Origin of the sequence: Nonomuraea sp. NPDC050022 (genome assembly GCF_044460705.1) — a bacterium.
In the GTDB taxonomy this organism is placed as follows: Bacteria; Actinomycetota; Actinomycetes; order Streptosporangiales; family Streptosporangiaceae; genus Nonomuraea.
This window is the reverse complement of sequence record NZ_JBITKE010000009.1, coordinates 510,170-566,783: the sequence shown is the minus strand read 5'-3', so window position 1 is coordinate 566,783 and position 56,614 is coordinate 510,170. Positions and strand designations below refer to the sequence as shown.

Below are 56,614 nucleotides of genomic sequence, written 5' to 3'. Positions count from 1 at the left end.
AGAAGGCGACCCGTACGCCGTCGCGGTCCGACGCCGAACGGCTGGACCAGCTCTTCGGGATGGCCGAAGGCGTCTCCTTCACCCGGCTTCATCAGAGCATCACCGCCCAGTCCGGCAGCCCGATCTGGTTCCGGAGTTGGGCCGAGGAGATCGAGCCCACCCTCCTCGTCCTGCGCTCCTGGGATCCCCTGCTCATCCCAGGGCTCCTGCAGACCGAGGCATACGCCCGCCATGTCTTCAGTCAGGGACCGCAGGTCACACCCGAAGAGGTGGATGAACGCGTCGAAGCCCGCATGCGGCGGCAACACATCCTTGACCGGAAGAAGCCGCCCATGCTCCTGGCACTCGTCGATGCGGGTGTACTGCGCCGCAGAATCGGCGGTCCCAAGGTGATGTGTGAGCAACTCGGCCATCTGCTGGAGCTGGCCCGGCGGCCTGCCGTCTTTATCCAGGTCGTTGATCCGGAATGCGTTGCGGGCCTGGCAGGGGCCTTTATGATCGCCAAGCTCCCGAACGACCAGCCCGATGTCGTCAGCTCGGACTCACCGACACAGGCGCACATCACAACGGACCATGACATTGTCACCTCAATTTGGCAGCGCTATGAGGCGATACGGCTATGGGCTTATCCTGAGCGCATATCCCTCAAGATGATCGAGAAAGCGAGACACGCATGGACCTGAGCACTGCTGCGTGGCGGAAGTCGTCGCGCTCTTCAGACAACGGCGGCCAGTGCGTTGAAGTCGCCACGAATCTTCCCGGCGTAGTCGCGGTTCGCGACAGCAAGGACCCGGAAGGCCCCAAGCTGATCTTCACCCCCGCCGAGTGGCGGACATTCATCACCGGCCTCAAGTCCGGCGACTTCCCCCTTCTGCCCTAAAATCATCCGCATCACGCTCCCCGTCGCTGGATGACGACAGGCGCTGATGGCCGCCCGCCGTCGAAAACAAGAAACGGGGAGATGAGACTCACCGCCCGACAGCTCAATCGGGCCACGCTCGCCCGGCAACTCCTGTTACGGCGCGAATCGCTGACCGTGGCCGACGCTGTCCGCCGGCTCGTCGCCCTGCAGGCGCAGGAGGCCCCGTCACCGTATGTCGCCCTGTGGAACCGGCTCACCGGCTTCGAGGCGAAAGAGCTGGACGTCGCGTTCGCCGACCGCGAGGTGGTCAAGGCCACGCTGCTGCGCATCACTTTGCACGCGGTACACGCCGAGGACTACGGGGCGTTCCATAACGCGATGCGGCGCAGCCTACGGGCCGCGCGGCTGGGCGACTCCCGCTTCACCTCGAGCGGACTGTCCATCGCCGACGCTGACGCCCTCCTCCCCCATCTCGCGGAGTTCGTGGCCAGTCCGCGTACCAGCGCCGAGATCGAGGACTTCCTTAAGGGCAGGTACGGGGAGCCCAAGCGGGGTGCGTGGTGGGCGCTGCGGACGTTCGCGCCTCTGCACCATGCGCCGACCGGTGGGCCGTGGTCGTTCGGTGCGCGGTCTTCGTTCCTCGACGCAGGCATCACCTCAGGTCCGGAATCTGAGGACGAGTCAGTACAGCGACTGGTTCTGCGTTACCTACAAGCGTTCGGCCCTGCCACGGTGCCGGACATGGCGCAGTTCACCCTGCTCAAGCGGTCGGTGCTGCGGCCGGCTGTGCGGGCTCTGGCCGGCCAGGTCGAGGAGCTGGAAGGGCCGGATGGAGCGGCACTGTTCGATGTGCCCGGCGCGCCGCTCCCCGCTGAGGACACTGCTGCCCCACCCCGCCTGCTGCCCATGTGGGACAGCGTCCTGCTCGCCTACTCCGATCGCAGCCGCGTCATTCCCCCCGAATACCGCCCGATCGTCATCCGGCGCAACGGCGACGTCCTGCCGACCCTGCTCGTCGACGGCTTCGTCGCCGGTGTGTGGCGCCCGGTCCAGGGCGGCATCGAAGCGACGGCATTCCACCGGCTGGACGAGGAGGTGTGGAGGGGGCTCGCAGCGGAGGCCGAGGCATTGGCGGCCTTCCTGGCGGATCGCGGGACCACCGTCTATCGCCGCTACGCCCACTGGTGGACCAAGCAGTTGCCCAGCGCCGAAGTCCGCCTGCTCCCAAGCTGAAGCCCCTCGGTACCGACCTGCCCAGCGGAGCGATGACCGGAACGCCGATCGAGGCACGCGACTGCGCATGCGCCCTCTATCTCCCCAAACCGAAAGAACCCCCGGAGTGATCATCTGAAGCCATCAAGGACCTCAGCAGGCCTGCACTAGGCTTGATCAGCCGCGCGATGCTCAAGGGGAGGGAACCACCAGCTGTGCAGTCTCTGCAAGAACAGGATCCCGACCGGATCGCCGACTACCGGCTCATCGGCAGGCTGGGGGAAGGCGGCATGGGCGTGGTCTACCTCGCCCGGTCGCCGCGTGGCCGAATGGTGGCGGTGAAGATCATCCGCGCTGAACTGGCGGCGGCCCTGGATTTCCGCCGCCGGTTCGCCGAGGAGATCGCCGTGGCGCGACGGGTCGGCGGGAAGTGGACGGCCGCCGTGCTGGCCGCCGACCCCGATGCGGCATTGCCCTGGGTGGCCACGGCGTACGTCGCCGGGCCGACTCTGCATCAGGTGGTGGCGGAGCAGGGCGGGCCGCTGCCAGAAAACTCGGTGCGTGGATTGGCCTCCGGATTGTGCCAGGCACTGGGCGACATCCACGACGCCGGGCTCATCCACCGTGACCTGAAGCCGTCGAACGTGATGGTGACCATCAACGGACCGAAGGTGATCGACTTCGGCATCGTCCGCGCCTTGGACGCCTCCACCACCGGGGGCCTCACCGCCACCGGCGCGGTGATCGGCTCTCCCGGCTTCATGTCACCGGAACAGATCCGGGGCGAGAAACTGACCGGGGCGAGCGACATCTTCTCGCTGGGTACGGTGCTGGCCTTCGCTGCCACCGGGCGGCTGCCGTTCGACGCGCAGGACAGCCAGTTACACGCTCTGATGTACCGGGTGGTACACGAGCCGCCGGACCTCATCGGCGTGCCAGAGCCACTGCTGGGGCTGATCAAGGACTGCTTGGCCAAGGACCCGGCTGACCGGCCGACCCTGAACGAGCTGCGGGCACGGGAAGAGACCCAGTACCGCTCGCTGGAGCCATGGTTGCCGTCGGAGGTGCTGGCCCGGCTGGGCCAGGAAGCGGTGCAACTGCTGGAGCAGGAGGATCCCCGCACCCGGATGATCATCGCCGCGGGCGCCGCACCCGGCGCGGACCCAGTCGCCGAAGCGATGACCGTGACCCCGGCCGTCTCACCGCAACCGCTCACTGCCAGGCTCACCATGACTTTGGCTGATTCCAAGGCCCCTGTCGCCGGCGATCAGCCGCATCAGCAGGCTGCCGGAGCTGTGCGGTCGGAGGCACCACAACTTCGGCTGGTCGACGAACGCCGCCGCGCGCGCGGCCTTACGCTGCCGGCTGACGGGTACCGGGCCGCGGTCTACTGGCTCCTTGCCCTCTTTGCCTTGGTCTCCGTACTCACAGTCGTCCAGCAGCTCGGTGTCGTCGTCGGCGGAGTACACCAGGACGGGCTATTCGCCTTATGGGAATCGCGGTCAGCAATCGAGGACATCTCCTACGTCCTGTTGGGCGCCCAGGTCCTCTTCGGCGTCGGGCTGGTGGTGGGCTGGCTGATCTGGTTCGTCCGAGTACGCGCCGTCGCCGAGCGGCTCGCGCCCGGGCAACTGCGCTACCGCGAGTCCATGGCGGTGGTCGGCTGGTTCATCCCGGTGGGGAACCTCTTCCTCCCCAAGCAGATCGCCAACGACGTTTGGCATGCCTCCAGCCCGCCCGGCCGGGGCGGTGGCATGGGCCCCGCTGGTCTGCTGCACGCCTGGTGGTTCGTCTGGCTGGCTACCTTCTTGACCTGGCCTCTCTACTGGACCCCATGGATGGAGACGGGCAAGATGCGATATCCCGACGGGGACCAGCCCTCCTGGTACGACTTCCAGCTGCTGACCTGGTTCAGCATGGCAGTGCACGTGCTGGTTGTGCCGGCAGTGGTCGTCGCGGCTCTCTATGTCCATCGGCTGACCGTCATGCAGGCGGCCAAACTCGACGAGCGACCGCTCACCGGCGCCTCGGCGGTGTGACGGTCCGGGGGCCGGGTCGCGGGGTTTGAAGAGCTCGTACACCAGCGAAGCGATCTTGTCGCCGTGCTGGTGACCGGCGAGACGCTCGACCACTGTCCGTGACGGCACCACACAAAGATCGTTAGCGCCTGTCCCGGTCCACGATGTGCAACGGTACGTCCCGCTCGACCCGCTCCAGCACAGCGGCCGCGTTGCCGCCCTTGGCCGTGGCGTACTCCGCCTCGGTCAGCGCAACGACCTGCAGGAACGTCACACGGCCGTGCGGGGTGTCCATTACAGCCAACTGCGGGTCGACGGCGAACGCGAGCGCCGCGAGTTCGGTTGGATTGTCCGCCTCCTGGTTCGCCCGGTCGTTGAAGGTTCCCCGGGCCACGTGGATCGTGTGGCCGGGCGCGAACGGCCGCTCCGCGAAGACGTACCTGGCCAGCTGCTGCAACAGCACGGCCGGCCACTTCGGCGGCGCTTCGTCCTGTGGACCACGGGCCACCCGGATGCTGAACTCGATCCCCCAGCCCGACTCCTCCGGGTCGTCGGTCACCTTCTCGTAGAGCTCGGACATCCCGAAGCTCACGAGGTGCCAGTGCGGTCGCGGCTCGTCCCGAGCGTAGATCCGGATCGCGTCCAACGGATCGGGACCGCCGGCCGAGTACGGCACATCGGGCTCGAAGGTGCCCACCGGTTCGGTGTCGCCGTAGAGATCGTGCAAGGCCGTCTCGATCGCCGCCCAGCCGACCGCCTCCAGGTCCGTGGAGATGGAGATCTGGGTCCCTTCCGGTAGGTCCTTCACCTGTCCGTGGATCTGGCCGGCGACGTTGACGCTGACCACGAAGTCGATGGCGTCGAGGTTGTCGACCGCGACCCGACCACCGACGACCGGCGGGTGCTTGAAGTCGTAGACCTGTTCGGCGTCGAGGACGATCCCGGCGCGTTCGGCCTCCTGGGCCAGCCCGGCCATCAGATACCGCTCCTGGCCCTCCGGCGTGTCCAGCTCCGCTCGCAGCGCCTCGACGCCGTCCCAGCACCGGGTCAGCGTGCCATGCACGATGCTGAGGAACCAGCAGCCGTCGTCGGAGCGGAGGAAGACGTCCCCGAACGGGGACGCGAAGAGCGGGACCTTGTCTCCGATATCGGCCCACTGCCACGCCTTCAGGGCGCGCTCGTACTGCTCCGGCGAAAACGGTCGAATCATATTCACGCGGGGATCCAACCACAGTCTTGTTCGGCGAACACGAGCGAAGCCGCCAGGTCTGCCAATGCGATGACCACCTCAGGAAGCGGACCGATGAGTGACTTGGCGGTCCAACAGGTCGGGCTGGGATAGTGGGCGGGTGCGCGTCGGCATTCTCGGTTCCCTGGTGCTGGAAACCGCTACCGGCCCGACGCCGGTCGGGGGTGCGCGGCTGCGGGCGTTGCTGGCCCGGCTGGTGCTGGACGGCGGGCGTGCCGTCCGCCCGGCGACCCTGGTCGAGGGGCTGTGGGGCGAGACGGCGTCGGCCGATCACCTGCACGCGTTGCAATCGCTGGTGTCCCGGTTGCGGCGGGTCCTGGGCGACCCCGGGCTGCTCACCTCGGGCCCGGACGGGTACCGGTTGGCGGTCGAGCCGGACGCGGTCGACGCCGCCCGGTTCGAGCGGCTGGCCCGCGCGGGTCGGCGCTCGCACGCGCAGGCCCGGCCCGCCGAGGCGGCCGCCATCTTGCGCGAGGCTCTGAGCCTGTGGCGCGGCCCTGCTTTGGCGGACGTACGCGAGGCACCGTTCGCCGCCGCCGAGGCCGAACGGCTTGAGCGGGGCCGGTTGGCCGCCTTGGAGGACCGGATCGAAGCCGATCTCGCGCTGGGCACCGGCCTCGACCTGGCCGTCGATCTCGCGCCGGGCACCGGTCTCGACCTGACTGGCGAGTTCGCGCCGGGCACCGACTTCGACCTGGTCGCCGAGCTTGAGTCGCTGACCGCCGCGCACCCGTTGCGCGAACGGCTGCACGCCCAGCTGATCCGAGCCCTGGCGCTCAACGGCCGTGGCGCCGAGGCGTTGGTCGCCTACCAGCGGATCCGTGACCTGCTGGCGGACAGTTTCGGCGGCGATCCCGGACCGCATCTTCAGGAGGCCCATCTGACGGTGTTGCGCGGTGACCTCCCCCGGTCCCGCCAACCGCACGGCAACCAGCCCCACCAATCGCACGATAACCGGCCCCACCGACCGCACGGCAGCCGGACCCGCCGATCGCACGGCAACCTGGACGTCCCGCTCACCAGCTTCGTGGGCCGCCACGACGAGATCCGCCGCGTGGTCGACCTGCTCGGTCGTACTCGGCTGGTCACCCTGGTCGGTCCCGGCGGGGCGGGCAAGACCCGGCTGGCCAACACCATCGGCCGGCAGCTCACGCCGTCCGGCGGGGTGTGGTTCGTCTCGCTGGCCCCGGTCGGCGCGGACGATGTGCCCCGCGTGCTGCTCGACCTGTTGCGGGTACGCGAGGAGAACGTGCCGCCGCGTCCTGTCACCCCGGAGGCGGTACTGGACCAGCTGGTCGAGACGGTCGCGGAGGACGACCTGGTCCTGGTGCTGGACAACTGCGAGCACGTGGTCGAGGCCGCCGCGACGCTCGCCGGAACCCTGCTCGGCCGGTGCCCGAGGCTGCGCGTGCTGGCCACTGGCCGCGAACCCCTGCGGATCGACGGCGAGACCCTGCACCCGGTACTTCCGCTGGAGCTGCCCGAACCGGATTCGACGCTTGACCGGGCCCGCGCCTGCGCGGCGGTCCGGCTGTTCACCGACCGGGCCGCCGCGGTGCGGCCGGGCTTCACGCCGGAAGGCAGCGCGCTGACGGCGGCGGTGGAGATCTGTCGCCGCCTGGACGGCCTGCCGCTGGCGATCGAGCTGGCCGCGGCGCAGTTACGCGCCCTGCCGGTCGAGGCGGTGGCGGCCCGGCTGGACGACCGGTTCCGGCTGCTCACCGGCGGCAGCCGTACCGCGTTGCCGCGGCACCGGACCTTGAGGGCCGCCGTGGCCTGGAGCTGGGATCTGCTCGACCCCGACGAACGAGCGCTGCTGGAATGCCTGTCGGTCGTGCCCGGCACCTTCACCGAGGACGCGGCGGAGGCGATCGGCCGGTCGGGGGACGTCCGAGAGTTGCTGGCGGCGTTGGTCGACAAGTCCCTGCTGCATCTGGTGGAGCCCGCTGACCCGGTCGAGCCGCGCTACCGCGTGCTGGAGACCATCCGGGAGTACGGCCTCGAGCAACTGGCCCGGCGTGACGAGGTCGACGTCGTACGCGGGCGGCACGCCCAGTACTTCCTGCGGCTGGCCGAGACCGCGGACCCGTACCTGCGCACGTCCGACCAACTGCGCTGGCTGGTTCGCCTGTCCGCGGAACGGGACAACCTGTCGGCGGCGATCCGCTGGGCGGTCGAGTCCGGCGACGCCGACCTGGCGGTACGGTTCGGCGTCGCGCTGTGCTGGTTCTGGTTCCTGCGGGACTTCCCGCCGGAGTCGCTGGACCAGCTCGGCCAGGTGCTCCAGGTCCGCGGCTCGACCGAGCCGCAGACACGCGCGCTGGTCGTCATCGCGCACGCGCTCGCCACCGCTGAGGCCATCAGCCGGCCGGACGAGGCGGCAGCGACCTTCGACCGGATCAGGACGGCGCTGGAGCGCGTCACCCCCGGCGCCCACCCCATCCTGGAGATGGCCCGGTTGGCGCTCGCCATAGCCTCGGGAGGCGATCAAGCCACACCGGACACACTCGCTCCCCCAGACACGCTCGCTTCCCCGGACGTGCGGACGGATCCGTGGAGTCGGTCGCTGGCGCTGCTGGTTCGAGGCGTGCTGGCCATGAACACCGGGCACGCCACCGAGGCGACCCACTTGCTCTCGCGCGCGCTGACCGGCTTCGAGCAGCTCGGCGAGCGGTGGAGCCTGGCGATCACGCTGAACTCCCTGAATTCGGCACGGCATCGGGCCGGCGAAACGACCGGTCCGCCGACACTGTCCGAACGTGCCACCCGTTACCTCCGTGAACTCGGCATGCCCGAGCACACCATGGAGAACGACGTGGCGTCCGCGCTGCACCGGGCTCAGGCCGGCGACGCGGACGGCGGGCGGCGGCAACTGGCGGACCTGCTCGACCAGGCCGAGCGGAGTGGATCGGCGGAGTCCCGGACTCAGGTACGCCTGGGCTTGGCACGGCTGGAGTGGTGGGCCGGGCAACCGGGGCCGGCCCGCGAACACGCCCAGGCCGGCTCGGCCGAGGCGTCACCCGGCCGGTCGACCGCGCCGCACCTGACCGCGTTGCTGCTGAGCGTACTCGCCCAGGTGGACGTCGCGGAGGGATCCCCCGACGAGGCGGTACGCCGGCTCGACCACCCGGCTGTGCACCTGACGCTGACCTGGCGTACACCGGTCGCGGCCTCGATCGCGGTCGTGGTCGCCGCGATCGAGCTGAGCCGCGATCGACCGAAGTTGGCGGGACGGCTGCTCGGGGCCGCCACCGTGCTGCGAGGCTGGGCCGACCTCCGCGACGTAGACGTACGGATGGTCACAAAGCAGGCCACGGCCGCCCTGGGCGCCGCCGGGTTCGCGGCCGCGCACGCCGCGGGTGCGGCGATGTCGCGAGCCGAGGCCGAAGACCTGGTGTCCGCGATCATCACCACCCCCGAAGCCGACCGCGCCGCTCAGCCGGCGTGAGCCGCGGTCGGTACGGGCTTGCCGAACATCGTGCAGGTCACGGCGGTCTGCAGCGCGTGGGCGGCCTTGGCGATCTTCGGGTCGGCCTCGAACTCGGCCCAGAGCTCCGCCGAGATGAGGACGGTCGCCGTACGGCTGCCGGTGCGGTCAGTGAGGTTGGTGGACAGGTAGCCGGGCATGCCGCCGTCGTGACCCCAGAACGTACCGCACGGGCCGGCACCGGTCTGGATGCCCAGCCCGTAGCCGGGCCCGTCCGGCTGCCGTGAGTCCACCGGCACCGTGGTACGCAGCTGTGCCAGCTGGGCGGCGGGCAGCAGCTTGCCGGACATCAACGCGATGTAGAACCGGGACCAGTCCCGCGCGGTGGACACCACCGCCCCTGCCGCCCCGCCCACGCTGGGATCGTTGTCGGAGACGTCCACGTGGCCGTGGCGGTGCGCCCCGGCGAAGCGCCTGTACTCGGCCGGCACGCCTGGTGGCATGTGGGCGGCATCCGGTTCGTAGCCGTGGGCATGGGAGCCACGCCAGGTGGAGGCCGTGGCGTAGTAGGTGTGCTTGAGGCCGAGCGGCCGGGCGATCCGGTCCCGGACCAGATCGGCCAGGCTCACCCCGGTGACCTGCTCCAGGACGGCGCCGATCGCGACGTAGTTGGTATTGCTGTACGACCACTTCGCACCCGGCGCGAACAGCGGATCGTGCTTGACCCCCACGGCGAGCAGCTCCGCCGAGGTCCACCGCCGCCGATCCGCGCCGAGGATAGACGGCCGGACCGTGGCGTCCTCGGTGTAGTCGAACAGGCCGCTGGTGTGGTTCAGCAGCATGCGCAACGTGATCGCCTCGCCGTTGGGCACCTTGCCCGGCAGCCACCTCTCCACCGGGTCGGTCAGGGCGAGCTTGCCCTCCGCGACCAGGAGCAGCACGAGCGTGGCCATCATGGTCTTGGTGTTGGACGCCATCCGGAACTCGTCCCCCACCTTGAGCAGATGATCCCGCCTGGTCCAGGGGGCCTGCTCGGCGATCTCGACCGGCCGGTCGCGGCCGTCGTCCACCCGCACGACCACACCGGGCGCCCCGGCGTCCACCAGCTCGCGCGCCAACCGCTGTAACTGAGCGCGCCGCGCCTCGGTGCCGCTCCAGACTCCGGACGGTGTGGCCGCGGTGCCGAGCGGAAACGCCGCGGACGGTATGGCGGCGGTGCCGAGCGGAAACGCCGCGGACCGTATGGCGGCGGCGTCGGCCGGGAACGCCGCGGCTGCGGCCAGACTCACGACCAGCGCCGATGCCGACGCCGTGACCGTACGCAGCCACCGTGGCCGCACCGCACGATCCGACGGAATAACACGTGGGGACATTGACCCGTTCCTCATGAGTGATGGGTGACGTGAACGGCCCCACCCTCCAACCCACCGCTCACAAACCGCACCCAGCACGCTGTCAGCCGTCACACAAGCGCGATCGCCGACCATCCAAGGGCAGGTTCATCGGGATGGCACCAGGGTGCGGCCGCGGGGTGGGACAGTGCTGCGGCGGCGATAGTAGTGCACCGTCAGCAGGGCGAGCAGCGGACTCCAGACGGCCAGCGGCCAGTACATGACATGGAAGACCACTGTCTGCCAGCCGTGCGTGACCAATCCGGTCGGGTCACCGTTGAACTTCACCCCAAGACTGATGCTGATCATCGCAGCGGGGAAGACCAGCAGCGCGAGCGCGCCAAGACCAGCGGGGATGACCGCGGCCATGACCGGCACCCGGCGGCCACGCAGGACCGGCACCCAACGCGGCCACACCTCACCCCACTCGCTGACCAGCCCGACGGCGAGAAGGGCCGCCCCTTCACTCACCACGCTGAGCAGAAGGATGTACCACCAGCCGTTCAGCTGTTCCTGCCCAGCAGGCGTCGAGCCGGGCTCCAGCAGCGGCACATCCAAGATGAAGGCGGCGATGCGCCACAGGCTGGAGGGCAGCACGGCCAGCGGAATGGCGTAGGCGGCCAGCACGGCCCAGCGGGGGACGCCCGCCGAGGTCCGGCCATGCAGTCTGCTCCACAGGGTGTCAGCGGTCATGAAGATTCTCCTCAATGGGTGGTGCCTTCGAGGATCACACCTGTCCCGAGCCTGCTCATCCCCCGCACGAGGGAGGCCGGGCGGCGGGCCGTCGGCTAACGTCGGTCCCCGTGAAAGGTCGCTTCGCCCGAGCTGTGCGGGCCGGGATTTACCAGCTGCTGGGGGCCGCGCTGCTGACCCCGGTGGCCGTGGCTCTCGGCCTGGTCATCCTGGCGGAGCAGACTCCGGTGCGGGTGTTCGCGTTGTGGGCCGCGTGCCTGCCTGCCTCGATGCTGCTGGCCGCGGTGCCGTTGATGCGGCGCCTTGAGAGGGCCGCGCTGTCGGAACTGCTCGGCGTCGATGTGCCCGAGCAGGCCGATCGGCTCTATCTGGCGGCCCTGACAAGCCTGCACCTGTACGGCGGCGCCACCCTTGGCGCGGGGGTGTTGCTGCTGTCTCCCGGGCTGGTCCGGCTGGGCGACGTATCGCGGTGGCGCGCGGCTCCAGGTGAGTTGACCCAGGTGTGCGTCCTCGCGGCGGTCACACTGGCCGCGATGGTCGCGGCCGGGCTCGGCCAGCGGTGGGCGGCGCGCCGGCTGCTGGGTGCCGAGCCGTCCCGCGTCATCGAGGAACTCGGCCGCCGCCAGAGCCTGGCCATGGAACTGCACGACTCGGTCGGTCATGCCCTCAGCGTCGTCCTCGTACAGGCGATGGCCGCTCAAGCGGCGCTGCGGAAGGCGCGCGTGCCGGAGGTCGGCGACTCGCTCAGCCATCTGACGAGCGCCGCCCGAAACGCCCAGCAGGACCTCGACGTACTGCTGCGCGTACTCGACGACGGCGACCCGGCCGAGACACCCACACTCGACTCCCTCCGCGAGCTGATCCGCGGCCTCGACGTGCGCGCGAACGTCGGCCGCCTCGACCGGGTTCCGGCCGCCACCTCGCGCGTGGCCTTCGCCATCGCCAGGGAGGCGCTCACCAACGCTCTGCGTCACGGGCAGGGCCCGATCGTGATCGACGTCGCCACCGGCGACAATCTGATCCTCACCGTGGACAACAGAACGGCCGACACCTCCCCGCAACCCGGCCGGGAAGGGCGCGGCCTCACCGGCATGCGCATGCGGGCCCGTTTGGCCGGCGGCACGTTCGTACACAAGAAGATGGAGGGCACGTGGCGCATCCAGGCGACGCTGCCGCTGTGATCCGCGTCGTCCTGGCCGACGACGAGGCGCTGATCCGTTCGGGTTGGTCGACGATGCTCTCCTTCCACGACGACATCGAGGTCGCCGGCGAGGCAGCCGACGGTCGTGCGGCCGTCGAAGCCGGCGGTGGCGCGGACGTCGTGCTGATGGACATCCGCATGCCCCGCCTCGACGGCCTGACCGCCACCCAGGAGCTCGCCCGCCGCTCCCCGGCGACGCGGGTCATCGTGGTCACGACGTTCGAGAACGACCAGCTGGTCTGGGGTGCGCTGCGCGCCGGCGCGGCCGGTTACGTACTCAAGCGCGCGCCCGCGGAGGAGCTGGTGGATGCCATCCGGCTCGTGCACTCCCGCGACGCGGTGCTCTTCCCCGACGCGCTGCGCCGCATCGCCTCACCACATGCCGGTAGGTCGAAGCCGCGCGTGCCGGTCGAGCTGACCCCGCGTGAGCTGGACGTACTGCGGCACATCGCGTACGGGCAGAACAACGCGGAGATCGCCGCGACCCTGTACGTGTCCGTAGAGACGGTCAAGACGCACGTCCGCCACGTTCTGGAGAAGCTCGGGGCCCGCGACCGCACCCAGGCGGCGGTTCTGGCCTACGAATTCGGCCTCATCTTCGCCGGCGCCGAGGGGCGCCTCATGTGAGCGGGCCCTTGTCCTTGAGAACGTAGCCGCCCCGTATCACCGGCGCGTTCGGGGCAGGGGCCATGCATTTGGTCAGCGGTGGTTGTTCCGGCAATGTCGCCCCGCTCAGACCGATGCGGCTGGGCCCTGCACCCTTGCCGGCGACGTAGAAGCTCACACCCATGCGAACCTTCCGTCTCACCAGGTCTTCCCATGGGCCGCCCGGGGTGGCTCGGACGAGTGTTCCTGTGACGGTCGCGGTAGGGCCGCCGGTCGTCAGGCAGTCGACCTCGACCTCTCCCCAGTTCGCCTGCGGTGGCTTACCTGGCTCTTTTACGGCGTGATAGATGCGAAACGTACCCCACGCACGGGTGGGAAAGACGGGGCTCTCCGCGGTGAATTCACCATGGGCATCGACCGTGACCTGGACGTCGTTTCCTGGAGCCGGGAAGTACATCCGCGCCCATCCCTTGATGGACGCGGTGGTCGCACTGGCGGCCGACACGGCTTCGCTCGACGTGACGGCCGCGACCGCGACGCCGACCTGAGGAGTGGCGGTGGCCAGCACGAGGACCCCAACGGTGTGGCACAGGATTTTGATCACGACGTTTCTCCAACGCTCGCAACGTGAACTGACTCCACGACTGTCGTGGATGACCGTGGCTTCACACCTCCCTCCGCCGAGGGAGTTCCGAAGACCGGGATAACACCGGGGAAACACGCTCTGCCCTAGAAGTGGCGTGCGCGGCGCCGGCTTTGTGATGCAGCAGCGCCTGGGTGGCGGGCCTCGCGGTCAGGTTCCCCGGATGAGCCTCTTGTGGGCCTCGGGCATCCCATCGGGCAACGCGTTCACGGCGAACAGTCTGGCGTCAATGACCTCCCTGCCGTCCACGGCAAGGTTGTCGAGCCCGCCAATCAGGGTGGCCTCGTAGAAGATCTCGATGCGAAGCTTGAAGCCGCTGTTCACCTGGAGAAGGCGGCCGACCTTCACCGTCAGGCCGGTCTCTTCGCGCACCTCTCGAACGATGGTGTCCTCGTGCTTCTCGCCCCTCTTGGCGTAGCCGGTGGGAAAGCCCCATTGCCGGTCGGCAGGCCACAGCCGGTGGCGCAGCAGGAGAACTTGGCCGTCCTCGGTGCGGGTGACCCCGGTGATCCCGCACATGAACTTGGCGTTCACGAGCCACAGCAAGCGCCACTGCAAGGGCTTGCCCATGCGCCACAGTTTGGCCAGCAGCTCGTTCACGTCGTTATCTCCCGGGTCGGTGTGAGTGGGATCGGACGGCTCAGGTTCCGGCCAGGATCAGGTCGTTCGGTATCCGGCCCATCCCGTCCATGCCACCAGTGCTCACGAGGTCCTCGTGAGCTCATCCTGTACGACCGGCGTCCGCGGCCGGCCTGGCAGGAGCGGGATCAGGACCATGACGATCACGATCATGCCCACGGCGAACCAGTAGACCCCGTGGACACCGCCGATCGGGTCGCCCGAGGTCTGGAAGATGAGTGTGACCAGCGCGACGCCGAGTGCCGCGCCGAGCTGGTTGAGCATGTAGAGCACGGAGCTGCCCTGCGCCACCATCTCCGGCGGCAGCGCCCGGTAGAGCGAGCCCATCGCCGGCGCGCTGAAGCAGCCCATGCCCAGCCCGATCCCGAGTGAGGCCAGCACCGGCGAGATCTCGGGGGTGTCCGCGCCGATCCGGGTGAGCGCCAGCCCGCTCAGGGCCGCCAAGAGGGCGCCGCCGGTGGCCAGCCCGCGGGGGCCGAGCCGGTCCGACAGCCGCCCGGCCACCGGCATGGCGATCGAGCCGCCGAGCCCGACCGGGGCCATCAGCAGCCCGGCGGCCAGTACGCCGTGCCCGTGCGCCTGCTGGTAGTACAGGGGCAGCGCGAACAGGGAGGCGAAGACCGCCATCCCGCCGAGGCCCATGATCGTGACACTCGCCGTGAAGCCCCGATTGGCGAACAACCTCAGGTCGATCAACGGCGCTGTGGTGTGTAGCGCGTGCCCGGCGTACCCGATCAGGACGGCCGCGCCCACGCCCAGCGGGAGCAGCACCTGCCAGGCGGCGAACGCGCCCTGCTCGGCCACCTGCGACAGAGCCAGCACCACCACCGCGAAGCCCGGTCCGAGCAGCGCCAGCCCCAGGACGTCCAGCCGCGCCCCGCCACTTTCGCCGGGTCCGTCGGCGGGGATGATCCGCAGCGCGAGCACGAGGGCGGCCACGCCGACGAGCACGCCGATCAGGAACATCCACCGCCACTCGAAGGCGTCGAGTATCGCGCCGCCCGCGATCGGCCCGAGCACGGGCCCGAGGGACAGCACCACCCCCATCAGCCCCATCACCCGCCCGGCGCGGCGCGGCCCGGCGGCGCGGGCCAGCAGGATCAGTACGAGCGGATCGAGCAGGCCCGCCCCGAACCCCTGCAGCACCCGGAACGCGATCAGGCTGCCGACGTTCCAGGACAGCCCGGCGGCGAGCGAGCCGATCAAGAAGATCAGCAGACCGGCCACCCACAGCCGCTTGCCGCCGAACCGGTCCACGGCCCAGGTGGTGAACGGGATGGTGGCCGTCACGGCGAGCAGGAAGCCGGTGGACGCCCAGCCGATCGTGCTGAGCGAGGTGTCGAAGGCCGCGGCCAGGGTGTCCGTGGCGACGGCCGCCATGGTGCTGTTGAGGATCCCCAGCAGCCCGCCGAGCAGGATCACGGCGATCGTGCCCAGCAGTTGTGGGTCCAGCCGGTCATCGGCCGAAGGATTTGAACTCATGGGTTCAAAGTAGTGACCCCATGCGTACGCATGCAACCCATAGGTCCACGAAGTTGAACTGGCGAGTACAATCGATGGCATGAGCACCACGCGCGGGCGGATCGACAAGCGGCAGGCGATCCTGGAGGGCGCGTTCACGGTGTTCGCCCGGCTGGGCTACGCGCAGGCGGGCGTACAGGACATCGCCGCCGAGGCGGGCGTGGCCAAGCCGACGGTGTACAACCACATGACCGACAAGGCCACCCTTTTCAGGCACGCCCTAGAGGCCGCCGCGCGGACCGTGCTGAGTGAGCGGCTGGCCGCCCTCGACCCGCTCGCCGCGCCTGGCGACGACCTGACCGCCACGCTGGAGTGCGTCGCGTACGAGCTGCTCCGGCTGCACACCGACCAGCGCTCATGCTCGCTGAAACGGCTGCTCTACTCGGAGATCACCACGTTCCCCGACGCTCTCGACCTCGTCCTGGACAGCGGCCCGCACCGGCTCAACCAGGCCCTGGCCGACCGGCTGGCCCGGCTCGCGCTCTCCGGACGCCTGCGCACCACCGACCCCGACCTGGCGGCCGAGCAGTTCATGGCCCTGCTGACCGGCCCCCTGGAGGCCCGCACCCGGATGGGGACGCAGCAGATCACCGACTCGGAACTGCGGACCATGGCCCGCACCGCCGTGGAGACGTTCGTCCGGGCCTGGGGACACCCTGAGCCGTGACGCCCCCCTAACGACAGCCCAGGAGCATGCCGACCACGCCTAACCTGTCATGCGTGTGGTGGTCGAGCCGCCAGGGCCGCATGCGCAGGGCGCGGGCCTGGATGCCGGCCGGGGCACACCATTACTGCCGCCGGTGGGGGTGGGTTTACCAGGTGACCGGCAGCTCGTAGACGCCGTACACCGCCCCATCGTGCTTGAACGGGATCTGCTCCAGGTCGGCCGCCAGGCGCAGCGTGGGAATGCGCTTGTAGAGGGTGCTGTAGGCGACCTGCAGTTCCATCCGGGCCAGCGGCTGGCCCAGGCACTGGTGGACGCCGAAGCCGAAGGCCACGTGGCGGCGGGCGTCGCGGCGGATGTCCAGCTCGTCGGGGTTGGGGAAGATCTCGGGGTCGCGGTTGCCGATGTCGTTCGGCATGATCAGCCCCTCGCCCGCCCGGATGGTCTGGCCGGAGATCTCGATGTCCTCCAGGGCGACCCGGCGGCGTCCGCTGTGGGTGATGTTGAGGTAGCGCAGCAGCTCTTCCACGGCCCCGGCGACCAGGTCCGGGTCGTCGCCGGCCCGCAGCAGCGCGAGCTGGTCGGGGTTCTGCAGCAGGGCGCACGTGCCGAGCGCGATCATGTTCGCGGTGGTCTCGTGCCCGGCGATGAGCAGGAGAACTCCCATCTGCGCGGCTTCCAGCTGCGACAGCTCACCGGTCTTGACCCGCTCGGCCAGCCGGGACAGCAGGTCGCCTGCGGGGTTGGCGAGTTTCTCGCCCACCAGGGCGTTCAGGTATTCGGCCAGCCGGGCGCTGGCGGCGGCGCGGACCTCGGGGGCGGTGCCCCGGTTGATCATGACCTTGCTGTTGTCCTGGAAGAAGTCATGATCGGCGTACGGGACGCCGAGCAGCTCGCAGATCACCAGCGACGGGACCGGCAGCGCGAACGCCTCGACCAGATCCACCGGCTTCGGCCCGGCCAGCAGGTCGTCGATCAGATCGTCCACGATCTTCTGTACGGCCGGCCGCATCCCCTCCACCCGCCTGACGGTGAACGGAGCCTGCACCATGCGGCGCAGCCGGTGGTGCTCGGGGTCGTCCATCATGATGAAACTGGCGAACGAGCCGGTGAAGGGACCCTGCCTCGGGTAGCCGGGCCGGGAGAACTCGGCGCTGACCCTGGGGTCGGCCAGCAGTGCCCGCTGCTCGGCGTACGTGGTCACCATCCACGGCGTGCTGCCGTCCCACAGCCGTACCTTGGCCAGCGGGCCCTCCTTCTGCAGAGCGTGCAGGTTCGGCGGCGGGTCGAACGGGCAGCGCGCCGCCCTCGTGCCGGGGAATTCCGGAACTTCGGGCTGACTCAAGATCTCGGTCATGACTTACGTCCTTCCGCACAGGGCTGGAGCGAGGCCACGCTGGGCTTCGGTTCCGGTATCGGGTCCACGTTGTTCGACTCACGCGTCACGGGCGCCGTCCATATTGCGACGATCGCGTCGATCAGGCCGGTCGCCGCGCCGTGCCAGCTGACGCGGGGCGTGGTGCGGCCCTCGGCCAGTGCCCGTTCGCGGTCGGCGCACGTGTGCATCATCAGGGTGCTGGTCATGTGCTTGCGCTCGGCTCGTACCGGCAGCGGCAGATCGGGAAGGCAACGGTTCAGGCCGTCCAGGATCCGTACGAGCGAGGGAGAGGTGAGCGCCTCGTCGATCATGATCTCATGCAGGGCCGGGTCGGTCATCACTTGGGCACCGAAGCGGGCGAACCAGGTGGGGTTACCCAAGGCGGCCAGATGCTCGGTGACCGGACGCACCAGGCAGGCCACCCAGCCACGCACGTCGTCGGAACCGGAAGACTGCCAATCACGCACCTCGCCGGAACCGGAACCCTGGCAGTCACGCACGTCGTCCGAGCCGGAAGACTGCCAATCACACACCTCGCCGAAACCGGAAGACTGCCAGTCCCGTACGTCGTCCGAGCCGGGGGGCCTCTCGAGCATCCGCTCGCGGACACGTTCGATCTGCCTGCCGTGCTTGCGGGCGATGGCGCGCACCAGCTCGGCCTTCGTGCCGAAGTGGTACGTGACGGCGGCGTTGTTGCCCTGACCGGCGGCTTCGCTGATCTGACGGTTGGACACCACGTACACGCCGTGCTCGGCGAAGAGCCGCTCGGCCGCTACCAGAATGTGCGCACGGGTCGCGTTGGCCCGCTCAGCCCGCCCGGCCATGCTCACCGGCACACCTCACTGGCACATCGGAATGTCATCGCGCCTCACCAGGACTCCTCCCGAACCGGCTCCCCTGCATTGTCAGTAAACTCTCACTGGCGAATTAAGTCAATTGCTTGATTTAACCCGAAGCGATGCATGCCGACCAATGGTCAGCGGTGGCAAGCCTCAGCGCCGAATCGGATGCCCACTGCTCGTGCTGTGGGCTGCGGGCTTCTGCCCACTGCTCATGCCGCGGGCTGCGGGCTGCGGGCTGCGGGACTGGCTGCTGACCGCTGCTAACCGCTGCTGGCCGTTGCTGCCCGCGTGTGCTGCTGGCTGGCCTACTGCCCCTACTGGCCGTTGCTGCCCGCGTGTGCTGCTGGCTGCCCTACTGCCCCTGCTGCCGCTGCGTACCGCGAGCTGAGCCGCTGTCCCACGCTGCCCACTGCATATTGCGGTTGGCCTACTGACCGCTGCGTACACCGAGCATCGCGCGGGCGAACGTCGAACATCACACGTGCGACCGGGTCGGTTCAGGAATCGGTCGATGGATGAGCGGCGCTCACCAGCCCTGACTCGTAAGCGCTGATCACCAACTGCGCGCGGTCCCGCGCCCCCAGCTTGCTCAGCAGCCGGCCGATGTACGTTTTGACCGTGCCGGTGCTGCGGTGCAGGTATTCGGAGATGTCGGCGTTGGAGAGCCCACGTGCCACGAGCACCAGAATCTCACGCTCGCGCTCCGTGAGGTCGTCCAGCGAGGTGCCCGGCGCCTGGTGTCCATGGGGAAGGCGCGCGAACTCGGCGATCAGGCGTCGGGTCACCGATGGTGCGAGAAGGGCCTCACCAGCGGCGACCGTGCGGATGCCTGCCAGCAGGACATCGGGAGAGGTGTCTTTGAGGAGGAACCCGGCCGCCCCGGCCCGCAGCGCACCGTATACGTACTCGTCGAGGTCGAAGGTGGTGAGGATGAGAACGCGTGTCCCAGCTGTCTCGGGAGATCTGGCAATTTTCCGGGTCGCCTCGATGCCATCCATTCCAGGCATCCTGATATCCATCAGCACTACATCCGGGCAGAGTCGTCGTGCGCTCTCGACGGCTTCCGCACCGTTGCTCGCCTCACCCACTGCGGTCAGCCCAGGGGCGGCGTCGATAAGAACCCGGAAGCTGCCTCGGAGCAGCGACTGGTCATCAGCGACGAGTACCCGGATCGGTTCGGTCACGGCCCCTTCCGCCCGGATCGGCTCTACCCGGATCGGTTCGGTCACGCGGCTCCCTCTTTCCGGCTCGTGGCCGTGTTGTGCTCGGGTTCGGGCGGGAGACGAGCTGACACGGCGAAGCCACCGCCGGGTCGCGGGCCGACTGCCAACGTCCCCCCGTACATCATCACGCGTTCGCGCATCCCCACGAGTCCGTGCCCGCCCTTGAGCTCCGCCCCGTCCGACACCACCGTGTTGCCGGCTCCGTCGTCGACCACCTCGACATGCGCGTCTCCTCGTGAGTCGACGGTGATCGTCACCAGGCAGTGGGTTCCGGCGCCGGCGTGCTTGACCACGTTCGTCAGTGCCTCCTGCACGATCCGGTAGATGGCCAGCGCCGGGCCTGCGGGGAGGTGGACGGCCAGCTGAGTGCGGAGTTTGGTACGGACTCCCGCCTGTTCGGCGCGTTGGATGAGGGCCGGCAGGTCATCCAGTCCGGGAAGGGGAGCCATCTTCGCCGAGCTGGGCTCTCCCGCGCGCTGACCGGCGGTTTCGCCGCGCAGCACCCCCAGGGCACGCCGCATCTCAGCGAGTGCCTCCCGGCCGGTCTGCTCGATCGTCTGAACGGCGTCGCGCGTCTCTTGGGGGCGTTCCTCGGCCACATGGTTGGCGACCGCTGCCTTGACCACGATCACGCTGAGGCTGTGCGAGACGATGTCGTGCAGCTCCCTGGCGATGCGTAAACGCTCCTCGCTCAGCGCCTCTTCGGCCAGGCGCCGCTCCTGTCGGGCGGCTCGGGCTCTCCGTTGGCGCACGACACGGCCGGCGGCCCACGCTGCGCCGATGAGCAGCCAGACGAGCGCCGCGGTACCGACGGCTTCCGACCACGGACCGGATGGTGTCATGACCGCCTCACCTGTGATGACCGCGGCTGCCGAGACCACCAGGGTCAGGGCCAGCGCCGCCGAAGCCCGGCGTACCGGCTCGACGAGCGCCACCACGTAGGCGGCCAGGGCCGTGGAAACGTAGGGATCGCGGGTGATGTCGAGGAATGTCGCCGCTGCCGAAGCGCCCAGAACCACGGCCAGGGCAGGCAGAGGCCACAGGCGCCGCACAGCCACCGGCACTCCCACGCAGACGGCCACCAGCCAGCCCAGCCACCACGGACCGGAGAACCGCGGCAAGCCGTCCAAGTCGTCTTGGCCGGCCAGTGACACGTGCACGGCCACCACGGCGGCGGCCAGGCAGGCGTCGAGCGCCAGCAGGTGCGCACGTGTCCCCAAGTGAACGCGTGTCCCCAGGTGCCAACGTGTCCGCAGGTGCTCGCGTGCCCGCAGGCGCCACTGGGCTATGTGCATCGCACGACGATATCGATGCCCGCTCATCTGCCCTCCCCGAAGATCCACGCCCATACCGCCTGCCCCAGACGCCCTTTCATCGGGCCTGCCCGAAGCAGCCCCACCATCCGGCCCACCCCAAGACGCCCCACCGTCCGACCCGCCCCAAGACGCCCCATCATCCGGCCTGTCCGAAGAGGAACATGGCGATGCCCACAACGCCGACCAGGAGGAGCCTTCCGGCCACCGTGGCCGTTCGCGGGACCGGCCCGGTGCGCAATGTGGCCACGCCCAGAGGAACGAGCGCGACGCACAGTCCCGCAGCGGCGGCGATCGACCAAGGAGTCGTTCCCTTCAGCACCCCCAGCGGCATCGCCGATGCCAAGCCGAGAGCCAAGGCACGTAGCGGTCCGAACACCCCCGAGCGGTAGGCGCCGACGGCCAGCAGAATCCAACCGCCCATGATGGCGGCGTTCAGTGCGCTGAAGACGTGGAACGCGCTATAGGTCTCGCTCACCGTTCGCGTCGCCGATGCCGCCCCCTGAACGGTCACCAGCTGGAAGTCCAGGTGGTCGACACCGGCATGAAACGCTCGGGCGAACAAACCGAGGACCGTTAAGGTGCCGCCCCATACAGCCAGCTCCCGGAAGCCTTCGCCGATCCTGACAGCGAGAAGCACGACTCCCGGCCAGAGCAGCACCCACCCGGCGGCGACAAGGCTGTAGGAGGCCGTCATGAGTTCCGGATCGTGCTCATAAGCGCTCAGTTGCGCAGGGAAGAAGAAGTCGTAGCGCAGGCGAAGCAGGACCCCAGCGAGCAGTAGCAGGGGGCCGACGACGAGGGAGGCGCCGCCCACCCAGCGTCCCGGCAGGACAGGACTCGAAACGGCGATTGAGGGAGTCGGGAAAGTCATGGGCCAACGATGCTGCAGCCGCATGCGCCGCGTCGTCGGAGTACGGGCCATACTTTCAGGTCAGACTGTGGTCGTACGGGCCTGCCTTGTGTCGGCTTCCAGTCCGGTCTTGAGACTAGACACCATGCCGCTCGGTGCTCCCGCGCGTAGCTCGGGGCGGCGCCCTTGCCCCGAGTCGCGCCATCGGTGTCGGTCGTGTACTTCAGCGCGTCATCCTCCCTTCCCCGGCCAGGGTCGTCACCCGACTTGGCGAACGGGCGCAACCCTCACAGGGATGGCAAGGCCCCGCGCCGAACCGCTGGCGCTGGATCAGTGGCCTGAAGGAGCACCGTCCCGGCCCCGCTCCACGGAAGCTAGCCTGGGGCGGGCGCGCGATCGGTGGGTACGACGTGCCCACGGCGAGTGAGGGAGACGATGTCGGCGACGCGACTGCTGGTCCTCGGCGTGGTACGGCTGCACGGTCAGGCACACGGCTACCTGGTCGGATCCGAGCTGGATTCGTGGGAGGTCGCACAGTGGGCGGGGCTCAGGTCGGGCTCGATCTACCACGCTCTCCGTCAGCTGGCCAAGGACGGCCTGCTGGACGCCACCGAGGTGCACGAGTGGCCGGGCCGCATCGACTACGCCATCAACGACAAGGGCGAGGCGGAGTTCTTCGGGCTGCTGAGAAGTGCCCTGAGCGTGCCGGACCGACGCCCGGAGCTGCTCGGCGCGGCCCTCGCCCTACTGCCCGCGCTGCCTGAGAAGGAGGCGCTGGGGCTGCTCAAGGAGCGCTTGCGAGCGCTGGAGGTCGAGCAGGCGCGGATTGTCGCCGCGATGGACGAGCAAGAGCGGCCAACGCATCTGAGGGAGCTGTTCGGCCTGCGCGCGGCGCAGGCGGCGAACGACGCGGCGTGGACCCGTGGCCTGATGAGCAGGTTGGAACGGGGCGACGAACCGGCCTGAGCGACCGGGATTCGAGTTGACGGTGGGGAGGCCGATAAGCCATAGTTCGATACCCAAATTTGGTTAACCAAATTTGGCTATCAACGAAGGAGTTCCATGCGCATCGCGGCAGCAGCGTTACTGGCGCTGATCTCGATTCCCGTGACCACGACCACGACCACGACCCCGGCGGCGGCGAACAGCGCCACCACCTGCAGGACCGTCAGCGCCAAGGTGGCGATGACCGCCGGTGGCGCCGCCGACCAGCGCGTGGCCGGCACCCTGTGCCTGCCGCGCGGCCGCGCCACCAGCGTTCAACTGCTCATCCCCGGCGGCTTCTATGGTCAGGCCTACTGGCAGATGCGCGGGGACCGGCAGCGGCCCTCGTTCGTCGAGACGATGACCGCCGCCGGGTACGCCACGCTGGCCATCGACCGCCTCGGCACCGGCGCGAGCTCGTACCCGCCCAGCGCCCGCTTCCAGCAGGACACCCACCAGATCGTCATCCGCCAGCTCATCCGGCAACTGCGCGAGGGTCGCCTCGGCGGGCCGCGCTTCGCCAAGGTCGTCCTGGTCGGCCACTCGCTCGGCTCGACCCTTGCCCGTACCCTGGCCGCCGCGCATCCGGCGGAGGTGGACGGCGTCATCCTGACCGGCGAGTCGAGCGTGCCCAACGAGGCCGCGTTCGAGCAGATGGGCGCGGGGATCTACCGGGCCGCCGACGATCCGCGCTTCGCCGACCGCGGGCTCGACGACGGCTACCTCACCACCCGGCCGGGCCTTCGGGCCACCTGGTTCTACCACCGGCCCAACGCCGACCCCGAGGTCATCGCCGCCGACGAGGCCGCCAAGACCACCGATGTCTTCCCGCCCGGCGACTCCTATACCCCGCCCTCGATCAACAAGAGCATCCAGGCACCCGTACTGATCGTCAACGGCGAGCATGACAAGCTGCTGGCCGGAGCCCGCTCCTCCTCCGCGCTCCGCAGGCAGGAGGCCCCCTTCTACGGCCCGCGCGCGAGGCTGGAGACCATCGTGGTCCCCGGCACCGGGCACGTACTGAACGCGCACCGCACCGCGCCCCACTGGTTCGCGCAGGCCCGCGAGTGGGTCGACCGCCGCGTGGGCGGGGCGTCGGCCCACGGAGCAACAAACGGAGCGGCTCAATGAGCCACGAGCCGACCGACAGTCCGACCAGGTGGGTGGCCAGGCACGTCAACAGCTACGTCGAGTCCGGCGGCGCCCGGGGCCACCTCTTCCACGGCGCGCCCACTCTGCTGATCACCACCATCGGCCGCCGTTCAGGACTACCGCGCCGCACCGCGCTCATCTACGGCCGCGACGGCGACCGTTACCTCGTGGTCGCCTCCAACGCGGGCGCGGCCGACCATCCGCTCTGGTTCCACAACCTGCTCGCCCAGCCGCGGGTCAGGGTGCAGGTGGGCGCCGATGTGTTCGACGCGGTGGCCCGCCCGGCGACCGCGGACGAGCGGCCCCACCTGTGGGAGACGATGACCGCGATATGGCCGCACTACACGGGCTACCAGCGAAAGGCGCCCAGGGAGATCCCGGTGGTCGTCATCGAGCAGGCGGGCGCGGTCCTTAGCTGAAAAAGGCCCCTACAGGTCGCGCGCGGAGAGCTTCAGCGTGCAGGTGTGCTCGAAGCGGGCGCCCATCCGGGCCCACAACTCGGCCGCGCGGGACAGCGCGTCGAGGTTGGCGTACTGCCGACCGGTCGCCCGCAACACCGTGGCCGCGACCCAGTCGTTTTCCCCGGTGTCCGCGGCGGCCGCGGCCAGGTCGGCTTCCGCACGTGGAAGCTCGGCGGCCACCGCGAGCTCGACAGCCGCGGCGCGCGCGAACGGCAGGTATCGGGCCCGCATCCGGTACTGCCAGGCGTGCTCGGCCAGTTCCGCCGCCCGGTCCAGATCACCGAGGTGCAGCGCGATCCTGGCATCGACGAAGGTGGTCAGCGGGGCCAGCCGAGACTGGAAGGAGCCGTTCTGGTGGGGAGCGGCGCTCTGCGCGGCGCGGTTCCGCCACCGTTCCACGTTGTCCCGGTCTTCGCGCAGGCCGTGGGCGAGGATGACGAACGGCATGGTGACCTGCATCCAGAACATCCGCGGCCGTCCGGCGCGCTGCCAGCCCTCCCACATGGCCTCGGCGAGCCGGATGGCCTCGTCGAGGTCGCCGCTGAGGACGACCATCGGAATGGTCTTGCTGGCGGTCAGATACGCGCTGTCGCCGGACAGGTCGTCGGTACCGATCAGCCGGGCGATGGTACGCGCGGCCGGCAGGTCGCCGGCGGCCACGGCGTCCAGGCAGGCGAGCGCCTGGGCGTCGTCGAGCTCGGCGACGTAGGCGGGGCTGTGCGGGTCCAGGCCGGCCAGCAACTCCAGGCGCTCGCTGGTGATCTGATGCGCCTCGCGGCCGCGGCCGTCGTTGGTCGCGACGGTACGCGCCGCGTCCAGGGCGGCGCTGATCAGGATCGGATCTCCGGTGACCCGTGCCGCCTTGACGGCGGCCGCGGCCAGATCGAAATCGGGCTGAAGCACTTCGGGGCCGTCGGTCCAGGCGGCCGCGCAGGCCAGCCGGGCGGCGACGACCGGATCGTCGTGATCGCCGGCCGCGGTCGCCTCCTCCAGGAGTTCGCGGCGCCGCTCGTACGGGATCGGGCTGCGGAAGGTGACCGGGAACCGACCGGCCATCTCGACAGCGCGGGCGAGCGTGACGGCGCGCGCGTTGCCGTCGCCTGCCGCGCGGGCCCGTTCGGCGGCGGCCAGCCACAGGTCGTACGCCCTGCTCGAGTCGTTGATCACCTGCGCGCAGTCGGCCGCGTGGCCGAGATCGTCGATCGCCTCCGGCGGCGTCGGCGCGCAGCCGGCCGCGCGCTCGTACCAGTCGGTGGACGCGCGCAGATACCCACGCGCGAAGGTGAGCCGGGCCAGCTGCCGGATGAGCCCATGGGTGTCCGGTGCCGTCGCCAGTGCGGCGCGCAGGTCACCCGCCACCCTGTCGAAGGTGGGATGCCAGTTCTCGCCGAGCCGCGCCGCGAGGCCGGTCGCGGTGTCGATGGCCCAGCTCAGGTACCGCCGCCGCACCAGGTCACGCTCCGGGTCGTCGTCGAGCTGCTCGGCGGCGAACGCGCGGATGGTCTCCAGCAGGTGCCAGTTGCCCTGCCGGTGCCGGATCAGGCTCTTGTCGACGAGCCTACCGAGAATGTCGGCGGCGTCAGGGGCGGACAGGCCGACGACGGCGATGGCGGCCGGCAGGTCGAAGTCGCCGACGAACACGCTCAGCCGCCGGAACACGGCGCGCTCGTCCTCGGCGAGCAGGTCGTAACTCCAGCCGATCACCGCTCGAAGCGACCGATGCCGTACCACCGCCCCGCGACCTCCCGCCAGCAACCGCAGGTAGTCGCCCAGTCCGCTCAGCATCCCGGTGGCGCCCAGCGAGGCGCTGCGCGCCGCGGCCAGTTCGATCGCCAGCGGCAGACCGTCCAGCCGGGCGCACAGATCCGTCACCGTCGCCGGGTCTAGTTGGTGGCCGGGGTGTGCCAGCTCGGCGCGGTCCCGGAACAGCTCTTCGGCGTCCGAACCGAGCGCGAGCGGCGCGAGGGGGTGTACCCGCTCGCCGGGGAGTCCGAGCCGCTCCCGGCTGGTCGCCAGGATCGTGGTGGGGCAGGTGGCCAGGATCCGCTCGGCGAACTCGGCCACCGCGTCGGGCACATGCTCGCAGTTGTCCAGCACCAGCAGCGACGGGCCGCGCCGCAACCGGGCCACGACGGCCTGCTCCACCGGCTGCTCGGCATGCTCGGACACGCCCAGCACGGCGGCGACCGCCTGCCCGACCAGGCCGTCTCGTACGGGCACCAGATCGACGAACGCCGCGCCGTAGCGATATCGCGACGCCGCCTCCTCCGCGACCACCCCGGCGAGCCGGGTCTTGCCCACCCCGCCCGGCCCGGCCAGCGTCACCAGCCGGCCGTCCGCCACGGCCGCCAGCACGGCGCCGATCTCGTCCCGCCGCCCGACGAAACTGGTCCGCGGGCGCGGCAGGCCGGCGATGGTCCCGGGCGGCGTGATCGTCTCATCGGTGGTCGCGGCGCGCGCGGCGAGCGCCTGCCGGTCGGTCACGCCGTACTTGCGCAGCAGCGAAGAGACATGGCCCTCGACCGTACGGACGGAGATGTGCATGCGGCGGGCGATCTGGGCGTTGGACAATCCGGCGCCGAGCGTCGTCAGCACCTCGGCCTCCCGCGCCGAGATCTCGGGCCCGCTCACGTGGCCTCCAGGTGGTGACCACGTGGCCGGTACGGATGTCCGCCGGCCGCCGCGGGCGCAAGCCGGAGTCGCGTCGGGAGGTGAGGGTGACCGACTGCGGTCACGAAGCCATGACCCGCGCAGGCAGCGCCATGCGCCTGTCTCATTAGCGCATCTCCCAGATCGTCTCGCCGCTACCCCGTAGGGCGTACGCGTTGCTCACCCGCTTCGAAGCGGTTCTCAGTGAAGCTGGCCGGTTTCGTGCAGGTGGTCGAAGATGATCTGGTCCACGGGGGCTACACGATCGCGGGCGGCGTACGTCAGCCAGATGACTTCTTCGATCTCGCTGCTGGGAGTGGGTGTTCCCTGGTGATCGGCTGTGTAGCAGGTCATCTGTACGTCAACGCCGTCGGCGTGGCCGTGTGCCTGCGCCAGGTAAGTGCCCACGTGGGTGGCTGTGGCGGGGATGATGGCGACGGACAGTTCCTCATCGATCTCGCGAACGAGGGTGTCGAGATCGGTTTCGCCGGGTTCGCGTTTGCCGCCAGGCAGGTAGTAGACGTCCTTACCGCGCGAGCGAGTGCTGAGGATTCTGCCGTCCCGCAGGTGGATCCAGGCGATCTTGTCGATGAGGTTGGCCATCGTGTATCCCCCTCGCTGGTTGAGAACGGCCGATCGAGCAGCCGGTTCGTCCGGTCGTTCGATGAGTCTGCCACGGCGGGAGGGGGTTCCGGCGCGTACGCAGGGCGACCGCGCACGTACCAGGTCGCCGCTGGACCACGCGAGCCCATAACCGACCGCCCAGGTCCCGAGCCCACCCACGGCCAGGTGCGACGCCCAATTGACCGACGGCCGACCGGTGGTGGTCTCCGCCGGCAACGACGGCAAGGTACGGGTGTGAAGCCTGGGCCCGCCATACCCGTCGCCCGGCCCGTGACCGAATGTACCGCTGCGCCACCTCGCCTGTTTAGGGTGATGATCTTCAACAAGATCGGAGAGTGCATGAACACCCAGGCGAGCAAACACACGATCGAAATGCGGTCCGATGTCGTGATCAAGCGATACCGACAGTTGGACTATGGCCAGCCTGAGCGGGAATGGCGAGCATTGGAGCTGCTCAACGAGTACTCCCCTGGGCTTGCGCCGGCGCCCGTGAACGCCGATCTGGAGGCCGACCCGCCAACCGTGGTGATGTCTCGACTCGGCGGCGCCGCCGTGGCGGGACCGATCAAGGGGCAACTGGCGGACGCGCTGGCCGAGGCCGTCACCGGAGTCCAGCAGACGATCCCCCAGCATGTGTTGGAGCGGGTCCCCGCTCGGGCCGGGCATCCAGTCGAACTCCTCGACCAAATTCGATCATGGTGGGCGGCGGCTCCTGATGCGGAACCTGTGGTCAGGGACGCGTTTCGCGAGGCTGGGAACTGGATGAAGCAGCCCATGTTGGAGGTGCTGTTGGCGCAGCCCGGCACTGCGGTGTTCGGCACCGGCGACGGGAACCTGGCCAACTATCTGTGGGATGGGACCAAAGTCGGCGTTGTGGACTTCGAGTTTTCCGGCCGCAGCGATCGCGCCTTCGAACTCGCCGAGGTCGTCGAGCACATATCGGTGTGGCGCAACGACGCCGCCGGCATGACCGCGGTGCTGGAGAGGTTCGGGTTGACGGCTGACGAAGCCGCCCGGCTCACGGAATGCCGCCGCCTTCTCGCGCTGTATTGGCTGTTGCGGACCCGGGGAGAGACCAAGACGGCTCAGGCGGAACGGATGCTGGCGTTGCTGTAGAGGGACGCGTCCAGGTCCGCCCGCAACAAACGGTCGATGAGGTCTTTGTACGGGTCCCGCCGGATCGACCGCCCAGTGACATTACGGTCGGTTATGGTCCGGCTGATGGCTGCCCGGCGGGCAGAGCGGACTGCACAACACGTCGACCCAGACGCCGGTGACCGGCGCGGTGATCTGCTCGACGGCGTCGGCCGGGATCATGTCGTCCGTGACGTCGGCCCAGATCATGCGCATGGCGGAGGCCAGCGTGACGATGCGGGTGCCGCACCGCGCACAGACACGCACGTCACCGGACATCTCCAGGGGCAGCGGGCCACTCACGAAGCTTCCCACTCCCCGCAGACGAACCAGACGGTCTTGCCCTCCGGATCGGGATCGACACCCCACCGATCCGCGTAGGCCGCGACGATCGCCAGCCCGCGACCATGCTCCTCATCGAAGCCGGCCGGCAGCAGGGTCGGCCATCCAGGGCTGCGATCGGCCACCTCCCCCCGAACGCTCCTCCGGTACCGGCGCAGCGAGAGCGTCATCGGCGATCTCGCGTGCACGACCACGTTGGTCGCCACCTCCGAAACGACCATGGTCAGGTCTTCGGCCAGAGCGGACAGGCCCCACCCGGCGAGCGCTTCACGTACGAGTTGCCGCGCCTTACCTACCGACTCGGGGTCGGCGGGCAGGACCCAGCGCATCTCGCATGAGTTCTTGTCGTCCCACACGGAGGCCGGGGGCACGAGGCTAGGGTTCTTCATAGGTCAGGGGGCTCCGTATTCCTGATCCAGTCCTCGGGCGGGTGGTTGCGTCACCACGCCCGAGGACGCCGGGGTTGTCTCCGCTCACCGAATACGCGTCGAGCAGGTACGTGCGCATCGATCGGCGGCATGCGTAGTACGTGAAGACTTGATGCTGACCGTGGCCGCCCACGCACCGGGCAAGCCGGTCTAGAAACGCTCCGGCGTGACCATCGTGGCAACTTTCCGTCCTATAGCGCCCACTCTCTGTGACCGGAGCAGCTAGCCTCATGATGCCTTTGAATGCGCTCAACTAGCAATACCTAAATTCGGCAATGCCTATAGATGCGCTATGTACTATTTGCCGCGATACGCAAAGGAGGCCCTGCACGTGGCATATAGCCCAACGGTCAGGCGAAGGCGCCTTTCCAACGCTCTACGCCAGTTCCGCGAGACCGCAGGTCTCGATTCCAAAGAGGCTGCTCGACGACTCGGGTGGCAGCCCAGCAAAATAACCAGGATCGAAAGGGATGAATGGCGGCGGCCGACTGTTAACGACGTCATGGACCTGCTCGAGGTCTATGGCGTGACGGATGAGGCCAGACGGCAGGCCATCATCGCCCTGGCACGAGAGAGCCGTCGACGCGGATGGTGGGAGGAGGAGTTCAAGGACATCCTGGGTGGAGCACTCGTTGGCTTGGAATGGGAGGCGTCAGAAATCCAGACCTTCGAGGCGATACTGATCCCCGGCCTGCTCCAAACCGCCGACTACGCCAAGGCGGTTTTCAAAGGCGGACGCGTGATGGAGAGGGACGACATCGAACGCCTCACCGAAGCGCGCCTGGCCCGTCAACGGATGTTGGATCGCGAAGACCCGCCGACTCTCTGGGCCATAATCGACGAGGCCGCACTACGCAAGCAGGTCGGCGGCGTCGACGTGATGCGCGAGCAACTCCACCACCTGCGCCGGATGGCCGAGCACCGGAACATCGGCATCCAGGTGCTCCAAGACGCGACTGGCGCGCACACCTCGATGACCGGCGGGTTCACCATCCTTGACTACCAAGCATCTGAGGATCCGAGCATCATCTATGTCGAGGTGGGCTCCGCCGGCGACCTCTTTCTGGAGAAGCCGGAGGATGTAGCCCACTATCGGAAAAGCTACGGCTACCTGCGTGCATCCGCACTGAGCGCCGACGCGTCGGCGACGTACATTGAAGATCTGGCAAAACACCTTAAGTAAGGGGCGGAAGTAATGGATCACCCCCACTCCGGACTTATCTGGCGCAAATCCTCCCGCAGCTCGGCAGAGGGGCAGAACTGTGTCGAGGTCGCGACGCTTTCCAACGGAGGCTGGGCCGTACGCGACTCCAAGAACCCCGGCGGACCCATCCTGACCTTCACCTCGGGCGAGTGGGATGCCTTCATCGGAGGCGCCAAGGACGGTGAGTTCGACTGACGGCCGAGCCAAGCTACAGGACAGAGCCTGCGCAGCGTGGCGCTCCACGGGATGATCGACCGACACAACCCCCACCTGCGCCGACCTGCCGCTGGAGACATCGCAGGTGACCCCACCACCTACTACGCCACCGCCAGCCGCACCGGAAAGCGGTGGACCGCCACAGCCACCGACCTGCCCGGCGGACATACCGTCCAGGCCCAAGACGCAAGCTGGGCCGAGGTGAAGAGCAACGTCGCCGAGCGTGACGCGGTTCGCCAGGCCACCCGCCTCTTCATCGCCCAGGGATGGAGCACCAGGGACGCAGGCAGCGCCATGCGCTTGTCTCACCAGCGCATCTCCCAGATCGTCTCCGCCGCTACCCCGTAGGGGGTACGCGCCCAGCAGCGCCTCGCGCAAGCGGTCTGACTGACCCGCCGGGGCCGTCGCCCGGCCCTCGCCGTTGGCTCAACAGAGGGGCAAGAGCCGGTGGCGGATCACCCCGCGCTTGCGGGCCGTGTCGAGGTAGGAGCGTACGGCCAGACAGGCGCCGGCGCCCATCGGCGTGCAGCACATGCCCGAGCGTCAACAGGGCGCAGGTGCGGCCCATGGGAGGTCGGCGAGCCGGACGCCGAGGCGGGCATAGCCGCTGCCGTCGTGTGGCCGCAAGCACATCGCCACTGATGCGCCCGATGCTCGGGCACCTCGACTCCGGCCAGCGGGATGTCCCATGCCTGCGCCCTCACCCCTGCCATTCCACCGGACGAGGGGCTCCGCGCTGGAAGTGATTCGAGTTCTTGAGCCCCACAGGCCTGATCGCGCAACAAAGCCCAGCTCACAGAACGAAACCGCGTTTCCGATCGGGCACCGCGAATGCGCCGATGTCCCCGCCGTGGATTCTCTCGGGCCGGCCAGACGATCAGCTCACGGACACATTCGCTCACTCGCGAACATCCCACATTCACCATCTGTTAAACATCCAACGTTGGACGTAGGATGTCCCATCCATGACTGTCTCCTGTCAGGAAGGGCAAGGACATGCACGATGGTCACCCCCCAGAGGTCCGTACCGGGCGCTTCTGGCGCCGCCGGGCGGGCGCCGTAGTGGTGCTCGCCGGTTTACTCGTCAGCGGGTTGGGCGCGCCGGCGACCGCGGCGCCGGCGGAGACCTTCCAGGCCGGCGCGACGAGCGACACCGCACCGTTCGTGGACGAGCAGGTGCTCTACAAGCAGGGCGACTTCGGATACGGCTGCTTCCGGATCCCCGCCGTGGTGCGGGCCACGAACGGCATGGTCTTGGCGTTCGCCGAGGGGCGGGTGAAGGACTGCGGCGACGACGAGGACATCGACCTCGTATTGCGCCGTTCCGCCGACGGCGGGCGGACCTGGGGACCACTGCAGGTGATCTCGGAGGGCAACGGTACGACCCACGGCAACCCGGTGCCGATCGTTGACGAGCGTACCGGGCGGGTCGTGCTGGTGAGCACCCACAACGGTGGGGAGCCGTGCCCGAACGGCTGTGACCGCGACCCCTGGGTGCAGTTCAGTGACGACCACGGGGCGACCTGGTCGGCTGCCAGGGAGATGACCGAGGGCAAGCGTCCGGAGTGGAACTTCTGGTACGCCACCGGCCCGATGCACGGCATCCAGCTCAAGCTCGGCCCGCACGCCGGCCGGCTGGTCGTCGGGGCGAGTTTCGAAAGCTGGGACCGGGTCGGCAAGCACGTCTACGGCACGCACTTGCTCTACAGCGATGACAGCGGGGTGACCTGGAACATCGGCGCCGAGACGTCCCGCGACGACGGCACGGTCATCGCCCAGGAGGTCACCGTCATCGAGCTCACCGATGGGCGGATCTACGCCTCGGCCCGCGAGCGCGGCACCGACGAGGGCAGCCGGGCGTACGCGACCAGCAGCGACGGCGGCGAGACGTGGGACGCGCCGTTCCGCACCAAGCCGGCGCCGGCGACGACCGACATCCAGGCGTCGCTGCTGCGGTTCAGCGACAAGCGCATCCTCTTCTCCGCGCCGATGCACCCGGGCGCCCGGGAGGCGATGGGGATCCGGTCGTCCTACGACGAGGGGCGCCGCTTCGAGACGTGGGACGAGGGCAAGGTCTTCTACTGGGGGCCGTCGGCGTACTCGGACATGGTGCGCCTGGACGGCGACGAGGCGGCCCTGATGTACGAGGCCGGCAACATCACGCCGTACGAGCAGATCCGGTTCACCCGGTTCAACGAGGCGTACCTGGAGACGCCGAACGGCACCCCGCCCGGCATCCCCGGGCCCCCGGCGCCCGGCCCGACGACGCCGGACAACTCGCCCTACCGCAACCAGGCGTATGTCCGCGGTGGTGCGCAGACCACCGATGGGCGGTTCGGCAGCGGGCTGGCCCTGGACCGGGTGGACGACCGGGTGGAGGTGCCGTTCAACGACAGCATCGACCTCGGCGCGAAGGACTTCACGCTGAGCTCCTGGATCCGGTATTCGGAGCAGACCGGCGCGCACACGATCCTCTGGTTCCACCGGGTGAACAGGGGCACCAACCCGCCGGCGCTGTGGCTGCGGGCCGAACCGGCCAGCAACCGCATCCGGGCGGTCCTCTCCGTCGACCGGTTCAACGTGACCGTGCAGTCGCCGAGCGCGTACAACGACGGGCAGTGGCACTTCGTGGTGCTCCAGCGGGTACATGGCGAGCTCCGGCTCCTGGTGGACGGAGTACAGGTCTCGTCGGCGGCGGCGCCGGCCGGTTCGGTGACCCTCGGCAAGGAGTTCGGACTTGAGGGGATCCACGTCGGACAGCGGCTGGACGGTGTGGACCGCTTCCGCGGCACGCTGGACGAGGTACGCGTCTACCGGCGCGCCCTCGCGAGCACCGAACTGGACCTGATCCGACGGTTCAACGCCCCGATCGGCGGTCAGCTTGGGCTGCGGCTGCCGTTCGATCACGTCAGCTGAGAGGACACGAACCGCTAGGCGATGGCGCTCGCGTGGTCACGTGGGCGTCATCGCCGTGCCTTGGCGCCGGCCGGGCTGAAGGCGGCGAGGAGCGAGAACGAGCAAGGTCTGTCCGGTTGCCTGTCTGTGTCGTCGACGTAAAATCTCCTGCCCCGCCTGGCCTTCAGAGATCGAGAGGTGGGATGTTTGGACATACGGTCTTCGACGAGCCTGGGGGCAGCATACGTATGCGTGACGGCACGTCGCTTCAGGAGCGCATCGTCGCCATGATCCACGAGCGCGGACTGGCCCCCGGGTCACCGATGCCGACCGAAGTGCAATTGATGGATCTGCTGGGGGCGAGCCGCAACAGCGTCCGCGAGGCCGTACGGGCCCTGCGGGCGTTGGGCATCGTCGAGATCCGGCACGGCCATGGGACGTTCGTCGGGCACGCGTCGCTCGACGTACTGACACCGTCGCTTGCCTTCCGGGTGCGTTCGGGGCCGGGCGGCGGGATCCGCGCGCTGCAGGATCTGGTCGAGGTCCGCGAACTGCTCGAGACCGGGCTGGTCGGCCAGGTGGCCCAGAGCACCAGCGCCCCCCGGCTCGCCGCGTTGGACGCCCTGGTCAATGGCATGGATCGGGACCCGGAAGCCGATCGGGCGTTCCACGCGCTGCTGTACGAGTTGTGCGGCAACGAATTGGTGCTGCAGTTGATCGGTCTGTTCTGGGACGTCTACCACGAGGTCGAGCCGACACTCGGCCCACCGGAGGAGCGAAGCGCGGAGATCGTCGTCAACCACCGCCGGATCGTGGCGGCGCTTCGTGCCCGGGACACCGAGGCCGCCCAGGAGGCGATGCGGCTGCACTTCCGCGACGTCAGGGCGCGCATCGCGCGGGCGGAGGCCCGGCCGGTACCCGCGCCCGGCCATCCCCGGTCACGCCAGCCCGACGGCTGATTTCCATACCGATGGCCTGACGGCCGCCTTCGGCGATGGAGCGTAGGCGCTCGCGGTCGGCATGCCCCGGCGCGTCGCCGACCCAGTGGTTCGGCGTCGATACGATCCCGCGTCGACGCCGAACCTACTCGTCGATACCGGCCACGCCGGTCATGCCGGTCATGCCGAGGGACCTTCGGTTCAGAGGAGTCCGGCCGGCGTGCCCGGCAATGGCCGCGTCACCCACACGCGCCAGAGGCATCGCTGCTCAGCAGTTACTCCGCGTAGGGCTGGTCCTTTCCCTGGGCGCTGTAGCCGAGACTCCAGATGTAGCCGTCCGGGTCCGCGAAGGAGCCGCCGTACCCACCCCAAGGCAGAGCGCCGGCGGGCTTGAGGATCGTGGCGCCGGCCTTCTCGGCCTCCGCGATGATCTCGTCGACTCGCGCCTCACTACGGACGACGTAGGTGAGAACCAGCCCGCTGAAACCGCTGCCTTCCGAGCTCGTGCCCACCTGGTCGGCCAGGCCGTCACGGCCGTAGAAGCCGACGGGCGAGGCTCCGTCCGATTCGAAGAACACCGAGATGCCGTAGTCGTTCTTGATCTTCCAGCCGAGCCCGTCGGTGTAGAACTGCTTGGCCCGGTCCAGGTCCCGGACACCGAGGAGGATCGAGCTGACGTGCGCTTTCATACCTTGTCTCCCTATGTACGTCAGGTGTACGTGTTGCCCGAACATCCGAGCCGGGCCCGGATGTCACATCGGCGTGGTTTCGCCGGTCAATTGGTATGACAGGCCCGGACGGAGGAACGTGACGGATGACTGAGCAGGACTGGGTGAGCCAGCGGTTCGCCGAGCACCAGGACCGCTTGCAAGCGATGGCGTACCGGATGCTCGGCTCGCCCAACGAGGCCGAGGACGCGGTGCAGGAGGCGTGGCTGCGGGTCAGCCGCGCCGACACCGGCCAGGTGGAGAATCCGGCCGGGTGGCTGACCACGGTCGTCGCCCGGGTCTGCCTGAACATGCTCGAAGCACGCCGAAGCCGGCGTGAAGACTCGGCCGGGGCACTACCGCCCGAACCGGACGCGGGTATCCACCCTCCAGATCACGCCGGCCCTGAGGACGAGGCGCTGCTGGCCGATTCGGTCGGGGTCGCGCTGATGGTGGTGCTGGACACGCTGACTCCCGCCGAGCGGCTCGCGTTCGTCTTGCACGACGTCTTCGCCGTGTCGTTCGGCGAGATCGGCCCCATCATCGACCGCTCCCCGGTGGCGGCCCGGCAACTCGCCAGCCGGGCCCGGCGCCGGGTACAAGGAGCGGCCGGGGCATCCGATGCCGCGCGCTCGACGAAGCGGGACATCGTCGAGGCCTTCCTCGCCGCCTCCCGGCGCGGGGATTTCGCCGCCCTGCTCGAGTTGCTCGATCCGGACGCCGTGATCGGCGAGATCCGCGGCGACCAGGCGGTGGCGGCCTTCTTCGCCGGTCGAGCTCAGGCCGCCCGGCTCGCTCTGGTCGACGGGGTACCGGCGGCCGTCTGGTCGCACCTCGGCCGGCCGAAAGCCGTCATCACGTTCACCATCGACGACGAGAAGATCACCCGCATCGATATAGACACCGATCTGGACCGGCTCCGCGACCTCGACATCGTCATTCTTACCGCCGGCGACAAGGAGCGGCGTTGAGCCGACGACCAGCCACGCTCACGCCCCTCCTGAAACGGTGAGTGGTCTACTCGACATGCGCGCGTTTTAGCACGTCATCCCTCAAATGCCGCCAAGTGGTCTACCGGTCGGATACTGGTAGCGACCGAACGGGTGAGCAGGGAGCAGGCCGTGATATCGACACAAGCCGCATGGCAGCGGGTGGCGTTGGGTGGGCTGATCCTGCCGCTGACCGTGATCATTGTCCTCATGACCCCGGCCTTCTTGGTGCTGCCGTTCTTCGCATGCGGCCGTGAGTTCGTCCTCAAGCTGGTGGACGGACTCACCGCATGGGCGCGTGCCATCGTCCCGAAGGCTGATGCCAAATGACGCCAGGAATGTGAGACGAGTCGGCCTGTAAGCCGGGTTCTAATTCGGCGTGATCGTGACATGCGACGGGATCACACGAAATGCTGTCTGACCTACAGGAACATTGTGGTCACTTGTCGTTGCCTGACATCATCTTGCGGTGCGATGTGCCCTGGATGTGCCCTGAGAAGAAGGCATGTCCTCCGAACCATCGTGATGGGACTCGAACCAGAATCTCGTGATGTTGATTAGTTCGTGCTGGTTCAGGCGCGAGGTCGTGTCGGTCAGTGATGTTCAGTCCTGTCCAGGCGAGTTCATCGTGGGTGCCTCCCGGTCTGGCTCCCCTTCAACCTTTCGGCCAATCATGCTTCAGACGTTTCCGTCGGGGCTGTCAACCATCCTGAATTCTTCGATGCGAAGCTTTGGGGACATCTCCTGACCTTGCGTTTTGCCTGGTCAACCCCCCTATTCATGTGCATCGTAGGGCATAGGCAGGTTTCCGTGAGCGTCTTCGATGCCATTCCTTTTGTCACTCAGGTTGGGCGTCAGATCTGTCGTTCCTGTGGCGGAGAACCCTTTCGTCAGGCCTTTAGGTGAGTCCAGCCCGCCCGCCACGCGCCGTACGTAATGCCGTATGACTTCCCACTACAGGTTCCGCCCCGCTTGCACGACTGCTTCGCGAACCTCAGTCGACTGACCTTCCCGCGCTCAAGGCCGTAGTAGTCCATCCTCCACTTCCAGAGATTAGGCCCGATTCCTTTAGTACAGATTGCAACGACTTCCGCGAGATTGTAGGCTTTTTCCCGAGTGGTGCTTTTCCCCGTAGGGATTCCAAATGCGAAGCTGACGTGCTGCTCGCCGACTTTGTACCGCGAGATTCCGGTATCGTAGGTCTTTTTTGCGGTCCCCTGCTTGCATGTCGCGCCCCACTTGGTGTACAGGAATCCGGGAGACGCTGCAGCCGCTTGCGGGGTAATCGCTACTCCGCTAATGGCGATCATGGATGTTGCAAGTCCCACAGCGAATCGCCGCATGACTGGGCTAGCCGGTTTCCTCATGATCCCGCCTTTCGTCGAGAGATATCAACGATGAGATCGTATGAGGGGGCGGTATATTTGAGGTATGTCGGAGATATTGCCGACCACAATTGCTCTGCCCTGGCTGCCCGTCTGCCGTCGTCCCACCCGCAGGGGTAGCGGGCCAGCCGCGGGGCTGCCCGGTCGCGCGCTCGGCGTCAGGGCCGTGATGGAGCGGAGGCGGCCCCGCGGCTGGTCTGCTAGGGCTTGCCCTGGGACGACGGTAGACGGGCAGGCTTTCACCTCAACCACTCATCCACCGTTCGCGGCGATCTTGGCCGCCCCGGAGCCGGAGCGCCCCGCCGGAGGCATGTTCTAACCCCGGCTCTGTCGCCGGCAACAGGTGCGCTGATGAGCTCAGCCCCGTGACCCGAGTAGTGCGCTCCTCTTGCGGCCCTGCCCTTCGTCCGCGCCAGCCGACCGGCGTTGTGACGGGTCGGGCGCGGGAGCCCAAGCGGGAGTGCCCGGCCCGTGCCGCGTCGGCGGCGCGTGCGGCCCGGGCAGGGCCGCTTTAAAGACGTACAGAAAGTTCTCACAGACCAGAGACGCGACAGAGAAGTATACGTTGTGGCTGCTGAGTAGTTCGTGAGCTTGGTCAAGCGTTCGATCGGCGTTGGCTTTGTCACCCATCAACGCGAAGCCGTACGCGGCCTTTGTGGCTGCGATCGCACCGAGCCGGGTTTCAGGACGAGCCTGAGCCGTTGCGGCTTGAGCGCGGTCAACCGCGGTGCCCCCGTCGCGCATGTCGCCGGCCAGTTGGCTCTTCTGGGCCAGGACGAACGTGGTCAGGTCGGGGACACCTGTTGCGTGCGACCACTCCAACGCTCTGTCCGTCCAGAACTGGGCAGAACGGAAGTCGCCAGCGTCCTGGTACAACCAACCGCACAGTTCAGCGAATTGAGTCTGGACGTAGAGGAGCTCTGCTGCGTCGACACCCTGGTAGACCTGGCGCAACTGCCTGATGGCATCGATCTGGCCTTCTACTGTGGGGATAACTCGTAGCGGTCCCAAAAGGTTGCCGTTGTCAATGAGGACACGACGGAGCTGCCGGAAGTGCTCGGCTGGCTTGAGGTTCGGGCCAAGAGTGGCCTGTGGGGAGCAGCGGCACAAGCCCGCGAATACAACCGAGCAGGACGCGAAGAACTCGCCTACGAACAGGCATGCAGTTCGTCCACACCGCTCGCCGCCTGACCATCCCTCAGAACGCGAACGGAGTACGTACCAGTGACTAAGGATGAACGGTTGTGGACGCTCGAGGAGGTTTCCGAGTTTCTTGGTATTCCTGTCGGCACGCTGTACCAGTGGCGTGCTCGTCGGATCGGGCCACGCGGCAGACGCGTCGGGAAGTACGTGCCCTATCTGCCCGCTGACGTGCGTACCTGGTTCCAGGAGCAGCCATGACGGTCTACGACCGCTGGCACAAATCGCACCCCAAGGTAGGCGAGAACACTTGTCCTGACCATCGCAAAGTGCCGACAACAGATCACGGCGTCGGTGACCGCTGGTAAGTCCGTTACCGTGATGAGAACAGTGATCAGCGCAAGCGGAACTTTGCTTGGCGTGCCGACGCCGAGCGATTCGACGCCACGCGTAAGGCCGACGAATCGCGTGGTGAATGGATTGACCCACGCTTGGGGCAAACCCGGTTTGCTGACTACGCCCCGACATGGATGGCCTCACGCCTGCACAAACCGGGCACGGCTGAGCGCTACGTCATCGTCATCAGGAATCACATCAGCCCGACCTTCGGCAGCATCGGCGTAGGCAGTATTCGACCGACCGCCGTAGAGGCATGGGTCAAAAGCCTTCAGTCCAAGGGCCTCGCGCCTCGAACGATCGAGACCGTGTATACGATCTTCGCGAGCATCATGCGCGGAGCTGTCCGAGACGTTCTTATCCGCAAGACGCCGTGTGTGGACATCCGCTTGCCATATGCGAGCAAGACCACGATCCGACTCTTGACCACCGATCAAGTTGTCGCGCTGCACCGGGTAATGATCCCGGAGTACCGCACACTCGTTCTGGTCGGCGCTGGCTCAGGACTTCGTCAAGGTGAAGCGTTCGGACTGGCCAGAGGTCGGCTCGACTTCAACACGGGCGTGATCACAGTCGATCAACAGGTAGTCGTGGTGAAGAGCCGGCCTATCCTCGGGACGCCAAAGAGCCCTGCATCGGTGCGCGAGGTGCCCATGCCGACGTTTCTCGCTGACGCTCTGACAAAGCACATCACGATCTACGACCCGCCTGACGTCGTGTTCCGTACAGCGCTGCGAGGCAACCTGATCCGCGCCATTACTTCAATGACCGGATCTGGAAGCCCGCGATCAAGGCCGCTGGGTTGTTCGCGGACACGACGTTCCACGACCTGCGGCACACTTTCGCCAGTACGGCTCTCGCTGAGGGCGTGCCGATCTCTGAGGTGTCCAAGTGGCTCGGGCACGAGTCGATCACTACCACCGTGGATCTGTACGGCCATCTCATTCCGGAAGCCTCCGCGCGGGCTCGGGAAGCGCTCGACAAGGCGTTCCGCTCGTCGCTGGATGTGCCCTGAGAATGCCCTGATCATGGGCATGCCTCATCCCAGCCCTGGTCAGAGTGAGATGAGAAGACGAGTCGGCCTGTAGGCCGGGTTCTGTCCTTCGTCGGAACGAAGGGGCGACCATCCATCTAGGGCCGTCGTTGCCGGCGGCCTCAAGCGGTCTACCCGCGCGGCTCGGGCGGGCAGCCCTCGAACGTCGCGCGCGGGACGCTCCGGAGAGCGTCCCTTCTTGACCTTGCTCCGGGTGGGGTTTACCTAGCCGCCCACGTCACCGTGGGCGCTGGTGGTCTCTTACACCACCGTTTCACCCTTACCTCCAGAAAAATCTGGAGGCGGTTTGCTTTCTGTGGCACTGTCCCGCGGATCGCCCCGGGTCGGCGTTACCGACCACCCTGCCCTGTGGAGCCCGGACCTTCCTCGGCGGGCCCGCGAAGGGCCCGACGCGGCCGCCCGGCCGACTCGTCTAGCTGGAAGTTTATCAAAGCTCCTTGACGCGCTCCCCGCCCTATAGAGGCGAAGATTCCCGTACTGCTTACGCAGCAGTCCATGCCACGTAAGCAGCATGAACTATGGAACAGGATGCTTGACGCTTCACCGACCCGCCTACCGGCAAGTCTCCACGTCCTGTCACCGCCCATCCGGCGGCCTCGTCGTACCGATGAATCCAGGAAGTGATCTCACAGCGAGCTTGGTTATCGCTTGCCAGTTCGATCACAGAAACCTTACCGTACGCAATTGAGTCGTCGCAACCAGTTCCGATCGCTGCACGATCACGTCCCAACGGGCACTCACACGCGGGCCCACACCATCCCGCCTTAAGACGGAAGCACCGGCCCGCATCTCGGTAGATCTACAGTCGGTTGGCAGGATGGCAGCGCGGGATGTCAGTGTAGATGGGAGGTGTCGTTGAAGGACTTCACCACGGACTGGCCGTCTGCGTAGTGCTCGATCAGCGACAGGCAGGCCAGGTCCAGGTGCATGCGGTACAGCGCGGCCGGAGGTGCCATCAGTGCGAACCGCAGCAGCGTTTTGATGGGCGTCACGTGCGACACGATCAGGACCGTCCGGCCCTCATACCGCTCGACCAGGCGCTCCTCCGCTCGCTTGACGCGCTCCGCCACGGCCTCGAAGCTCTCGCCGTCCGGAGGTGCGACAGTCGGGTCGGCGAGCCAGGCGGCCAGTTCGGCGGGCCAGCCGCGCTGGATCTCCGTGAACGTGTGGCCCTCCCAGGCGCCGAAATCGACCTCCCTGAGGTCATCGTCCGCCTCCACGGTGAGCCCTGTGCGCTGGGCGACCGCCTCCGCAGTCTGCCGGGCGCGCTTGAGGGGGGAGCTGACGATCACGTCCAGGTGGTACGGCTCGCGGGACAGTCGCTCGGCGGCGGCCGATGCCTGGGCCAGGCCATTGGGGGTGAGTTCGGCGTCGCCCAGGCCGGAGAAGCGGCGGTCGACGGACAGTGGGGTCTCGCCGTGGCGCAGCAGAAGCAGGGAGGTCGCCACTCGGGTCGGTGGGGCCCAGCCGGTGCCGCGATTGCGCTGCTGGTTGGTGGCCAGGGAGGCGGTGGGGGCTGACAAGTCAGAAATGTCCGCCGCCGCCACGTCCAGGAGATCCGTCTGTTGGGCGGATGTGGAGGTGGGCGGCGAGACCGTGAAGGCCGCGCCGCCCGCCTTCCAGGTCAGGCCCTTGGCCGCGGCGTCCATCGCCTCGTTGGCCAGGCGGTCCGCGTGCCGGTTCTGGTCGCGCGGGATCCAGGTCCACGCCGTCACCCGCAGCCGTCTGGCCAGTTTGCCGGCCTCCATGGCGAGCGGGCGCAGGCCCTCGTTCTTGATCTTCCAGCGGCCGGCCATCTGCTCGATGACCAGTTTGGAGTCCATGCGTACCGCGACCTGGGCGCCCTCACCTCCCACCGCGAGCACCGACGTCAGCCCGGCGATCAGCCCCCGGTATTCGGCCACGTTGTTGGTCGTGACGCCGATCGCCTCCGCCGCCTCCGCCAGCACCTGGCGGTCGGTGGCGTCCATGACCACGGCGCCGTAGCCGGCGGGCCCGGGGTTACCGCGCGAGCCGCCGTCCGCTTCGATGATGTAGGAGCTCATAGCCCTGACTCTGATGTACGTACGGTGTAGGAGGTCATAGCCCTGACTCTGGAGTACGTACGAGGATGCGGCGGCACTCCTCGCAACGCAGCACCTCGTCGTGCGGCGCGGCCTTGATGCGGTTCATCTCGGCGATCGACAAAGCCACCTTGCAGCCCTGGCACCGGCCGCCCCTGAGCATGGCGGCGCCCACGCCGTACTGGTCCTTGAGCTTGGTGTAGAGCGCGAGCAGGTCGGCGGGGATCTCGGCGGCGACGGCGGCGCGGCTGGTCTGGGCCTCGCCCGCCTCCTTGTCGAGGTCGACGAGCAGGGCGTCGCGGCGGTCCTCGGCGGCGGCGCGCGTGGCGGCGATCTCGTCGCGCTGCGCGATCAGGTCGAGGACCTTGCTGTCGGCGGCCTCGCGGCGTTCCATGATCTCCAGCACGACCTCTTCGAGGTCGCCCTGGCGCTTGTGCAGGGAGGCGATCTCGGACTGGAGGCTCGCCAGGTCCTTGGGCGAGCTGACCGCGCCGGAGTCGAGCCGCTTCTGGTCGCGGTCGGCGCGGGTGCGGACGGCGTCGACGTCGTTCTCGGCCTTGGCCTGCTCGCGGGCCAGGTCGCCGGCCTCGGTCTCGGCGCCGATCACGTCGGTGGCGAGCTTGGCGTAGCGCTTCGACTGCTCGTCGATCTCCGCCAGCTCCGGCATCGTACGGCGGCGGTGCGCCAGCCGGTCGACCACGGAGTCAACGTCAGCCAGGTCGAGCAGTCGTTTCTGGGCCTCGGGGGCTGCTTTCATGATCAATATCCTCTTGTCCAAGCATCGGTGACCGTGGCGGAGACACGCGTCTCAACGGTAACGCCACTCGAACCCAGGATGGACGCAGCACTGTCAAGCCATGGCCACTCGGTGGCCCAGTGCCCGGCGTCGATCAGCGCGGGGCCGCCCTCCTCGATGAATTCGCTGGTGGGATGGTGTCTCAGGTCCGCCGTGAGGAACACGTCCACTCCCGCGGCGCGGACCGTACCGAGGAGCGAATCGCCCGCTCCTCCACTGACGGCCACGCGTGTGACGCGGCGGGACAGCTCGCCCGCGACGCGGATGCCCTGCGCGGTCTCCCGCAGCCCCGCGACCGCCCGCTCAGCGAACTCCCCCAGCGTCATCGCCGACTCCAGGTCGCCGATGCGGCCGAGCCCGCGCCAGGGATCGTCGGGGAAGGGCCGCAGCGGGACCAGATCGCCGGTCAGGCCGACGGCGCGGGCCAGGGCGTCGGAGACGCCGGGGTTCGCCACGTCGGCGTTGGTGTGGGCGGTGTAGAGGGCGATGTCGTTCTTTATCAGGTTGTGGAGCAGGCGGCCCTTGGGCGTGGTCGCGGCGACGCTCGTCGTGCCGCGCAGGTAGAGGGGATGGTGGGTGACGATCAGGTCGGCGCCCCACTCGACGGCCTCGGTGGCGACGGCCGCGACCGGGTCGACCGCGAACAGCACCCGCCGCACCTCCTGCGCCGGGTCTCCGCAGACCAGGCCCACCGCGTCCCAGGACTCGGCCCGGGCGGGCGGGTAGGCCGCCTCGAGCTCCTTGATCACATCCGCCAGCGTCACTCCAGCCACCAGCGCAGACTACCGGCCGCCCGGCCCCGGTACGTGATCGGCGAGGGGTGTCGTCCGCGCGTCGCTCGGCGTAACGTAAGTGGATCCTGACATGTGGAGGCTGGCATGGCGCCGAGGGTCGCGATCATCGGAGCGGGGTTCGGCGGATTGTGCATGGCGATCCAGCTCGAACGGGCCGGGATCGGCTCCTACACGGTCTTCGAGAAGGCGGACGGCCTGGGCGGCACCTGGCGCGACAACAGCTATCCGGGTGCGGGCTGCGACATCCCGTCGCACCTTTACTCCTACTCTTTCGAGAAATATGCGAGCTGGACCCGCCGCTACCCAGAACAGCCCGAAATTCTGGCCTATCTAGAGCATTGCGCCGATAAATACGGTGTCAGGCGAAAAATCCGCTTCGGCAGCGAGGTCGAAGCAGCCGTCTTCGACGGCTCCCACTGGCAGGTCAGTACGGCCGGCACCACCGAGGCCGCCGGCACCACTGAGACCTTCGATGTCGTCGTCATGAGCGTCGGCCAGCTCAACCGCCCCCAGCTCCCCGACATAACCGGAATATCAGACTTCGAGGGCACATCCTTCCACTCCGCCCGCTGGAACCACGACCACGATCTCACCGGCAGGCGGGTCGCGGTGATCGGCAACGGCTCCTCGGCCGCCCAGCTCATCCCGCGCGTCGCCGCCGAGGCCGACCACCTGACGGTGTTCCAGCGCACCCCGAACTGGGTGATCCCCAAGCCCGACGCCACCTTCGGCCCCTTGACCAGGCTGGCGTTCCACTTCGTCCCCGGCCTCCAGCGCGCCTACCGCGAGTGGCTCTACCGGTACGCCGAGAACACCCTCTACCCCGCCCTGGCGCAGGGCTGGAGCGTCGGCCTGCTCAAGAAGCGGGCTCTGGACCACCTCCGCGACCAGGTCCCCGACCCGGCGCTGCGCGCCAAGCTCACCCCCGGCTACCCGCCGGGCTGCAAGCGGGTCGTCATCGACAGCTCCTTCTATCCGGCCCTGACCAGGCCGAACGTGGACGTGGCGACAGAGCGGATCGTACGGATCACGCCGAAGGGCATCGAGACCACCGATCGGCCGTACGAGGTGGACACGATCGTGTATGCCACCGGATTCAGGAGCACGGAGTTCCTCGCGCCGATGGAGGTCTCGGGGCGGGGCGGCCAGTCGCTGCGGGAGCGGTGGAAGCGCGGGGCGGAGGCGTACCTGGGCATCTCGGTGCCGGACTTCCCGAACCTGTTTCTGCTGTACGGGCCGAACACGAACCTGGGCCACAACTCGATCATCTTCATGATCGAATGCCAGGTGAACCACATCATGTCCTGCCTGCCGTACCTCTCGGAGCGAGGACCGATCGAGGTGCGGCCCGAGGCGATGGCGGCGTGGAGCAGGCAGCTCGACGCGGCGATGGCGCGGATGGTGTGGGGCAACGGCTGCCAGAGCTGGTACAAAACGTCCGAAGGCCGCGTCACCAACAACTGGCCCGGCCCCACGACGCTCTACCGCCGCTTGACGGCCCGGCCGCCGCACACCGCCTACCGCCCGACCGGCTCCGCGTAGAGACACCGTCCGACCGGCTCCGCGTAGAGACACCGCTCAGGATGGCTGGTCTGACCTGCGGCGGGTAGAAATCCGCAATGACGAGTGCGGAAGCGGCCGCCGCCCGCGAAGCGGCCGAGAAGACCGGTGTGACGATCCGCGAGCTGCGCGAGATCCACGATTTCCAGGAGGTCTACCGGCTGTACGACGACATCTGGCACCCCGACCCGCGCAACGCGCCCGTGCCGGTGGAGCTGATGATCGGCTTCGCCCACACGGGCGGTTACGTAGCCGGAGCCTACGAGGGCGACCGGCTGGTCGGGGCCTCGGTGGGCTTCCTCGCGGCGGACCGGACATTGCACTCGCACGTGACCGGGGCGGTGATCGGGCGCGGCATCGGCTACGCGCTCAAGCTGCACCAGCGGGCCTGGTGCCTGGAGCGCGGGCTGGAGAAGGTCACCTGGACCTTCGACCCGCTCGTACGCAGGAACGCCCGCTTCAACCTGACCAAGCTGGGCGCCCGGCCGGAGCGGTACCTGGAGGACTTCTACGGCGTCATGGCCGACGCGATCAACGAGGGGGACGCCTCCGACCGGCTGCTCGCCGTCTGGCGGTTGAGGGAGTCGCCGCCGGAGCCGTCCGCCGGGCCGTACACGCGGGGGGTGGAAGTGGCCGGGAATCGGCCGGTGATCGGCCTGGCCGACGGACCGGTGGTGCTGGTGGCGACGCCGTACGACATCGAGACGCTGCGCCGTGAGGACCCTGAGGCGGCCCGCGCGTGGCGGCTGGCGCTGCGGGAAGTGCTCGGCGGGCTGATGGGGTCGGGCGAACGTGTCACCGGGTTCACCGACGACGGGGAATATGTGATCGAAATGGACTGACTACCTATTCCACTCGGCTTTCGGATCTCTGTAATGTGGCGCTTACGCACGTCGAACAAGGAGATCCGCATGGCGGAATTCACCCCGACCGTTCCTGCGCGAGTCCTACCCCCCGTCGCCGTCCGAGACCTTCCGGAGCCTCCCCGATCGAGTTGGCGCATCATCGGCCCCGGCCTGGTCGGCGCGGGGGTCGGGCTGGCGTCCGGCGAGTTCATCCTCTGGCCGTACATCGCCTCCCAGGTCGGCCTGGTCTTCATCTGGGGCGCCGCGATCGGCATCATCACCCAGTGGTTCCTCAACATGGAGATCGAGCGCTACACGCTGGCCACCGGCGAGACCGCGCTGACCGGTTTCAGCAGGATGTGGAAGCACTGGAGCCTCGTCTTCGTCGTGATGACGCTCTGCTCGAACCTGTGGCCCGGCTGGGTGACCACGTCGGCCACGATGATGACCTACCTGACCGGCACGGGCGCCGGCAGCGTGCGCTGGATCGCGATCGGCATGCTGCTGGTGATCGCGATCGGCCTGACGATGGCGCCCGTCATCTACACCATGCTGGAACGGGTGATCTTCGTGAAGATCGCCCTGGTGGCGACGCTCGCCATTGTCGCGATCCTGTTCGCCATCAACGCCGAGAGCTGGATCGAGCTGGGCAAGGGCCTGAGCGTCGGGGCGGAGTTCCCGGTGCCGCCGCTGGAGTTCGCGGTGCTGATGGGCGCGATCGCGTACGCGGGCGCGGGCGGCGGCCAGAACCTGTGCCAGAGCAACTGGATCCGCGACAAGGGCTTCGGCATGGGCCTGTACGTGCCGCGCCTGGTCAGCCCGGTCACCGGCCAGGAGGAGGCGGCCGCGTCGACGGGCTTCCAGTTCGCCCCGACCAGGGAGAACCTGGCCCGATGGCAGCAGTGGTGGCGCTTCGCGAACATCGAGCAGGCGGCCACGTTCGCGCTGGTGTCGTTCCTGACGATCGCGCTGATGTCGATGCTCGCCTACTCCACGGTGTTCGGTAAGCCGGGGCTGGCCAACGGCATCGGGTTCCTGCAGGTCGAGGGCGAGGCGCTGAAGGCGTCGGTGGGGCCGTGGTTCGGCGTGCTGTTCTGGGTGATCGGGGCGCTGTCGCTGTTCGCCTCGGCCATGGGCATCGTCGACTACACCTCCCGGCTGGCCTCCGACGCGCTGAAGACCATTTACCTGCGGGACAGGGCCATTTCCGAGAACCGCGTGTACTTCTTCATCGTGTGGGCGATGGCGCTGCTCGGCGTCGTGATCCTGCTGCTCGGGTTCGACCAGCCGCTGATCCTGCTGGTGTTCTCAGCCAGTTTCGCGGCGGTGATGATGTTCGTGTACTCGATCCTGCTGATCGTGCTGAACCGCCGGTCGCTGCCGGAAGCCCTCAAGGTCAGGTCGTACCGGCTGGGCGCGCTCGTCTGGTCGATCGCCTTCTTCGGCACACTCACGGTGCTGACGGTGATCCAGCAGGCGAACAAACTGTTCGGCTGAATCCCCCCATCGCGGAACCAGGCTTTCCGCGATGGCGGGCAGACTGGCAGGCATGCTCGACACCTCGGCCCGCCTGCTCAAGCTGCTGTCCCTGCTCCAGGCGCACAAGGACTGGTCGGGCCCCGAGCTGTCCACGCGGCTCGGGGTCTCCACCAGGACGATCCGCAACGACGTCGAGCGGCTGCGCAGCCTCGGCTACCCCGTGCACGCCACGCCGGGTGTCGCGGGCGGCTACCGGCTCGGCGCCGGGGCCGCGCTGCCGCCGCTGCTGCTCGACGACGAGGAGGCCGTCGCGGTGGCCGTCGGTCTCGGCCGCGCGGCGGGCGGCGGCGTCCAGGGCATCGAGGAGACCTCGGTACGCGCCCTGGCCAAGCTGGAGCAGGTGCTGCCGTCGCGGCTGCGGCGCCGGGTCAACGCCCTGAACACCTACACGGTGCAGGTCCCCGGCGACGCCCCGTCGGTGGCGCCCGAGGTGCTGACCACGATCGCCAACGCCGCCCGCGACCACGAGCGGCTCCGCTTCGACTACACCGGCCACGACGGCTCCTCGGCCATGCGCGACGCCGAGCCGCACCGGCTCGTGCACCGGCGCGGCCGGTGGTACCTGGTCGGCTATGACGTCGAGCGGCGGGATTGGCGGACGTTCCGGGTAGACCGCCTCCTGCTGCGAACACCGGCCACGGGACCCCGGTTCACGCCCCGCGAGCTGCCCGGCGACGGTGACGTGGCCGCGTGGGTGGAGAAGGGCGTGACCACCGCGATGTGGCGCTATCACGCGACGGTGCTGCTGCACAGCCCGGCCGAGGTGATGCGCCGGTCGCCGCTGAAGCTGGACATCGAGCCGGTCGACGAGGCCACCTGCCTGGTCAGGCTGAGCGGCGACGACCTGCCGGGGATGGCCGTGTGGATCGGGTTCATCGGGGTGGACTTCGAGGTGCTCGACCCGCCGGAGCTGGCCGAGCACGTACTGCTCCTGGCGGATCGCTACCGACGCGCCGTACGTCGCTGATGGAGACCGTCAGCGGGCGGTAGGAGAACGGTCAGCGCCCGGCGGCAGCCTGGCGGTCATGAAGAACATGACGCAGATCGCGGGCGGCCGGAACGACTTCCAGCTCGTCCGCCACCTGACCCTCCACGGCAGCCAGGTCGAGATCGGCCGGGCGCTCACCGAGGAGGCCCTCAGGCTCGGCTGGGCGCCGACGCCCGCCGACCCCGCCGTCAACCGGGCCCGCCGGACCTGGTTCGAGCGGCACTGGCCCCAGCACCACGCCCGCATGGACGGCGCCGCCGCGGCACTCGGGCTCGACCCCGACCAGGACGAGCTGGCCCTCGACGGGCTTGGTTACATCCCCGCGGGCTCGGGCTGCTCGGCGCTGTGGTGCCCGCCGTCCGCCGGCACCGACGGCCACGGCAGGGTGGGCCGCAACTACGACTTCTTCACCACGACCACCAGCGAGATCATGGGCCAGGCCGCCCGGCCCGGCGAGCTGCCGATGTCGTCCAGGCCGTACGTGATCACCACGGTGCCCGACACCGGCCTGGCCTCCACCGTCATCACGATGTCCGAACTCGACGGCTGCATGGACGGCGTCAACGAGGCCGGTCTGGTCGTCATGCTGCTCATCGCCGACTTCTCCACCGCCGAGCCGCCGCAGAGCGTCTCGCCGCAGGTGGGGGTGGGCAGCACGCAGTTGCCCCGGTTCGTCGTCGACACCTGCGAGAACGTGGAGCAGGCCAAGCAGGCGCTCCTCGGCGCCAAGCAGTACGACCACGGCGTGCCGCTGCACTACCTCGTCGCCGACGCGCAGGGCCGGGCGTTCGTGTGGGAGCGCGGCCGGGACGGCGCGGAGCACATCATCGAGTTCGGCGACGCGCCGCTCTGCGTCACCAACCACCTCCTGCACCGCAACCCCGACCCGATGAACCTGCCCGAGGACACCGAGTCGAGCTTCCAGACGTACGGGCGGCTGCGTTCGCTGTACGAGCGGAGCAAGGGCGCGCTGATGTCACCCGAGGACCTGCGCGCGAGCCTGCTGGCGGTGCGGCCGGACCCGGCGCTGCCGTTCCGCACGGTCTGGAGCACGGTCTTCGACCCGGCCGACCGCACGCTGTCGACCCGGTTCTACCTGGGCGACGAGAAGGGGTACACCGACGAGCTGGTCTTCACCGCGAGTCGAGGTACTCCTGCCTGACCTTGGACCGTGACAGCTTCCCCGTCGGCGTGCGGGGCAGCGCGTCCCGGTATTGGATCACCTTCGGGTGCTTGAACCGGGCGATGCGCGGCTCGCAGTGCCGCAGCAGCTCGGCGGTGAGCTCGGGGTCGCCCGTGACGCCCGCCACCGGCTGGACGAGGGCGACCACGCTGTGCCCCCACTCCTCGTCGGGCACCCCGATGACGGCCACGTCCGCCACGAGGGGGTGCTCCAGCAGCGCGGCCTCGATCTCGGCCGGGTAAATGTTGACCCCGCCGGAGACGATCAGGTCGGTGCGCCGGTCGCACAGGAACAGGAAGCCGTCCTTGTCGAGGTAGCCGATGTCGCCGGGGGTGTACCACTCGCCGCGCATGCTGGCGGCCGTCTTCGCCGGGTCCTTGCGGTATTCGAAGGTGCCCAGGCTGGACTTGACGTAGATCATGCCGGGCTCGCCGGTCGGCAGCTCCTGGCCGGCCTCGTCGAGGATCCTGACCTCGAAGGTGGGCGCCGGCTTGCCCACGGTGCCAGGCCGGGCCAGCCAGTCGTGCGGCTTGACCGAGAAGGCGATCGTCGACTCGGTCGAGCCGTAGTACTCGTAGAGCACCGGCCCCCACCAGTCCATGATCCCCTGCTTGACCGCGACCGGGCAGGCCGCTCCGGTGTGGATGACCTGCCGCAGGCTCGACACGTCGTAGCGCGCTTTGACCTCCTCCGACAGCCGCAGCATCCGGTGGAACATGGTCGGGACCATCATCGCGTTCGTCACCTGGTGGCGCTCGACCAGCTCCAGGATGTTCTCCGGCTCGAAGCGCGGCGTGATCACCACGGTGTGGCCGAGATGCAGCGCGAACTGCGTGTGGGCGCACGGCGCCGAGTGGTACATCGGCGAGGTGACCAGGTGCACGGCCTCCCCCGGCACCAGGTCGACGATCTCGCCGAGAAACCAGGCATAGAGCGGGACGACCGCCTCGGGCTCGGCGCCGGACAGCGGCCGCTGCACGCCTTTGGGGAAGCCGGTGGTGCCGGAGGTGTACCACATGACGGCCCCGCCGGCCCGCCCGCCGGGCGCGTCCGTGGGCTGCCCCTCGGCCAGCCCGGCCGTGCCGATCTCGCTCCCGGGTACGTGGCCGTCGGCGGTGACCACGATCTTCGCGTCGCAGTCCGCCAGGATGTAGGCCACCTCCGCCTCGGTGAGATGCCAGTTGATCGGCACGTAGTAGAGGCCGATCTGCCCGGTCGCCATGATCATGATCACCGCGTCGAGGCCGTTCGGCAGCACGCCGGCCACCACGTCACGGTCGGTCAGCCCACGGGCGCGCAGGCCGTGCGACACCTGGTTGACCCGGGCGAGCAGCTCGCCGTACGTGGTCCGGGACCCGTCCACGTCGATGACCGCGAGCCGGTCCGGGTCGGCGGCGGCGATCGCGTAGAAGCCGGGAAGTCCGCTGATGTCCATCACAGCTCCAGCAGCTCGGCGAGGCGGGCCCGGTGGATTCGGGGCGGGCCGAGCAGCACTTCGTCGGCCTTGGCCCGTTTGTAGAACAGGTGCGCGTCGTGCTCCCAGGTGTAGCCGATGCCGCCGTACAGCAGCAGGTGGTCGCGAGCCACCTCGAAACAGGCCCGCCCCACGTACGCCTGGGCGAGCGCGGCGGCGGCGGGCAGCTCCTCCGGCGACTCGTCGGCGGCCCAGGCGGCGAAGCGGACGATGGACTCGGCCTGCTCCAGCTTGCAGTGCATGTCGGCGAGCTTGTGCTTGACCCCCTGGTAGGAGCCGATGTAGCGGCCGAAGGCGACCCTGATCTTGGCGTAGGCGACGATGGCGGCCAGCGCGGCGCGCAGCACGCCCAGCTGCTCGGCCGCCAGCGCCACGGCGAGCAGGTCGTCGACGCCGTCCGGCAGCGGGCCGAGCTCACGGCGGGGCACGCCGGCCGGCTCCACGCGGGCCTGGCCGCGGGTCAGGTCGAGCGTCTCCAGGGCGGTCCTGGTGACGCCGGGCGCGGTGAGGTCGACGGCCGTCAGGACCCCGCCCTCGCGCAGCAGCAGGACGTCGGCCTCCATCCCGTTGAGCACCCGGTCGAGCGGGCCGGTGGCGAGTGTGGCGGCGATCCGGCCTTCGGCGATGGCGGTCAGCAGCTCCTTGTCCGGCACCCGGGACAGCGCGATCGTGGCGAACGCCGTGGCCAGGAAGGGTCCGGGCAGCAGCGCGGCGCCCGTCTCCTCCAGCGCCACGGCCAGCTCCGCGAAGCCCGCGCCCGCCCCGCCGTACTCCTCCGGGATGATCAGCCCGGACAAGCCGAGCTCGCCGTTCAGCCGCGCGTACACCTCCCGGTCGTAACCCTCGCGGACCTTGGTCAGCGGCGAGGCGGCGGCCAGGAACGAGCGGACGGCGGCGCGGAGCTCCTGCTGCTCCTGGCTGAGTACGAGCTTCACCCCTGCGTCCCCACCTTCAGGTCCTTGAACGGCACGGTCTTGTCCACCCGCGGCTCGGGCGGCAGGTTCAGCACGCGGTCGCCGATGATGTTGCGCATGATCTCGTTGGTGCCGCCGCCCAGCGACATGCCGGGCGCCATGGAGATCGCCTGCGCCAGCGGGTGGCCGCCGACGACCGCCTCGGGCCCGACGAGCCGGGTCGCGAGGTCGGCCTGGTACAGGTACAGCTCGGCCAGCAGCAGCTTGGCGGCGCTGCCGCGGGCACCGGGGAAGATGCCCGCCTTGGTCTCCTGGGAGAGGCGCTGGTTGAACAGGGCGAGCGCCCGCGAGCGGATGTGCAGCTCGACCAGCTCGTCCCTGACCAGCGGGTCGGTGGTGTCGACCACCTGGCGCAGCGCCGCCAGGGAGGTGGGGTCGTCCTTGCCCTGGCCCATGCCGACGCCCGCCGAGATCGACAGCCGCTCGTGCAGGAGCGTCGTGACGGCCACGCTCCAGCCGTCGTTGACCTCGCCGACGCGGTGCGCGTCGGGGATGGGGACGTCGTCGAAGAAGATCTCGTTGAAGTTGGCCCGGCCGGTCATGTCTTTGAGCGGCCGGATCGTGACGCCCGGATGGCGCATGTCGACCACGAACATGGTCAGGCCCTTGTGCTTGGGCACCTCGACGTCGGTGCGGGCCAGCAGCAGCCCCCAGTCGGCGTGGTGGGCGACCGAGGTCCAGACCTTCTGGCCGTTGACGATCCAGTCGTCGCCGTCGCGTACGGCCCTGGTCTGCAGGCTGGCCACGTCGCTGCCCGCGCCGGGCTCCGAGAAGAGCTGGCACCAGATCTCCTCGCCGCGCAGCAGCGGCCGGACGAAGCGTTCGCGCTGCTCGTCGGTGCCCCGGTCGACCAGCGTCGGGCCCGTCATGCCCAGGCCGATCGAGAAGACGTAGGTGGGCAAGGTGAAGTCACGGGCCGCGGCGGCGAACGCGCGCTCCTCCGCCTGCGTCAGCCCCTGACCGCCCCAGCGGGCCGGCCAGGTGATGCCGGAGTATCCGGCGTCGTAGAGCCGGGCCATGAAGTCCTTGGCCCTGGCGACCGGGTCGGCCTCCGGGGAGTCACCGGCCGGAGCGTTTTCGAGGAGCCAGGCCCTGGCGGCATGCCGATACTCATCAAGGTTCACATCGTCTCCCTGACATCAGTGCTCACTTACTCTAACCAGCCGAATGCGGCACGCATAGAGCGCCATTCGGTTGGCGTTTTATCCGGATTTGTCGCCGAATCTCCGTTAATTAGGATGGGGGCTACTAGGTGTGATCGGCTGATCGCCGGGGGGAAAGGCGTGGTCACACGGTTCGGGCGGTCCGTGCGTGCGCGGCTGACGCTGTTCGCGAGCGTCGCCATGGCGCTGCTGTGCGTCGTGGTCAGCGCGCTCGCGCTGCACGCGGTGCACACCACAGCGGTCGGGCGCCGCACCAACGAGGTGCTCACCGCCGCCCTGCGCGTGGTGCACCTGGTCAAGCGCCATGAGCTGCCTCCGGTCATCAGCGGCGAGGTGGACGGGATCCAGGTCGTCGACTCGGCCGGACGCGTGGTGTCCACGACGGCGAACCTGACCGGCCGCCCGCGCATGAGCGAGTGGACACCCGACGCCGACAACGCCAACCGCACCCGGGTCGCGTGCGACCTGCCCGACTTCCCCGGCCGGTGCGAGATCCTGACCGTCCTGCGCGTCTACGAGCGGGGCGGCGACTGGCTGATCTACGCGGCCGGGGCCACGGTGCCGCGGTACGTCCATCCGGCCATGCTGGGGTTCCTGGGCGGCGACTCTCTCGCGCTGGTGGCGCTGACCTGGTTCGGCGTGTCCCGGGTGGTGGCCAGGACGCTCCGGCCGGTCGACCGGCTGGAGTACGCGGCCGAGCGGCAGCGCAGGTTCGTCGCCGACGTCTCGCACGACCTGCGCAGCCCCATCACCGCCATGCGCGCGCAGGTCGAAGAGGCCATGCTGTACCCCGGCGACGCCGACTGGCAGCGGACCGGGGTGGCGCTGCTGGGCAGCCTGGATCGCCTCCAGGCCATCGTCGGCGACCTGCTGACGCTGGCCCAGCTCGACGCGGGCGCCCCCGCCGTCCGCGAGCCCGTCGACCTGGCCGAGCTGGTCGGCGCCGAGACAGCCGGGCGGCGGTCCAAGCCGGTGATCACCACGCTGGAGCCGGGCGTGACCGTCATGGGCGACCCGGTCCGGCTGGCCCGCCTGCTCACCAATCTGCTGGACAACGCGGAGCGCCATGCCGAGTCCCAGGTCGCGGTGACCGTACGGCACGACGATGAGACGGCCGTGATCGAGATCGTGGACGACGGCGCGGGCATCGCGCCGGACCAGCGGGAGGTGGTGTTCCAGCGCTTCACCCGGCTGAGCGCCGCGCGCGAGCGCGACGCCTGCGGCACCGGGCTGGGGCTGGCCATCGCCCGCGAGATCGCGCTGGCCCACGGCGGCACCCTGACCCTGGAGGACTCCGACCGCGGCGCCCGTTTCGTGGTGCGGCTCCCTCGGACCCCCATCGTGGAAGGCTGAGCGGTGTTCGCCAGATGGTCGGTGCGGCGCCGGATGACGATGGCCGCCCTGCTGTCGACGCTGGTCGGCTACTTCGTCACCGCGGTGCTCATCACACCGCTCGCGCACAGCGTGCTCACCGGGTACCAGATCGACCACGCGGCCAGCGCGGCCCGCCGGGTCGCGGTCAGCGTTCAGCGGTCCGCGCCCGAGCGGATGAGGCCCGTGGCGAGCACCGAGGACGTCGATCTCCTCCAGGTGATCGACGACCACGGCACGGTACGGCAGGCCAGCCCGAGGCTGCTGGGTTATCCGCCGCTCATCAGCGACACCTCCACGGGCGACGACAACCGCCTGGACGCCACGGTCTGCACCGACCGGGTGCCGGGCGTGAAATGCCTGATCGTCGTGGGGTACCGGGTGCCGGTCGGGTCGGCGTTCTGGACGGTCTGCGCCTACATCCCGGCCGTCCCCTGGTACATCAGCCCGCTCTATGTGGTGGGCGTGCTGCTCGCCGTGCTGCTGCTCTCCGCGATCTCGGCGTACGTAGCCAGGATGACGGTGGTCAAGGCGCTGCGGCCCGTCACGGACATCAAGACCGAGCTGGCCGAGATCACCGCCACGGACCTGGGCCGCCGGGTGCCGCCCTTGCCGCACCGCGACGAGCTCGACGACCTCGCCCGGACCGTGAACCAGACCCTGGACCGGCTGGAGCACGCGGTCCAGCAGGAGCGCAGGTTCGCCGCCGACGCCTCGCACGACCTGCGTACCCCGCTCACCGCGATGCGCACCCAGATCGAGGAGGCCATGCTCCATCCGGACGAGGCCGACTGGCCGCGCACCGCCGTGGCCCTGCTGTCGAGCCTCGACCGGCTGCAGGCCATCGTCACCGACCTGCTGACGCTGGCCAAGCTCGACGCGGGCGCGCCCGGCCTGGGCGCCGACGTGAACCTGGCCGAGCTGGTCGAGGAGGAGCTGGCCCGCCGGCCGCCCGGCAAGCGCGTGGAGCTGGAGCTGCGTCCGGTGGTGGTGACCGGTGACCCGCTGCGCCTGACCCGCCTGCTGGCGAACCTGCTCGACAACGCCGAGCGGCACGCCGAGTCCACGATCACCGTGACCGTCGGCGAGCGGGACGACTGGGGCGTACTGGAGGTCCTGGACGACGGCGCGGGGATCGCGCCGGATCAGCGCGAGAACGTCTTCCGCCGGTTCACCCGACTGGACGCCTCACGCAACCGCGACGCGGGGGGCACGGGGCTCGGGCTGCCCATCGCCCGCGAGATCGCCACGGCGCACGGTGGTACTCTCACGGTCGAAGATTCCGACATCGGCGCCCGGTTTGTCCTACAAATCCCCCGGGCTAGTAGTTAAAGTGGCCCGCTGTGACACGGGGTTTCAGCCGATTACGGCGCGAAGATTTACTGAAGACGGCCTGCGAAGTGATCGCCGAGCAGGGGTTCGGGCATACCA

General features: G+C 68.8%; 52 protein-coding genes, 1 other RNA gene and 1 pseudogene (2 of these 54 cut by a window edge). 31 read left to right on the top strand and 23 right to left on the bottom strand.

Annotation, left to right across the window (positions count from 1 at the left end; genetic code table 11):
- The 4 genes from ACIBO2_RS37840 to ACIBO2_RS37825 form a co-directional block, all read left to right on the top strand.
- Positions 1–683, top strand: the 3' portion of a protein-coding gene (locus ACIBO2_RS37840; protein ID WP_397303219.1) for a helix-turn-helix domain-containing protein. The gene continues 106 nt to the left of window position 1, outside the view; the window shows 683 of its 789 coding nt (coding positions 107–789); the start codon falls outside the window, past its left edge; its stop codon occupies positions 681–683.
- Entirely contained in the window at positions 674–880 is a 207-nt protein-coding gene (locus ACIBO2_RS37835) for a DUF397 domain-containing protein (protein WP_358557051.1), read from the top strand. The genes ACIBO2_RS37840 and ACIBO2_RS37835 overlap by 10 nt, the downstream gene beginning before the upstream one ends.
- Before the next feature lie 81 nt (positions 881–961).
- Positions 962–2,095, top strand: a complete 1,134-nt coding sequence (locus ACIBO2_RS37830; protein ID WP_397303216.1) for a winged helix DNA-binding domain-containing protein — start codon at positions 962–964, stop codon at positions 2,093–2,095.
- 194 nt (positions 2,096–2,289) lie between these two features.
- Entirely contained in the window at positions 2,290–4,113 is a 1,824-nt protein-coding gene (locus tag ACIBO2_RS37825) for a protein kinase (protein ID WP_358557045.1), read from the top strand.
- A 121-nt stretch (positions 4,114–4,234) separates the two neighbouring features.
- Here ACIBO2_RS37825 and ACIBO2_RS37820 read toward each other — a convergent pair whose 3' ends face one another.
- A complete protein-coding gene (locus ACIBO2_RS37820; RefSeq protein ID WP_397303213.1) occupies positions 4,235–5,302 on the bottom strand; it encodes a suppressor of fused domain protein in 1,068 nt (355 codons plus the stop codon).
- 139 nt (positions 5,303–5,441) lie between these two features.
- Here ACIBO2_RS37820 and ACIBO2_RS37815 point away from each other — a divergent pair, with 139 nt between their 5' ends.
- Entirely contained in the window at positions 5,442–8,789 is a 3,348-nt protein-coding gene (locus ACIBO2_RS37815; RefSeq protein WP_397303210.1) for an AfsR/SARP family transcriptional regulator, read from the top strand.
- On the opposite strand, the gene ACIBO2_RS37810 is transcribed toward ACIBO2_RS37815, so the two are convergent.
- A complete protein-coding gene (locus ACIBO2_RS37810) occupies positions 8,777–10,141 on the bottom strand; it encodes a serine hydrolase domain-containing protein (protein ID WP_358557037.1) in 1,365 nt (454 codons plus the stop codon). The two genes, ACIBO2_RS37815 and ACIBO2_RS37810, sit on opposite strands and share 13 nt — an antisense overlap.
- A gap of 126 nt (positions 10,142–10,267) precedes the next feature.
- Positions 10,268–10,852, bottom strand: a complete 585-nt coding sequence (locus tag ACIBO2_RS37805; protein ID WP_358557034.1) for a hypothetical protein — start codon at positions 10,850–10,852, stop codon at positions 10,268–10,270.
- 110 nt (positions 10,853–10,962) lie between these two features.
- On the opposite strand from ACIBO2_RS37805, the gene ACIBO2_RS37800 reads away from it, so the two are divergent.
- Positions 10,963–12,033, top strand: coding sequence for a sensor histidine kinase (locus tag ACIBO2_RS37800; protein ID WP_397303206.1), 1,071 nt, complete (start codon positions 10,963–10,965; stop codon positions 12,031–12,033).
- On the top strand, positions 12,030–12,680 hold the full coding sequence (locus ACIBO2_RS37795) for a response regulator transcription factor (protein WP_358557028.1): 651 nt from the start codon (positions 12,030–12,032) through the stop codon (positions 12,678–12,680). Before ACIBO2_RS37800 ends, ACIBO2_RS37795 begins: the two co-directional genes overlap by 4 nt.
- On the opposite strand, the gene ACIBO2_RS37790 is transcribed toward ACIBO2_RS37795, so the two are convergent.
- From ACIBO2_RS37790 to ACIBO2_RS37780, 3 genes are all read right to left on the bottom strand, one after another.
- A complete protein-coding gene (locus ACIBO2_RS37790; RefSeq protein WP_358557025.1) occupies positions 12,673–13,263 on the bottom strand; it encodes a hypothetical protein in 591 nt (196 codons plus the stop codon). The genes ACIBO2_RS37795 and ACIBO2_RS37790 overlap by 8 nt on opposite strands.
- A gap of 189 nt (positions 13,264–13,452) precedes the next feature.
- Entirely contained in the window at positions 13,453–13,902 is a 450-nt protein-coding gene (locus ACIBO2_RS37785) for an NUDIX domain-containing protein (RefSeq protein ID WP_358557022.1), read from the bottom strand.
- Positions 13,903–14,004: 102 nt separating this feature from the next.
- Positions 14,005–15,423, bottom strand: coding sequence for a DHA2 family efflux MFS transporter permease subunit (locus tag ACIBO2_RS37780; RefSeq protein ID WP_358557019.1), 1,419 nt, complete (start codon positions 15,421–15,423; stop codon positions 14,005–14,007).
- 79 nt (positions 15,424–15,502) lie between these two features.
- Here ACIBO2_RS37780 and ACIBO2_RS37775 point away from each other — a divergent pair, with 79 nt between their 5' ends.
- Positions 15,503–16,129, top strand: a complete 627-nt coding sequence (locus tag ACIBO2_RS37775) for a TetR/AcrR family transcriptional regulator (RefSeq protein WP_397303201.1) — start codon at positions 15,503–15,505, stop codon at positions 16,127–16,129.
- 145 nt (positions 16,130–16,274) lie between these two features.
- On the opposite strand, the gene ACIBO2_RS37770 is transcribed toward ACIBO2_RS37775, so the two are convergent.
- The 5 genes from ACIBO2_RS37770 to ACIBO2_RS37750 all read right to left on the bottom strand — a co-directional run bounded on the left by ACIBO2_RS37770 (position 16,275) and on the right by ACIBO2_RS37750 (position 21,756).
- A complete protein-coding gene (locus ACIBO2_RS37770; RefSeq protein WP_358557014.1) occupies positions 16,275–17,483 on the bottom strand; it encodes a cytochrome P450 in 1,209 nt (402 codons plus the stop codon).
- Positions 17,480–18,328, bottom strand: coding sequence for a TetR/AcrR family transcriptional regulator (locus ACIBO2_RS37765; RefSeq protein ID WP_358557100.1), 849 nt, complete (start codon positions 18,326–18,328; stop codon positions 17,480–17,482). Before ACIBO2_RS37765 ends, ACIBO2_RS37770 begins: the two co-directional genes overlap by 4 nt.
- 515 nt (positions 18,329–18,843) lie before the next feature.
- Positions 18,844–19,575 (bottom strand): response regulator transcription factor, encoded by a 732-nt coding sequence (locus tag ACIBO2_RS37760; RefSeq protein WP_358557011.1) that lies wholly within the window; start codon positions 19,573–19,575, stop codon positions 18,844–18,846.
- Positions 19,572–20,789, bottom strand: coding sequence for a sensor histidine kinase (locus ACIBO2_RS37755; RefSeq protein ID WP_358557008.1), 1,218 nt, complete (start codon positions 20,787–20,789; stop codon positions 19,572–19,574). The genes ACIBO2_RS37760 and ACIBO2_RS37755 overlap by 4 nt, the downstream gene beginning before the upstream one ends.
- A gap of 232 nt (positions 20,790–21,021) precedes the next feature.
- Positions 21,022–21,756, bottom strand: coding sequence for a hypothetical protein (locus tag ACIBO2_RS37750; protein WP_358557005.1), 735 nt, complete (start codon positions 21,754–21,756; stop codon positions 21,022–21,024).
- 414 nt (positions 21,757–22,170) lie between these two features.
- Here ACIBO2_RS37750 and ACIBO2_RS37745 point away from each other — a divergent pair, with 414 nt between their 5' ends.
- The 3 genes from ACIBO2_RS37745 (at position 22,171) to ACIBO2_RS37735 (ending at position 24,290) form a co-directional block, all read left to right on the top strand.
- Positions 22,171–22,701 carry a PadR family transcriptional regulator gene (locus tag ACIBO2_RS37745; RefSeq protein WP_358557003.1) on the top strand — a complete coding sequence of 177 codons (531 nt, stop codon included), beginning with the start codon at positions 22,171–22,173 and terminating at the stop codon, positions 22,699–22,701.
- Between the two features lie 96 nt (positions 22,702–22,797).
- Positions 22,798–23,850 (top strand): alpha/beta fold hydrolase, encoded by a 1,053-nt coding sequence (locus tag ACIBO2_RS37740; protein ID WP_358557000.1) that lies wholly within the window; start codon positions 22,798–22,800, stop codon positions 23,848–23,850.
- Positions 23,847–24,290 carry a nitroreductase family deazaflavin-dependent oxidoreductase gene (locus tag ACIBO2_RS37735; RefSeq protein WP_358556997.1) on the top strand — a complete coding sequence of 148 codons (444 nt, stop codon included), beginning with the start codon at positions 23,847–23,849 and terminating at the stop codon, positions 24,288–24,290. Before ACIBO2_RS37740 ends, ACIBO2_RS37735 begins: the two co-directional genes overlap by 4 nt.
- Positions 24,291–24,299: 9 nt before the next feature.
- Here ACIBO2_RS37735 and ACIBO2_RS37730 read toward each other — a convergent pair whose 3' ends face one another.
- Both ACIBO2_RS37730 and ACIBO2_RS37725 read right to left on the bottom strand, forming a co-directional pair.
- Positions 24,300–26,963, bottom strand: a complete 2,664-nt coding sequence (locus tag ACIBO2_RS37730) for an ATP-binding protein (RefSeq protein ID WP_397303194.1) — start codon at positions 26,961–26,963, stop codon at positions 24,300–24,302.
- Positions 26,964–27,182: 219 nt separating this feature from the next.
- Positions 27,183–27,821 (bottom strand): NUDIX domain-containing protein, encoded by a 639-nt coding sequence (locus tag ACIBO2_RS37725; RefSeq protein ID WP_397303191.1) that lies wholly within the window; start codon positions 27,819–27,821, stop codon positions 27,183–27,185.
- A 96-nt stretch (positions 27,822–27,917) separates the two neighbouring features.
- On the opposite strand from ACIBO2_RS37725, the gene ACIBO2_RS37720 reads away from it, so the two are divergent.
- The gene (locus tag ACIBO2_RS37720; RefSeq protein WP_358556988.1) at positions 27,918–28,721 is read left to right on the top strand and encodes an aminoglycoside phosphotransferase family protein; all 804 of its coding nucleotides are present in this window, start codon (positions 27,918–27,920) and stop codon (positions 28,719–28,721) included.
- A gap of 81 nt (positions 28,722–28,802) precedes the next feature.
- On the opposite strand, the gene ACIBO2_RS37715 is transcribed toward ACIBO2_RS37720, so the two are convergent.
- Complete coding sequence (locus ACIBO2_RS37715; protein ID WP_358556986.1) at positions 28,803–29,042, bottom strand: hypothetical protein; 240 nt, start codon at positions 29,040–29,042, stop codon at positions 28,803–28,805.
- The gene (locus tag ACIBO2_RS37710; protein WP_358556983.1) at positions 29,039–29,470 is read right to left on the bottom strand and encodes an ATP-binding protein; all 432 of its coding nucleotides are present in this window, start codon (positions 29,468–29,470) and stop codon (positions 29,039–29,041) included. Before ACIBO2_RS37710 ends, ACIBO2_RS37715 begins: the two co-directional genes overlap by 4 nt.
- Before the next feature lie 331 nt (positions 29,471–29,801).
- Between ACIBO2_RS37710 and ACIBO2_RS37705 the strand changes: the two genes are divergently transcribed.
- The 5 genes from ACIBO2_RS37705 to ACIBO2_RS37685 all read left to right on the top strand — a co-directional run bounded on the left by ACIBO2_RS37705 (position 29,802) and on the right by ACIBO2_RS37685 (position 34,783).
- Entirely contained in the window at positions 29,802–30,692 is an 891-nt protein-coding gene (locus tag ACIBO2_RS37705; RefSeq protein WP_358556980.1) for a helix-turn-helix transcriptional regulator, read from the top strand.
- A gap of 12 nt (positions 30,693–30,704) precedes the next feature.
- A complete protein-coding gene (locus ACIBO2_RS37700) occupies positions 30,705–30,908 on the top strand; it encodes a DUF397 domain-containing protein (protein WP_358556978.1) in 204 nt (67 codons plus the stop codon).
- A 51-nt stretch (positions 30,909–30,959) separates the two neighbouring features.
- Entirely contained in the window at positions 30,960–31,277 is a 318-nt protein-coding gene (locus ACIBO2_RS37695; RefSeq protein WP_397303187.1) for a hypothetical protein, read from the top strand.
- A gap of 648 nt (positions 31,278–31,925) precedes the next feature.
- Positions 31,926–33,845, top strand: coding sequence for an exo-alpha-sialidase (locus tag ACIBO2_RS37690; RefSeq protein WP_397303185.1), 1,920 nt, complete (start codon positions 31,926–31,928; stop codon positions 33,843–33,845).
- A 227-nt stretch (positions 33,846–34,072) separates the two neighbouring features.
- Complete coding sequence (locus tag ACIBO2_RS37685; RefSeq protein WP_397303183.1) at positions 34,073–34,783, top strand: FadR/GntR family transcriptional regulator; 711 nt, start codon at positions 34,073–34,075, stop codon at positions 34,781–34,783.
- Positions 34,784–35,037: 254 nt separating this feature from the next.
- Here the strand turns inward: ACIBO2_RS37685 and ACIBO2_RS37680 are convergent, their stop codons facing one another.
- Positions 35,038–35,451, bottom strand: coding sequence for a VOC family protein (locus ACIBO2_RS37680; protein WP_397303180.1), 414 nt, complete (start codon positions 35,449–35,451; stop codon positions 35,038–35,040).
- 125 nt (positions 35,452–35,576) lie between these two features.
- Here ACIBO2_RS37680 and ACIBO2_RS37675 point away from each other — a divergent pair, with 125 nt between their 5' ends.
- The 6 genes and pseudogenes from ACIBO2_RS37675 to ACIBO2_RS37650 all read left to right on the top strand — a co-directional run bounded on the left by ACIBO2_RS37675 (position 35,577) and on the right by ACIBO2_RS37650 (position 40,394).
- Positions 35,577–36,440 (top strand): sigma-70 family RNA polymerase sigma factor, encoded by an 864-nt coding sequence (locus tag ACIBO2_RS37675; protein WP_397303177.1) that lies wholly within the window; start codon positions 35,577–35,579, stop codon positions 36,438–36,440.
- Between the two features lie 132 nt (positions 36,441–36,572).
- Positions 36,573–36,788, top strand: a complete 216-nt coding sequence (locus tag ACIBO2_RS37670) for a hypothetical protein (RefSeq protein ID WP_358556961.1) — start codon at positions 36,573–36,575, stop codon at positions 36,786–36,788.
- 1,640 nt (positions 36,789–38,428) lie between these two features.
- Entirely contained in the window at positions 38,429–38,845 is a 417-nt protein-coding gene (locus ACIBO2_RS37665; RefSeq protein ID WP_397303175.1) for a hypothetical protein, read from the top strand.
- A gap of 222 nt (positions 38,846–39,067) precedes the next feature.
- Complete coding sequence (locus ACIBO2_RS37660; protein ID WP_358545302.1) at positions 39,068–39,244, top strand: helix-turn-helix domain-containing protein; 177 nt, start codon at positions 39,068–39,070, stop codon at positions 39,242–39,244.
- 269 nt (positions 39,245–39,513) lie between these two features.
- Positions 39,514–39,639: pseudogene (locus tag ACIBO2_RS37655) on the top strand (hypothetical protein); the annotation flags it as partial.
- Positions 39,640–40,151: 512 nt separating this feature from the next.
- A complete protein-coding gene (locus ACIBO2_RS37650; RefSeq protein WP_358545319.1) occupies positions 40,152–40,394 on the top strand; it encodes a tyrosine-type recombinase/integrase in 243 nt (80 codons plus the stop codon).
- A 54-nt stretch (positions 40,395–40,448) separates the two neighbouring features.
- Here the strand turns inward: ACIBO2_RS37650 and rnpB are convergent.
- From rnpB to ACIBO2_RS37630, 4 genes are all read right to left on the bottom strand, one after another.
- An RNA gene (gene rnpB, locus ACIBO2_RS37645) (RNase P RNA component class A) lies at positions 40,449–40,844 on the bottom strand.
- Between the two features lie 422 nt (positions 40,845–41,266).
- Positions 41,267–42,478 carry a bifunctional RNase H/acid phosphatase gene (locus tag ACIBO2_RS37640; RefSeq protein WP_397303172.1) on the bottom strand — a complete coding sequence of 404 codons (1,212 nt, stop codon included), beginning with the start codon at positions 42,476–42,478 and terminating at the stop codon, positions 41,267–41,269.
- A gap of 34 nt (positions 42,479–42,512) precedes the next feature.
- On the bottom strand, positions 42,513–43,253 hold the full coding sequence (locus tag ACIBO2_RS37635) for a C4-type zinc ribbon domain-containing protein (protein WP_358545298.1): 741 nt from the start codon (positions 43,251–43,253) through the stop codon (positions 42,513–42,515).
- A 2-nt stretch (positions 43,254–43,255) separates the two neighbouring features.
- Positions 43,256–44,056 carry a Nif3-like dinuclear metal center hexameric protein gene (locus ACIBO2_RS37630; RefSeq protein ID WP_397303260.1) on the bottom strand — a complete coding sequence of 267 codons (801 nt, stop codon included), beginning with the start codon at positions 44,054–44,056 and terminating at the stop codon, positions 43,256–43,258.
- Between the two features lie 114 nt (positions 44,057–44,170).
- Here ACIBO2_RS37630 and ACIBO2_RS37625 point away from each other — a divergent pair, with 114 nt between their 5' ends.
- The 5 genes from ACIBO2_RS37625 (at position 44,171) to ACIBO2_RS37605 (ending at position 50,180) form a co-directional block, all read left to right on the top strand.
- A complete protein-coding gene (locus tag ACIBO2_RS37625; protein ID WP_397303169.1) occupies positions 44,171–45,628 on the top strand; it encodes a flavin-containing monooxygenase in 1,458 nt (485 codons plus the stop codon).
- Between the two features lie 77 nt (positions 45,629–45,705).
- Positions 45,706–46,488: a GNAT family N-acetyltransferase gene (locus tag ACIBO2_RS37620; protein ID WP_358545294.1), complete on the top strand. Its 783-nt coding sequence runs from the start codon at positions 45,706–45,708 to the stop codon at positions 46,486–46,488.
- Positions 46,489–46,557: 69 nt separating this feature from the next.
- Positions 46,558–47,988, top strand: coding sequence for an Nramp family divalent metal transporter (locus ACIBO2_RS37615; protein WP_397303166.1), 1,431 nt, complete (start codon positions 46,558–46,560; stop codon positions 47,986–47,988).
- Between the two features lie 52 nt (positions 47,989–48,040).
- Complete coding sequence (locus ACIBO2_RS37610) at positions 48,041–48,997, top strand: WYL domain-containing protein (RefSeq protein WP_358545317.1); 957 nt, start codon at positions 48,041–48,043, stop codon at positions 48,995–48,997.
- Positions 48,998–49,055: 58 nt separating this feature from the next.
- The gene (locus tag ACIBO2_RS37605) at positions 49,056–50,180 is read left to right on the top strand and encodes a C45 family autoproteolytic acyltransferase/hydolase (protein WP_397303163.1); all 1,125 of its coding nucleotides are present in this window, start codon (positions 49,056–49,058) and stop codon (positions 50,178–50,180) included.
- Here the strand turns inward: ACIBO2_RS37605 and ACIBO2_RS37600 are convergent.
- Genes ACIBO2_RS37600 through ACIBO2_RS37590 form a run of 3 tightly spaced genes read right to left on the bottom strand, consistent with a single transcriptional unit; the run spans position 50,152 to position 53,773 of the window.
- Complete coding sequence (locus ACIBO2_RS37600) at positions 50,152–51,636, bottom strand: AMP-binding protein (protein WP_358545289.1); 1,485 nt, start codon at positions 51,634–51,636, stop codon at positions 50,152–50,154. The two genes, ACIBO2_RS37605 and ACIBO2_RS37600, sit on opposite strands and share 29 nt — an antisense overlap.
- Positions 51,636–52,610: an acyl-CoA dehydrogenase family protein gene (locus ACIBO2_RS37595; protein ID WP_358545287.1), complete on the bottom strand. Its 975-nt coding sequence runs from the start codon at positions 52,608–52,610 to the stop codon at positions 51,636–51,638. Before ACIBO2_RS37595 ends, ACIBO2_RS37600 begins: the two co-directional genes overlap by 1 nt.
- A complete protein-coding gene (locus ACIBO2_RS37590; RefSeq protein WP_357642247.1) occupies positions 52,607–53,773 on the bottom strand; it encodes an acyl-CoA dehydrogenase family protein in 1,167 nt (388 codons plus the stop codon). Before ACIBO2_RS37590 ends, ACIBO2_RS37595 begins: the two co-directional genes overlap by 4 nt.
- A 159-nt stretch (positions 53,774–53,932) precedes the next feature.
- Between ACIBO2_RS37590 and ACIBO2_RS37585 the strand changes: the two genes are divergently transcribed.
- The 3 genes in view from ACIBO2_RS37585 to ACIBO2_RS37575 are tightly spaced (at most 11 nt apart) and all read left to right on the top strand, a layout consistent with a single transcriptional unit that may run on beyond the window.
- Entirely contained in the window at positions 53,933–55,165 is a 1,233-nt protein-coding gene (locus ACIBO2_RS37585; protein ID WP_358545285.1) for a HAMP domain-containing sensor histidine kinase, read from the top strand.
- A gap of 3 nt (positions 55,166–55,168) precedes the next feature.
- On the top strand, positions 55,169–56,515 hold the full coding sequence (locus tag ACIBO2_RS37580) for a sensor histidine kinase (RefSeq protein ID WP_397303159.1): 1,347 nt from the start codon (positions 55,169–55,171) through the stop codon (positions 56,513–56,515).
- Positions 56,516–56,526: 11 nt separating this feature from the next.
- Positions 56,527–56,614, top strand: partial view of a TetR/AcrR family transcriptional regulator gene (locus ACIBO2_RS37575; RefSeq protein ID WP_358545281.1) — the 5' portion only. The gene runs 512 nt beyond the window's last position; only the first 88 of its 600 coding nucleotides appear in the window; it begins with the start codon at positions 56,527–56,529; the stop codon falls past the right edge of the window.

Bases quoted from the DNA above. Each gene is read 5' to 3' on its own strand.
- ACIBO2_RS37835 (WP_358557051.1), top strand. From the start codon at position 674: ATGGACCTGAGCACTGCTGCGTGGCGGAAGTCGTCGCGCTCTTCAGAC.
- ACIBO2_RS37745 (WP_358557003.1), top strand. From the start codon at position 22,171: ATGTCGGCGACGCGACTGCTGGTCCTCGGCGTGGTACGGCTGCACGGT.
- ACIBO2_RS37820 (WP_397303213.1), bottom strand. From the start codon at position 5,302: ATGATTCGACCGTTTTCGCCGGAGCAGTACGAGCGCGCCCTGAAGGCG.
- ACIBO2_RS37600 (WP_358545289.1), bottom strand. From the start codon at position 51,636: ATGGACATCAGCGGACTTCCCGGCTTCTACGCGATCGCCGCCGCCGAC.
- ACIBO2_RS37750 (WP_358557005.1), bottom strand. From the start codon at position 21,756: ATGACTTTCCCGACTCCCTCAATCGCCGTTTCGAGTCCTGTCCTGCCG.
- ACIBO2_RS37620 (WP_358545294.1), top strand. From the start codon at position 45,706: ATGACGAGTGCGGAAGCGGCCGCCGCCCGCGAAGCGGCCGAGAAGACC.
- ACIBO2_RS37810 (WP_358557037.1), bottom strand. From the start codon at position 10,141: ATGTCCCCACGTGTTATTCCGTCGGATCGTGCGGTGCGGCCACGGTGG.
- ACIBO2_RS37720 (WP_358556988.1), top strand. From the start codon at position 27,918: ATGATCTTCAACAAGATCGGAGAGTGCATGAACACCCAGGCGAGCAAA.
- ACIBO2_RS37680 (WP_397303180.1), bottom strand. From the start codon at position 35,451: ATGAAAGCGCACGTCAGCTCGATCCTCCTCGGTGTCCGGGACCTGGAC.
- ACIBO2_RS37685 (WP_397303183.1), top strand. From the start codon at position 34,073: ATGCGTGACGGCACGTCGCTTCAGGAGCGCATCGTCGCCATGATCCAC.
- ACIBO2_RS37740 (WP_358557000.1), top strand. From the start codon at position 22,798: ATGCGCATCGCGGCAGCAGCGTTACTGGCGCTGATCTCGATTCCCGTG.
- ACIBO2_RS37710 (WP_358556983.1), bottom strand. From the start codon at position 29,470: ATGAAGAACCCTAGCCTCGTGCCCCCGGCCTCCGTGTGGGACGACAAG.
- ACIBO2_RS37610 (WP_358545317.1), top strand. From the start codon at position 48,041: ATGCTCGACACCTCGGCCCGCCTGCTCAAGCTGCTGTCCCTGCTCCAG.
- ACIBO2_RS37625 (WP_397303169.1), top strand. From the start codon at position 44,171: ATGGCGCCGAGGGTCGCGATCATCGGAGCGGGGTTCGGCGGATTGTGC.
- ACIBO2_RS37775 (WP_397303201.1), top strand. From the start codon at position 15,503: ATGAGCACCACGCGCGGGCGGATCGACAAGCGGCAGGCGATCCTGGAG.
- ACIBO2_RS37635 (WP_358545298.1), bottom strand. From the start codon at position 43,253: ATGAAAGCAGCCCCCGAGGCCCAGAAACGACTGCTCGACCTGGCTGAC.
- ACIBO2_RS37805 (WP_358557034.1), bottom strand. From the start codon at position 10,852: ATGACCGCTGACACCCTGTGGAGCAGACTGCATGGCCGGACCTCGGCG.
- ACIBO2_RS37695 (WP_397303187.1), top strand. From the start codon at position 30,960: ATGATCGACCGACACAACCCCCACCTGCGCCGACCTGCCGCTGGAGAC.
- ACIBO2_RS37640 (WP_397303172.1), bottom strand. From the start codon at position 42,478: ATGAGCTCCTACATCATCGAAGCGGACGGCGGCTCGCGCGGTAACCCC.
- ACIBO2_RS37615 (WP_397303166.1), top strand. From the start codon at position 46,558: ATGGCGGAATTCACCCCGACCGTTCCTGCGCGAGTCCTACCCCCCGTC.
- ACIBO2_RS37705 (WP_358556980.1), top strand. From the start codon at position 29,802: ATGTACTATTTGCCGCGATACGCAAAGGAGGCCCTGCACGTGGCATAT.
- ACIBO2_RS37830 (WP_397303216.1), top strand. From the start codon at position 962: ATGAGACTCACCGCCCGACAGCTCAATCGGGCCACGCTCGCCCGGCAA.
- ACIBO2_RS37770 (WP_358557014.1), bottom strand. From the start codon at position 17,483: ATGACCGAGATCTTGAGTCAGCCCGAAGTTCCGGAATTCCCCGGCACG.
- ACIBO2_RS37700 (WP_358556978.1), top strand. From the start codon at position 30,705: ATGGATCACCCCCACTCCGGACTTATCTGGCGCAAATCCTCCCGCAGC.
- ACIBO2_RS37690 (WP_397303185.1), top strand. From the start codon at position 31,926: ATGCACGATGGTCACCCCCCAGAGGTCCGTACCGGGCGCTTCTGGCGC.
- ACIBO2_RS37605 (WP_397303163.1), top strand. From the start codon at position 49,056: ATGAAGAACATGACGCAGATCGCGGGCGGCCGGAACGACTTCCAGCTC.
- ACIBO2_RS37780 (WP_358557019.1), bottom strand. From the start codon at position 15,423: ATGAGTTCAAATCCTTCGGCCGATGACCGGCTGGACCCACAACTGCTG.
- ACIBO2_RS37735 (WP_358556997.1), top strand. From the start codon at position 23,847: ATGAGCCACGAGCCGACCGACAGTCCGACCAGGTGGGTGGCCAGGCAC.
- ACIBO2_RS37675 (WP_397303177.1), top strand. From the start codon at position 35,577: ATGACTGAGCAGGACTGGGTGAGCCAGCGGTTCGCCGAGCACCAGGAC.
- ACIBO2_RS37765 (WP_358557100.1), bottom strand. From the start codon at position 18,328: ATGGCCGGGCGGGCTGAGCGGGCCAACGCGACCCGTGCGCACATTCTG.